This is a genomic window from Bradyrhizobium sp. USDA 4353, from assembly GCF_054063215.1.
Genome location: NZ_JBSSGB010000001.1, coordinates 727,501 through 783,637 on the forward strand (window position 1 = coordinate 727,501; position 56,137 = coordinate 783,637).

Sequence of the window (56,137 nt, forward strand, 5' to 3'; positions counted from 1 at the left end):
GTGGGTTTCCCCATTCGGAAATCCGCGGATCAAAGCTTCTTCGCAGCTCCCCACGGCTTATCGCAGCGTAGCACGTCCTTCATCGCCTCTCAGCGCCAAGGCATCCACCGAACACCCTTAAGGCACTTGATTGCTCTCATTATCAATGTCCACACACTCGGCAGAATGTTCACTGCTCTCACCTGCCCCGAAGGACGAGGCGTAGGAGACAGCGAGGACACTGATTAGAAAGACCAGCTTGCTTCTTAAGATCGAACCGATGGCCATGCGGTCAAGCGCAGCCAACAGAGTCATTTACAACAAGCAGGATGCTTCACAGCACCAAGCTTGCGCCGAAATGACCCGGAGATAGTGAAGGCGTCGGTGCAAAGTCGAGGTGCGGACCGCTTGCGCGGTGGCCCTCATTGCACGACCCTACTCGGATCGATCTCCTCTTCACGATGTCAGATAACACGCAGTTGCCTGTAGTCCCGGTGAGGACCAGACAATGCGAAATGTTGTCTCGCGGACGAATTGAACACGGTGGCGAAAGCCCGTCTTCGCCAAGTGGCTACGCCGGGCACCACGCTCCGCCCTTCGGCTCCTGCGTGGATGATCCAGCTTGCTCTACCCTTTGGCCGCGCCACGCGTAGCCCGAAGGGCGAAGCGTGGTGGAGCCTGTCGGGATCGAACCGACGACCTCATGCTTGCAAAGCACGCGCTCTCCCAGCTGAGCTAAGGCCCCATAGCCAGAAGACGAATGCGCAAGCTGCACAGCGTCGATGATCTCGATCGGAGCCGCCCGTCTTCGCCAAGTGGCTTCGCCGGGCACCATGCTCCGCCCCTTAGGGCTCTTGCATGGCTGCGCCGTGCGTAGCCCGAAGGGCGAAGCATGGTGGGCCTGGGAAGACTTGAACTTCCGACCTCACGCTTATCAAGCGCGCGCTCTAACCAACTGAGCTACAAGCCCTAACGCTTGAGAGGCTCGGATCAAGTCAACCACCCGGCGCCTCACAGCGCCATGATGATGCACAGCGCCAAGCCCCAGGCAGCGTGTTCGTCCGCGAAGAAAGAGAAACGAAGACGGCGAAATCCCGCCAATGGAGCTCACACAAGACCTGGCGGTCTCGGTGGCTCCTGATGTTTCTAAAACAGCTCGATAGCTGATCAACCCGGAGATTGATCGATCCGAAGATCATGCTGAAGAGCCATCCTTAGAAAGGAGGTGATCCAGCCGCAGGTTCCCCTACGGCTACCTTGTTACGACTTCACCCCAGTCGCTGACCCTACCGTGGTCGGCTGCCTCCATTGCTGGTTAGCGCACCGCCTTCAGGTAAAGCCAACTCCCATGGTGTGACGGGCGGTGTGTACAAGGCCCGGGAACGTATTCACCGTGGCGTGCTGATCCACGATTACTAGCGATTCCAACTTCATGGGCTCGAGTTGCAGAGCCCAATCCGAACTGAGACGGCTTTTTGAGATTTGCGAAGGGTCACCCCTTAGCTTCCCACTGTCACCGCCATTGTAGCACGTGTGTAGCCCAGCCCGTAAGGGCCATGAGGACTTGACGTCATCCCCACCTTCCTCGCGGCTTATCACCGGCAGTCTCCTTAGAGTGCTCAACTAAATGGTAGCAACTAAGGACGGGGGTTGCGCTCGTTGCGGGACTTAACCCAACATCTCACGACACGAGCTGACGACAGCCATGCAGCACCTGTGTTTCGGGCTCCGAAGAGAAGGTCACGTCTCTGCGACCGGTCCCAAACATGTCAAGGGCTGGTAAGGTTCTGCGCGTTGCGTCGAATTAAACCACATGCTCCACCGCTTGTGCGGGCCCCCGTCAATTCCTTTGAGTTTTAATCTTGCGACCGTACTCCCCAGGCGGAATGCTTAAAGCGTTAGCTGCGCCACTAGTGAGTAAACCCACTAACGGCTGGCATTCATCGTTTACGGCGTGGACTACCAGGGTATCTAATCCTGTTTGCTCCCCACGCTTTCGTGCCTCAGCGTCAGTATCGGGCCAGTGAGCCGCCTTCGCCACTGGTGTTCTTGCGAATATCTACGAATTTCACCTCTACACTCGCAGTTCCACTCACCTCTCCCGAACTCAAGATCTTCAGTATCAAAGGCAGTTCTGGAGTTGAGCTCCAGGATTTCACCCCTGACTTAAAGACCCGCCTACGCACCCTTTACGCCCAGTGATTCCGAGCAACGCTAGCCCCCTTCGTATTACCGCGGCTGCTGGCACGAAGTTAGCCGGGGCTTATTCTTGCGGTACCGTCATTATCTTCCCGCACAAAAGAGCTTTACAACCCTAGGGCCTTCATCACTCACGCGGCATGGCTGGATCAGGCTTGCGCCCATTGTCCAATATTCCCCACTGCTGCCTCCCGTAGGAGTTTGGGCCGTGTCTCAGTCCCAATGTGGCTGATCATCCTCTCAGACCAGCTACTGATCGTCGCCTTGGTGGGCCATTACCCCACCAACTAGCTAATCAGACGCGGGCCGATCTTTCGGCGATAAATCTTTCCCCGTAAGGGCTTATCCGGTATTAGCACAAGTTTCCCTGTGTTGTTCCGAACCAAAAGGTACGTTCCCACGCGTTACTCACCCGTCTGCCGCTGACATATTGCTATGCCCGCTCGACTTGCATGTGTTAAGCCTGCCGCCAGCGTTCGCTCTGAGCCAGGATCAAACTCTCAAGTTGAACTTGAAGCTTTGAACCGGCTGATCACAACGTTTGACGAGGTCCCACCAATCGATCCCGCGCTTCACAGCGCAAAGACCATGGTGTTACCTTTGAAACATTGTCCGCCAAAGTCTTCTCGTCCGATCCCAGAACCAAAAGCCGAAGCTCTCAATCCCGAGACCCGCAAGGACTCCGCCGTCCACGTTTCTCTTTCTTCATCTTCACTTGTCAAACAGCCCGGGACCTCAGTCCCACCCTCTCTCGGAAGGGTTCCGCAACCTTATTCGACGGCGATGTGCAACCGGGTTCTACCGGCTGTGCACCACTCAACGAAGTGAGGAGCAGGATTGGCGCGAATGCTCGCCTCGGTAAGTCCCGAAGCGGCGCCGCGCTCAGTGATCGGGTGTATAGGGGGAGCCGATCGGGGTGTCAACGACGAATTTCATGAAATCGTCGCATCGGGTGATTTTTTTCCGTAGCCACCCGGAAGCCCGATTTCTTGCGGACATCGTGCCCCACTTGGGCCACAATCCTGCGACGATTTGTTAAGCATCGACCTGAGCTGATTTGCTCCAGCGGGGACTGCCATCGGCTCACGGTGATCCAGATCAAGGAATTGGCGAGCCCTTCGCCTGATTCAGACGACCGAGACGACATCGAGAGATCCTAAAGAACAACAGCGGTCCGGGGATTTGAGGGTTAGACGCCCGAGAGCCTCGAACCGTCAGAGACGCGCCATCATTCCGAGCCGTTTGTCTTAGACGGTCTGTCCTAGACGGTTTGTCTTGGATGCTTCTGTCCTGGACGGTAAGCCAACCGGCAGCTGAGTGATCTCGGTGCTGACTTTGAACTTGGGGGACGTAGGTTGAACCATCGGACGTCACGCGGCGGGATTGGGCGCGAGATCGGCATGATCGATCTCGGGCATGAGCCGCCGCTATCGGTCGATGGCTCCGAGGCCGCGGTGATCGATCGCCGCCGCGTCTCCGTCCAATGGTTTTCAGGCACGATTCTGACAGGTCTCTGCGGCGCGGCCCTGATCGGCGGCGCCGTTTTCGCGTCGCTCGACGGCGAGCTGACCTTCGCCCGCATGCCGGAGCGGGTGGAGAGCGCGCTGCGCGGCGCGTTCGGCGCCAATGACCGCGTCGCAACCTTGCGCAAAAGCGACCGCCTGCCGCCGCCGAGCGAAGCCGCCGCCGCCCGCAACGTCGTGCGCGTCTCGACCGTGACCCGCGCCGGTTCGCGCGAGGTGATCCGGGTTCGCCCCTATGTGCGGATCTCGGGCAACCTGTCGATGACGACGAGCGATCTGTCGGCGAAGATCCCGCCTTTCAATGCTCAGCGCCTGCTCACCGACGGCGAGAACGACAAGACCGGCCCCGGCGACGATCCCAACAATCCCGCGGCGATCGAGCCGGACGCCGAGGTCTCCTTCGTCACCAAGGACCTCGCGACGGTGCTGCCGAAGGCCAAGATCGCAGCCTCGGTGGCGCTCGACGAGATCGTCATGCGGGTGCGCGACGCTGCCAATTGGCGCGGCAACAATGGCGGCGTGCGCTACGCCTCGCTCGCCAATGCCGCGGCGGACGCAGCCGGCGCCCAGGGCGTTCAAGGTGTCCAGGGTGGCGACCTCAAGCTGTCCTATGCCAATGACGGCACCCTGCCCGACCCCTATGCGGGCTTCGAGACCCGGGTGGTGCCGGAGAACGTGACGCTGCTGCCCAAGACCAAGGAGCAGATCACCGGCGGCAACCCGCTCGGCGAGCGTGTCCATCTGGTCAAGAAGGGCGACACGGTCGCCACGATCCTGCGCGACCAGGGCGCCACGCCCGACGAGGCCAAGGCGATCGCCGGCCAGCTCGGCGCCCGCGGCCGCGACGGCGGCCTGAAGGAAGGCGAGAAGCTGCGCATCATGATGGCCCCGGTGAGCCCCGCTCCCGGCGCCCGGCTGCAGCCGGTCCGCGTCATCGTCGCCAACGAGACCATGATCGAAGCGGTCGCCGCCCTGTCGGACCTCGGCAGATATGTCGCCGTCGACGTGCAGAGCATGAACACGGTGACCGAGACCGCCGATAACACCAATGACGATGAAGAGGATGACGGCACCGGCGTCCGCCTCTACCAGAGCATCTACGAGACCGCGCTGCGCAACAAGGTGCCGGCTCCGGTCATCGAGGACATGATCCGGATCTACTCCTACGATGTCGACTTCCAGCGCAGGGTGCAGCCGGGCGACTCGTTCGATGTGTTCTATGCCGGAGACGACGACGACAAGCCCGGCACCACCGACAAGAGCGAGGTGCTGTTCGCCTCGCTGACGGTCGGTGGCGAGACCAAGAAATACTACCGGTTCCAGACTCCCGACGACAGCGTCGTCGATTATTACGACGAGACCGGCAAGAGCGCGAAGAAGTTCCTGGTCCGCAAGCCCGTCAACAACGCGATCATGCGCTCCGGCTTCGGCGGCCGCCGCCACCCGATCCTCGGCTATGTGAAGATGCACACCGGCGTCGACTGGGCCACCGCCTATGGCACGCCGATTTTCGCCGCCGGCAACGGCGTGCTGGAGAAGGTCGGCACCGAAGGCGGCTACGGCAAGTACATCCGGATCAAGCACAACAACGGCTATGAGACCGCCTACGGCCACATGTCGGCGTTCGTGAAGGGCATGGAGCCGGGCAAGCGCGTGCGCCAGGGCCAGGTCATCGGCTTCGTCGGCTCGACCGGCCAGTCGACCGGCCCGCACGTCCACTACGAGATCCTGGTCAACGGCCGCTTCGTCGATCCGCTGCGCGTGAAGCTGCCGCGCGGCCGCTCGCTCGAGGGTCAGATCATGGCGAGCTTCGAGAAGGAGCGCGACCGCGTCGACCAGATGATGACCGGCCGCAACGGCACCTCGCGCATGTCGGACGCCGGCCCGATCCAGGTGAACCGGTAGCTATTCAGGTCTTGCAAGACGCAAACGGCCCGCGCTGATCGCTCAGCGCGGGCCGTTTCGCTTTTGAGCCCGGCGAAGGCCGGAGATCAGTTCAGCTTGCGCTTCGGGATCGGCGCCTCGAACGTCGCGATCTCGGCCGTGCGATGCGCCTTGCCGTTGAAGGTCAGCACATTGCCTTCCGAGGAGATGGCGACCTTGTCGCCATCCTTGATGTCGCCGGCGAGGATCATCTCGGCGAGCGGATCCTGCACGCTGCGCTGGATCACGCGCTTCAGCGGGCGTGCGCCATAGGCCGGGTCCCAGCCCTTGGCGGCGAGCCAGTCGCGCGCATCGCCATCCAGCGACAGCGCGATCTTGCGCTCCTCCAGGAGCTTCTGGAGCCGCGAGAACTGGATCTCGACGATCCGGCCCATCTCGCTCTTCTGCAGGCGGTGGAACAGGATGATCTCGTCGACGCGGTTGAGGAACTCAGGCCGGAAATGCCCGCGCACCGTGCCCATCACCAGCTCGCGCACCTCTGACGTATCCTCGCCCTCCGGCTGATTGACCAGGAACTCGGAGCCGAGATTCGAGGTCATGATGATCAGCGTGTTGCGGAAGTCGACGGTGCGACCCTGGCCATCGGTCAGGCGGCCGTCGTCGAGCACCTGCAGCAGCACGTTGAAGACATCCGGATGCGCCTTCTCGATCTCGTCGAACAGCACGACCTGATACGGCCGGCGCCGCACGGCCTCGGTCAGCGCCCCGCCCTCGTCATAGCCGACATAGCCGGGAGGCGCGCCGATCAGCCGCGACACCGAATGCTTCTCCATGTACTCGGACATGTCGAGGCGGACCATCGCGGTCTCGTCGTTGAACAGATATTCGGCGAGCGCCTTGGTCAGCTCGGTCTTGCCGACGCCGGTGGGGCCTAAGAACATGAACGAGCCCATCGGCCGGTTCGGATCCTGCAAGCCCGCGCGCGAGCGCCGCACGGCGGTGGCGACCGCATGCACGGCCTCGAACTGGCCGACGACGCGCTTGCCGAGCGAATCCTCCATCCGCAGCAGCTTGTCCTTCTCGCCCTCGAGCATCTTGTCGACCGGCACGCCGGTCCAGCGCGAGACCACCTGCGCGATATGGTTGGCGGTGACCGCCTCCTCCATCATCTCGCCGGCGTTCTCCTTGGCCTCGATGTCGGCCAGCCGCTTCTCCAGCTCGGGGATGCGGCCATAGGCCAGCTCGCCCGCCTTCTGGTACTCGCCGCGGCGCTGCGCATTGGCCAGCTCGATGCGCAAAGCATCCAGCTCGCTCTTGAGCTTCTGCGCGTTCGACAGCTTGTCCTTCTCGGCGCTCCACTTCGCGGTCAGCGAGGCCGACTTCTCCTCGAGATCCGCAAGCTCCTTCTCCAGCGCCTGCAGCCTTGTCTTGGAGCCGAGATCGCTCTCCTTCTTCAAGGCCTCCTGCTCGATCTTGAGCCGAATGATCTCGCGGTCGAGTGAATCCAGCTCCTCGGGCTTCGAGTCGACCTGCATCTTCAGCCGCGCCGCCGCCTCGTCCATCAGGTCGATGGCCTTGTCGGGCAGGAAGCGGTCGGTGATGTAGCGGTTCGACAGGGTGGCCGAGGCCACCAGCGCGGAATCGGTGATGCGCACGCCGTGATGCTGCTCGTATTTGTCCTTCAGGCCGCGCAGGATCGAGATGGTGTCCTCGACCGTGGGCTCAGTGACGTAGACCGGCTGGAAGCGGCGCGCGAGGGCGGCGTCCTTCTCGACATGCTTCTGGTACTCGTCGAGCGTGGTCGCGCCGATGCAGTGCAGCTCGCCACGGGCGAGCGCAGGCTTCAGCAGGTTCGATGCATCCATCGCGCCGTCGGCCTTGCCGGCGCCGATCAGGGTGTGCATCTCGTCGATGAACAGCACGAAGGTGCCTTCGGCGGCCGTCACCTCCTGCAGCACGGCCTTCAGCCGCTCCTCGAACTCACCGCGATATTTCGCACCCGCGATCAGCGCGCCCAGATCGAGCGACAGCAGCCGCTTGTCCTTCAGGCTCTCCGGCACGTCGCCATTGACGATGCGCAGCGCGAGGCCCTCGACGATCGCGGTCTTGCCGACGCCGGGCTCGCCGATCAGCACGGGATTGTTCTTGGTGCGCCGGGACAGCACTTGGATCGTGCGGCGGATCTCCTCGTCCCGGCCGATCACCGGGTCGAGCTTGCCGTCGCGCGCCGCCTGGGTCAGGTCGCGGGCATATTTTTTCAGCGCATCATAGGCGTTCTCGGCGGTCGCCGAGTCGGCCGTGCGCCCCTTGCGCAAGGATTCGATCGCTGCGTTGAGATTCTGCGCGGTGACGCCGCCCTTGGCGAGAATGCTCCCGGTCTCGCTCTTGGCATCGAGCGTGAGCCCGAGCAGCAGCCGCTCAACGGTGACGAAGCTGTCGCCGGCCTTCTCGGCGGCCTTCTCCGCCGCATCGAAGGCGCGCGCCAGCTCGGGCGACAGATAGATCTGCCCGGCGCCGCTGCCCGACACTTTCGGCATCTTGTTCAGCGCGTCCTCGGTCGCTTTCAGGATCGCGCGCGAATTGCCGCCGGCGCGATCGATCAGGCCGCCCGCGAGTCCCTCGCTGTCGTCGAGCAGAACTTTTAGAAGATGCAGCGGCGAGAACTGCTGATGGCCGTCGCGCACCGCGAGAGACTGCGCCGATTGAATGAAGCCCCGCGCGCGCTCGGTATATTTGTCGATATTCATGATGTTTCCCTCAGCCTGCTGTGACGCCCCGAAGGCACGGTTCCAGCATCTTCATTGGGTTTGTGACCGCGCACGTTGACGTCCATCAACGCCGCAACTCTTGACGTCGCCGGGGTGCACCCGACTTGAGAGGAAATGTGGGAAGGCGGCCGAAAAACGGAAGGGGCGGCTTCACAAAATCGTGTGCCCTGGCCGGTCGGGCAGGAATCTCCTATGACGCGCCATGAGCCAGATCAGCCCCGCCCGCATCACCGGCCTGTACCGCTATCCCGTCAAGGGCCTTACCCCGGAACCATTGCAGACCGCCCCGTTGCGGGTCGGAGAAACGCTGCCGGCCGACCGCCGCTACGCGCTCGAAAACGGCCCCACCGGCTTCGATCCGGCGGCTCCGGTCTGGAAGCCCAAGACGGCCTATCTGATGCTGATGCGCAATGAGCGCCTCGCCGGCTTCAAGACCGTCTTCGACGACGCAACCAACGTCCTCACCATCCGCAAGGACGGCGCCATTGTCGCGCAGGGCGATCTCGAGAGCACTGACGGACGCGCCGCCATCGAGGCGTTCTTCGCGCGCGAGTTCGCCGAGGAGCTGCGCGGCCCAACCAAGTTGCTGTCGGGCGGCGGCTACGCCTTCACGGACCTGGCGCGCAAGGTGATCTCGATCATCAACCTCGCCTCGGTGTCTGATATCGAGAAACTAGTCGGCGCTGCCGTGCACCCGCTGCGCTTCCGCGCCAACGTCTATGTCAGCGGCTGGCCGGCCTGGCACGAGGCGACACTACTGGGCGAGACCCTGCGGATCGGCACGGCGCGGCTGAAGGTCGTCAAGACCACCACCCGCTGCGCCGCCGTCAACGTCGACCCCGACACCGCGGCGCGCGACCTCGACATCCCACCGGCCTTGATGAAGGCCCGCGGCAACAACGAATGCGGCATCTACGCCGAAATCATCGCAGCCGGCGACATCGCCATCGGCGATGAGCTCGCCGTGGAGCAGCCGCGGCTGGTGTAGTTCGCTCTCGCCGCATCGGCGGTCTGCTCCCTCTCCCCGTTCTTCACGGGGAGAGGGCTGGGGTGAGGGGCAGCCGCACGGGAAGTGCAATTTATCTGCCGCGAACCTGTGCTTGTCCTGTTAGTACGTCTCAACCAGACTTCGGCGCCAGCCGCCATGCCCGTCCGATGGACCTGCTTTCACGGCCGCGGATGTGCCATGCCCCTCACCCGGATTGCTTCGCAATCCGACCTCTCCCCGCAAAGAGCGGGGAGAGGTTGCACCGGCCGCGCCGAGATGTGGTGCGTCAAAACTGCGAAAGGTAAACCACCGTCGCCGCACGAAGCCGCACGGGCGGTACCGCTTTCCGCAAAGGCCGAACTGATCAGTTCGGCATCACATAGGCGTACACGCGGCCGCGCGACACGGCGCTCTCGCGCACGCGGTGGCCATAGTTGCCGGAGATGACGATCGGGTTGCCCTGGGCATCGACGCCAGAGACCACGCCGACATGGCCGCCGCCGCGGCGGCTCATCACGGCGATGGCGCCGACCTGCGGGCCGGAGACGCGCTGGCCGTAGCTCGCGAACGAGCGCGCCATGTCGGAGCCTGTGCCGCGATGGCCGGTGCGCTCCAGCACCATGTTCATGAAGCGCGCGCACCACAGGCTGCGACGCCCGGTCGGATTGCCGCCGCCGACATAGCTGCGCGCGGCAGCCACGACGCTGCTGCCACCGCCGAAGCCGCCCGACGATGCCATGCCGTCAGACGCCGTCCCCGGCATCATGAGGCTGGCCTGCGCGTCGGCGACGCCCTCGACCTGCATCCGCGCCACGCCGCGCTCCCAGCGCGACTGCCGGGCGAACGAGCGACGGTGATGATGAGTCCTTGCGTAGTGATGGCCGCCGTGGCTGCGGTGGGCATGATGCCCGGAGCCGTGATGCGGACGGGCCGATGCCGGTGTTGCGGAGGCGGCAATCACGGCCGCTCCCATGGTCAGCGCAACGACGTGCAGCGACCGGCGAAGGGTAGACACAACCATACTCAATCCTTCTGTTACTTCCCCCAGTACCCTGACTGGTACTCAGACTTGGCACCCCCCGGTCCTCAGCGCGGCCCCTCTGCAAGCCGCCAGCGGGGGTCCGTAAAAAGTCGCGGTGTGACGAAACCATGACCATCGACGGCAAAAGGCCGGCGACGAGAGGGTGATTCCGAGTCTATCCTGGGGCGAAAACAAGGCTGTCGGCCGGGCCATTGTCGCGCATCACGCGACACGTCATCATCAGGCACGCGACACGGGAGGAGCTGACGATGCCCCATACGACGGCGAAAGACGGGGTTCGCCTGTATTTTGAAGAGGCAGGCCAGGGCACGCCGCTCATCTTCCTGCACGAGTTCGCCGCCGACCACACTAATTGGGAGCCGCAGCTGCGCTATTTCTCGCGCCGCCACCGCTGCATCGCCTACTCAGCCCGCGGCTACACGCCGTCAGACGTGCCGGCTTCGCCGGACGTCTACAGCTACGTGCATTTCTACACGGATGCGCTGGCCGTGCTCGATCACCTCGGCATCGCAGCCGCGCACTTCGTCGGCCTGTCGATGGGCGCCTACTCCTCGCTGCAGGTGGCGCTGAATGCGCCCACGCGCATCCGCTCGATGGTGCTGGCCGGGGTCGGCTCCGGCTCGGACCTCGCGCAGCTCGAGGCCTTCCGCGCCCAGTGCCGCGCCACCGCCGAACAGTTCGAGACGCTCGGCTCAGTCGAGACTGCCAAGGTGACCCGCGAAGCCCCCGGCCGCATCCCCTTCCTGGTCAAGGACCCGCGCGGCCACGCCGACTTCTACGCCGCGCTCGCCCGCCACGATGCCAAGGGCTCGGCCAACACCATGCGCGGCTTCCAGAGCGGACGGCCCTCGATCTACACGATGACCGACGCCATCCGCCGCGTGACTACGCCCGCTTTGATCATCTGCGGGGACGAAGACGACGCCTGCATTGAACCCAGCCTGTTCCTCAAGAATCATTTGCCGGCGTCGGGGCTGGCGGTCTTTCCGAAGTCAGGGCATGTGTTGAACCTGGAGGAGCCGGCGCTGTTCAACGAAGCGGTGGAGCGGTTCATCGCGCTGGTGGAGGCCGGGCGATGGGAGCCGCGCGATCCGCGGTCATCGGGAGCATGAATGCCGAAAATCAATTTAGCGCTCGCAGCGGCCGCTCTCATCGTAACATCGACGGTGCCGGCCAAGACAGCCGAGCCGTCCACGATCATCGGCGCTTGTTGGGAATACAACCTCTACAAGACAGACACGAAGAACGGAGTGGAGCGCACCAGATTGGAGGCGTCCCACAAGATCTGCTTCCGGCCTGACGGTGTGGCCGACGGCGTCACCTATCACGCACACGACGCATGGGATTGGAGCGAAGAATACACGCTGAGCGGCAATGAGCTCCGCTTAGGCGGCGAGAGATTCGGCGACATCACCGTCATCGATGGACAGAGTTTCACGATTGAGGCCGGAAGCGACCGCCGAGTCTACAAGTATCTATGCCGGAATAAGGCTGAAAATGCCGCCTGCGAGCAGTTTTAGTCTCGCCGACACGCCTGCCGTGGATTCCCGAGAGGCCGCGGCGTATGGGATGCCTGCCTGGGAGGGCATGAGAGCAGAGGCCGTGGCCGCCCTCCTTCGTCATCGCGAGCGCAGCGAAGCGATCCAGGGGCCACACGGAAGGACCTCACGCGTAGCCGCTGGATTGCTCGTCGCTTGCGCTCCTCGCAATGACGAGCGGGGCTGATGACATCGCCCTACTCCCCGATGATCTTAATCAGCGCCCGCTTGCGCCGGCCGCCATCGAACTCGCCGTAGAAGATCTGCTCCCACGGCCCGAAATCGAGCTTGCCTTGCGTGATCGCCACCACGACCTCGCGACCCATGACCTGCCGCTTCATGTGGGCGTCGGCATTGTCCTCGCCGGTGCGGTTGTGGCGATAGCCTGACACCGGCTCGTGTGGCGCCAGCTTCTCCAGCCATTGCTCGTAGTCGTGATGCAGCCCGCTCTCGTCGTCATTGATGAAGACAGAGGCGGTGATGTGCATGGCATTGACCAGAACCAGCCCCTCACGCACCCCGCTCTCCCGCAGCGCCGCTTCGACCTCAGGCGTGATGTTGATGAAGGCGCGCCGGCTCGGGATATCGAACCACAGCTCCTTGCGGAAGGATTTCATGGGAGAGGCACCTCATCAGCGTTGGCGTGTTTGTCTGCATTCTACCAAGCAAGCGGCGCCAGCGTCGAGCGCTCGACCGCATCGATCCTCCTGCCGGTGCACGACGGGCAATTGCCGCATGCATACCATGCATCCACTGCCCGTCGTGTTAGTTTGCCGCACGCTGCACACTTGCACCGTCGGGCAAATCAAGCGCAGATTTCCGCGCGTCCCGCCTCGCAGCAAGAGGGGCGTATCGCGGTCGTCACGAACGCTGAGGTGGGATGCGGTGGGCGTGTCGGGTTGCGCGTGAGTTCGCTTGCGCGGACGAACAATTCCGATGCGCACGGTCAAGTCGCGCGGTCCTGACATCCCGACGCTGATGTCAACTCACGGCGAAGCTTTCGCTTCTCGTGGGGATGGTGGTCAGAAAGCCCGGCGCACCAGGGAGAACGCGAAGCAGCCGTAAAGCCATCGCGCAGGGAAGGCCGGGTGTTCCGGCTCGTACCTGTGGTACCTGCCGCCTGCATTTTTTCTCGCAGGCGGGCCATGGGTGCGGCCAGCATCCGGCCTTCCCTGCGCCTCTGCGTTGTTCGGGGGCGGTGATCGATGCAGAGCCCGGGCGCGGATGCGCGGCGGGATCGGAGCGTCATGCCTTCGGCTGTTTGAGATGCCAAACGCGACAAGCCCAAAGGCTCGCCTGTTATGAGTTGCGTCGCACGGTGGTCAGGGGCGGGCGATCGATCGCCCAGCACTCAGCTGTCGTCCCGGCGAACGCCGGGACCCATACCGCGTGATCTATCGGTGAGACGAAACTGCGAGTCATCGTCCCATGACCGCCGGTGGTTATGGGTCCCGGCGTTCGCCGGGACGACAACTGAGGATGACGATACGTTGGCGGCATACGAGCCTCCGGCAACAGGACGTGCCCCTACCGCCGCTCCCCGCGGCTCAGCAGGAAAACCCCCTGCTCGCCGAACATGTTCCAGAACCACCAGGGCATCGCCACGCGCAAGGGACGGCCGTAACTATCAAGCGCCACCGCACGCTCCATCTTCACGCCGATCTCGTCACACAGCTGGACGAAGTCCTTGATGGTGCAGAAATGAATATTTGGCGTGTCGTACCAGGTGAAGGGCAGATTGTCGGTGCGCGGCATGTGGCCGCCGACGAGCAATTGCAGGCGCAGCCGCCAGAAGCCGAAATTCGGGAAGGTGACGATGGCGCGGCGGCCGATGCGCAGGAGATTTTCCAGCACGGCCTTGGGCCGTCGCGTCGCCTGCAGGGTCTGCGACAGGATCACGTAGTCGAAGGCGTCGTCGGGATAGTCGACGAGATCGGTATCGGCATCGCCCTGCACCACCGCGAGCCCCTTGGCGACGCAATGATTGACGCCCTCGCGCGACAGCTCGATGCCGCGGCAGTCGATGCCGCGGCTCTCCAGCAGTTGCAGCAGGTCGCCGTCGCCGCAGCCGATGTCGAGCACCTTGGAGCCGCGCTCGACCATGCCGGCGATCAGGAGATGATCCGGACGATAGGCCAGCACCTCGCCGCCCGTGAAGCCGTTCAGCGGCAGCACACCTTGCAGGCTCATGCCTCAGCCTCCCGTCACGGTCTTGAGGCCGCGCGCCTTGCCCGCGGAGTCGAGAAACGCGCTCGCGATCTCGAAGAACTCGGGCACATCCAGCAGGAACGCATCATGCCCCTTGTCGGTCTCGATCTCGGCGAACGACACCCGCGCGCTGGAGGCATTGAGCGCATGCACCAGCGCCCGCGACTCCGAGGTTGGGAACAGCCAGTCGCTGGTGAAGGACACCACGCAGAAGCGAGTCTGGATGCCGCGGAAGGCGGCGGCCAGCACGCCGTCATGGTCGGCGGCGATGTCGAAATAGTCCATCGCGCGCGTCAGATAGAGATAGGAGTTGGCGTCGAAGCGCTCGACGAAGGACGAGCCCTGGTAGCGCAGATAGCTCTCGACTTGGAAATCGGCGTCGAACGAGAACGTCGGCAGCTCGCGGTCCTGCATGCGGCGGCCGAACTTGCGATGCAGCGCGGCGTCCGACAGATAGGTGATGTGCGCGGCCATCCGCGCCACCGCGAGACCGCGATGCGGATGCGTCGCCTTGTCGGCGTAGCGGCCGTGATCCCATTCGGGATCGGCCATGACAGCCTGGCGGCCGAGCTCGTGGAAAGCGATGTTCTGCGCCGAATGCCGCGTCGCGCAGGCGATCGCGAGGTTGGCGAACACGCGCTGCGGATAGGCCACCGTCCATTGCAGCGCCTGCATGCCGCCCATCGAGCCGCCGACCACGGCGAACAAGGTGTCGATGCCGAGATGATCGATCAGCATCGCCTGCGCCCGCACCATGTCGGGAATGGTGATGATCGGGAAGTCGAGACCCCAGACCTTGCCGGTCGCAGGATTCAGCGACGCCGGACCGGTCGAGCCCATGCAGCCGCCGATCACATTGGAGCAGATGATGAAGTAGCGCGCCGGATCGAGCGGGCGCCCGGGGCCGACCAGCGTCTCCCACCAGCCGGGCTTGCCGGTGACGGGATGACGGTTGGCGACATGCTGGTCGCCGGTCAGCGCGTGGCAGATCAGCACCGCGTTCGACTTGTCGGCATTGAGCTCGCCATAGGTCTGGTAGGCGATCTGGAACGGCGAAAGGTCGACGCCGCAATCGAGCTTCAGCGGCTTGGTCGCATCGAAATGCGCTACCAGCGAGCTCGGATGGTCGACCTCGTGCGAACGCTCTTCCGGCGTAACGCTGCGCAGCGCGGAGGTGGATTTCGGCGTCAGGCCTGTCATGTCTTTCACCCCGGCCTTCCGGCAAGGGCTCCCGAACCACGTGACGTATCAGGCCATAAAAAACCCGGCCTGAACTGGGGTTCGGCCGGGATCGCTAACGTCCCCGGCCTGTTTAGCGAGTTTTTTAACGTGGCTGCAAGCCGGCCGGCTCAAATGACCACGGAACAGGCAGAAGCTAGTCCCGCGGGCGCTCCGCGTCAAGGCAAGCTCGGGTTGACCGCCGATCGGGCTCCCCAACGCCACAGTCCCGGCTGCAGACCAGCCAAGCCTAGGCAGCACAAGGTAAACTTGCTGTTGCGCAGGCCCGGCGCATCGGAGAGAACGGCATCCGTTCCCGTCGGCCACGCGTTTCGCCGTGGCCCGTCAAGAGTGACCCGGACCATGTCGTCGACCCCGCCCCCTGCCCCGCCCTCGCTCGCCGATCTGCGCAAGGAGATCGACGCGATCGACGAGCAGGTGCACCAATTGTTGATGCAGCGGGCCGATATCATCGACCGGCTGATCAAGGTCAAGAAGACCCAGGAGGTCGGCTCGGCATTCCGCCCGGCGCGCGAGGCCGACATGATGCGCCGCCTGGTGCAGCGTCATCGCGGCATCCTGCCGCTCGACACCGTCGAGGGCATCTGGCGCGTGATCGTCTCCACCTTCACCTATGTGCAGGCGCCGTTCTCGGTGCATGCCGACGTGTCGGTCGGCGAGTCCGCGATGCGCGATTCCGCCCGGTTCCATTTCGGATTCGTGGTGCCCTACGTCGCCCATTTCAGCGCCCAGGCCGCGGTGGAAGCAGTGGCGCGCTCAAAGGGCGATCTGGCGCTGGTGTCGACGACCTCGGGCCATACGCCGTGGTGGATCACGCTCGAGCCCGCCGGCGCGCCGAAGATCATCGCGCGCATGCCTTTCATCGAGCGCGCCGATCATCCGGCCGCGCTGCCGGTGTTCGCCGTGTCGCGCGTCGCCGACGACGCGCTGGTGCTGGAGGTCGAGACCTGGAGCATCCGCGTGTCCGGCTGGAATGCGCAGGTGTCGCGCGCGCTGTCACCGCTCGCCGACGTCGTCGCGGTGCCCGATACTGCCTTCGACAGCGCTGCGCTTTTGGTGTCGATCGAGGCGCCCTCGGACCTCGACAAGATCAAGGCTGCTCTGATCGCGGCCGGCGCCTCGGTGCGCTCGGCGGCCCTCGTCGGCGGCCATGCGAAACGCTATACGGTTCCCAACTGAGACGCCGCGCGCCAGTGACTATCCCTTGGAGTTGATGATGAACCGCCCCGTGCCGAACCCCGGCATTCTCGACATCGCGCCCTACACGCCCGGCAAGAGCCCGAAGCCCGAGCCCGGCCGCAAGGTGTTCAAGCTCTCCGCCAACGAGACCCCGTTCGGTCCCTCACCCAAGGCGATCGAAGCGTTCAAGAGCGCGGCTGATCATCTCGAGGATTATCCGGAAGGGACTTCGCGGGTGCTGCGCGAGGCCATCGGCCGCACCTACGGTCTCGATCCCGACCGCATCGTCTGCGGCGCCGGCTCCGACGAGATTCTCAATCTGCTGGCGCACACCTTCCTCCGCGAGGGCGACGAGGCGATCTCCAGCGCGCACGGCTTTCTGGTCTATCCGATCGCGACCATGGCCTGCGGCGCCAAGAGCGTGATCGCCGCCGAGGACGAGTACCGCACCGACGTCGACGCGATCCTCGCCGCGGTGACGCCGCGCACCAAGCTGGTGTGGCTCGCCAACCCCAACAATCCGACCGGCACCTACATCCCGTTCGACGAGGTCAAGCGGCTGCGCGCCGGCCTGCCCTCGCATGTCGTGCTGGTGCTCGACGCCGCCTATGCCGACTACGTCTCGCGCAACGACTATGAGTTCGGCATCGAGCTGGTCGCGACCACCGAGAACACCGTCGTCACGCACACCTTCTCCAAGATCCACGGCCTTGCCGCGCTGCGCGTCGGCTGGATGTTCGGCCCGGCGCACATCGTCGATGCCATCAACCGGATCCGCGGACCGTTCAACGTCTCGTCGCCGGCGATGCTGGCGGCAGTGGCCGCGATCGAGGACACCGCGCATCAGCAGATGTCGAAGACGCACACCGAGACCTGGCGCAACCGGCTGACCGAGGAGATCGGCAAGCTCGGGCTGAAGGTCACGCCGAGCGTCACCAATTTCCTGCTGATCCACTTCCCCGTGGAGAAGGGCAAGACTGCCGTCGAGGCCGACGAATTCCTGACCCGCCGCGGCCTCGTGCTGCGCGCGCTCGCCAACTACAAGCTGCCGAACGCGCTGCGGATGACGATCGGCACCGACGAAGCCAATGGTCTCGTGCTCGAGGCGCTGCGTGATTTCATGGGGGCGAAGTGAGCGTCCCGGGGCATTTCGAACGCGTCGCGCTGATCGGCTTCGGCCTGATCGGCGGCTCGATCGCACGCGCGGCCAAGCTGCAGGGCGTGGCCGGCGAGATCGTCACCACGGCGCGCTCGGAGAAGACGCGCGCCCGCGTCGCCGAGCTCGGCATCGTCGACCAGGTCGTCGCGAGCAATGCGGAAGCGGTCAAGGATGCCGATCTCGTCATCCTCTGCATTCCCGTCGGCGCTTGCGGTCCGGTCGCGGCGGAGATCGCTCCGCATCTGAAGCCCGGCGCTGTCGTCTCCGATGTCGGCTCGGTGAAGGGCGCGATCGTCCGCGACATGGCTCCGCATCTGCCGGCGAACGTCCATTTCGTCCCGGCGCATCCGGTGGCCGGCACCGAGAATTCCGGTCCGGATTCCGGTTTTGCCGAGCTGTTCATCAACCGTTGGTGCATCCTGACGCCGCCCGACGGCGTCGATGCCGGCGCGATCGATCGTCTGCGCGCGTTCTGGGCGGCGCTCGGCGCCAAGGTCGAGATCATGACGCCGGATCATCATGACCGCGTGCTCGCGATCACCAGCCATTTGCCGCATCTGATCGCCTACACGATCGTCGGCACCGCCGACGAGCTGGCCCAGGTGACGGAGTCCGAGGTCATCAAGTTCTCCGCCGGCGGCTTCCGCGACTTCACCCGCATTGCCGCGTCCGATCCCACGATGTGGCGCGACATCTTCCTGAGCAACAAGGATGCCGTGCTCGACATGCTCGGCACCTTCACCGAAGACCTGTCGAAGCTGACGCGGGCGATCCGGCGCGGCGATGGCGAGGCGCTGTTCGATCACTTCACCCGCACCCGGGCGATCCGCCGCGGCATCGTCGACATCGGCCAGGATTCGGCAGCGCCAGATTTCGGCCGGCCGCTGCCGCAGTTGAAGAAGAGCTAGAACAGCGGAGGCACGCGCGCGACCTTGAACGGACCGAGCACCACGGCACCATCGGAGAAGCGCAGCGGGAAGGTCCGCGCCTTGCGTCCTTCCAACGTGGTCTCCTTGCCGAGCGCATTGATGCCGAGCGCGACGCCTACATTGGCGTTCTGCTTGACCACCTTGCCGAGGCCGGGAATAGCGCGGTCGAGCGCCCCGAGCAGATTGCTGACGTCCTGCGACTTCACGCCCGGCGCGACGCGATCCAGCGTTCCCTGCGGCACGCCGTTCTCGAGCATCTTGTCGAGGCCGAGCGCCGGAATCACCTTTTCGATCCCGGCCACCGTCATTTGCACCTCGCCATCGATGTTGCCATTGGCAGTGAGGGTGAGTGTGCCAGCAGCGATGGCGAGCAGCTCGCCTTGCTGGATGCGCGCCTGGACGATCTCGACATGACCGCCCGCCGCCTGGATCTCGCGAAACCGCTCAGGCCAGGGCTTGGGACGGAAATCCTTCAGCCCGGTGACGCGGCCCTGGATGTCCGTGTTGAACGGCTCCGCCAACAGCGGATGAGCGCCCTGGATGCTGCCGTTGGCGATCTGCAGCGCCGTCTCCAGCACCGGCTGATCCGACGGCGTCCCCTCGGCAAGACGGCCGTGCAACTCCGCGTGATCGGCGCGCGCGGCCGGCACCGCGGTGTTGCCCTCGACGCGCTCGATGGTCGGTTGCTCGAACACGAGGTCGGCGCGCTGCGGCGGCCCCGGCAGACCGCGCACGCTGGCCTGCCCGACGCTCCAGTTCGCATTGAACGAGGCTGGGCCGCGGCCGTCGGCGATCGTCGCAGGTCCCTTGAACTCCGCGATGATCCGCTTCGGATCCCAGACCTGCGCGACAACCAGGATTTCGTCGAGCTTGGCGTTCATCAGCGGCGTGCCCGCGGCCTGCGAGAACAGCGCCACGGTCGGATCAGAACAGCGCACCTCGAGACGGAACGGGAAGCCGGCGACCGAGCGCTTGGCGCAATCATAGACGCGGCCTGCCTTCGCCTCGCGGGCGCGCCAGGCGTCGGCCTGGACATCGACCTGCGAAGCAGCGAAGAACCAGAACGCGCTCCATGCGACGGCGGCGATCAGGAGCAGGATGGGGGCGATGAAAAGCCCCCAGAGCGGGCGCCTGCGGCGCGCTTGCGGCAAACGAGACATGCAGGACACCCTTTGGGCAGCAATTTTGGCGATTCCACGATCACGGATTGTGTACATAAATTAACAATTCGCGAGCACCACACTTAGGCGTCCGCTGTCATGTCCGCAATGACTCTCTCCCCACGCGATCTTCCCGGCGGCGATCTTTGGGTGTTCGGCTATGGCTCGCTGATGTGGCGGCCCGGCTTCGACTTCGTCGAGCAGGTGCCGGCACGGCTGATCGGCGAGCATCGCGCGCTGTGCGTGTATTCCTTCGTCCATCGCGGCACGCCGGAGAAACCAGGCCTCGTGCTCGGTCTCGATCGCGGCGGCGCGTGCCGAGGCATTGCATTTCGCGTCACAGCCGACAAGCGCGACGACACCATCGCGTATCTGCGCGCGCGTGAGCAGGTGACGTCGGTCTATCGCGAGGTGACGCGCTCGGTGTGGCTGGAGAACGACGCGCGCGAGCGGGTGAGTGCGCTGGTCTACGTCGTCGATCGTGGCCATGTGCAATATGCCGGCCGGCTGTCGCTGCAGGAGCAGCTGCGCCATGTGCGCCAGGGTCACGGCCAATCCGGCGCCAATCGCGACTACGTGATCTCGACGGTGAAGGCGATCGAGGCGCAGGGTTTTCGCGATACGCAACTGCATCGACTGGCAACGATGCTGCACGACGACGGCCACTCGCTGCATCCGGCACCGGACGGTGCGGCATGAGGCGGATCAGGCCTGCACTTCGGCCGGCACGCGCCCGAACAGTTGCGCCTGCTCGGCCTGTCCCGCGGCCACGAGACGTCCGGTCGCCTCCTCGATCATGTTCTGGAGGCGCGTCATGAACTCGTCGCGCGGCAAGCCCGGCGGCAGCGGATCGAGAAACTCAACCACCAGCGTGCCCGGATAGCGGAGGAACGTGCGGCGTGGCCAGAACAGACCCGAGTTCAGCGCTACCGGCAGGCAAGGCACGCCGCAATCCGTGTAGATCAGACCAACGCCGCCCTTGTAGTCCGGCGGCGCGCCCGCCGGGCGGCGCGTGCCTTCCGGAAAGATCACGAACTGGCGGCCGTGCTTCACCTCCTCCGCGGCGCGCCGCATCACCTGCTTCAGGGCGCGGGCGCCGGAGCTGCGGTCGATCGCAACCATGTTCGCCTTGAGCAGGTACTGCCCGAACAGGGGAATGCGCAGCAGCTCGCGCTTCAACACGAAGAACGGCGCGTCGAAGAAATGCAGCAGCGAGATCGTCTCCCACATCGACTGATGCTTGGCGGCGACGATCAACGGCCCGGTCGGGATCTTCTCGACGCCGCGATATTCGACCCGGATGTTGCAGACGACGCGCATCAAAAAGATGTTGCTCTGCGCCCACCAGTTCGCGACGCGCAGCAGCGCCTTGCGCGGCATGGCCAGCGTCGGCAGCGCGACCAGCGCCCAGAACACGAAGTTCGGATAGAACAGGATGTTGAACAGCAGCGAGCGCAGGAAGATCAGAACCATCAGGATTCCAGTTTAATTGGCCAGCACCGTCGCCGGACGGCGCGAGATCGCGCCGGTCGGCGGCTCGCTCTCGGGCACGAGATCGATGCCGAGATCGGCAAGCCGAAGCCGCGCTTCCGCGGCGACATATTTGGCATATTCGGACAGCAGCAGCCGCAAGGTGGGCCCGCTGGTCCACCACGGCTCGTCGCGCCACTTCTCGCCGACGACGGCATAGGGAATGAGATCCATGCTCGGCATTGCGTGGGACAGCTCCACGATGGCGCGCGGCATGTGATAGTTCGAGGTCACCACGATCAGCGACTTGAAGCCGCGCTCAGCCGCCCAGCGCCGCGCCTGTGCTGCGTTGCTGCGGGTGTTGATCGCGGAGTAATCGAGATCGACGCAGCAATTGATGAAGGAGCGCGCCTCCGGCAATGACCGGGTGATGTCGTTGGCGTCGTTGGTCGGGTGCACGCCGGAGATCAACAGCCGCCGGCCATAGCCGCCGGCCAGCAGCTCAACCGCATCGGACACCCGCGACGAGCCGCCGGTCAGGACCACGATGCCATCGGCCTTGCGCTCGGGCTTGATCTCGGCGCCGCGCAGTTGCGACAGAAAGCCGACGAAGCCGACCGCGGCGACGAAGAAGCCGAGGCCGAGCGTGGCCACGAGGCCCGCGAGCGTCCGGCCCACCACCACATAGAGCGGCAGCCTGCGCCTGCTATCGTCGGTCTTCGCCCCCATGCAATGCCTGGGCGTATCCCTGCCTGCCTGCGCACGGCGCCATGCCGTCGCGCGTTTCCATCGTTCAAGTCCGGGCAAGCAGGCAGGTTTCGCCGGCTTCCCGATCACGTTCGCTCGCCACCCAATCTGGCACGCGACCATCCTCGTGTTCGTGACCCGGCTCACCCCGTGCTGCCTCACCCCGGCGCAGACGATTTTAGGCGGTTTTCGGGCCAAGTGAAATGCGCATCACGGCGGCTGGGGACAGACGCCGCCATCAGTCGATGCTCGCCAGTGTCGTGAACAGGGTCCGGCGGGCCGCCCAGCCGGTCACCGCCGCGATCACGATGGCCTGCAGCGCGATCGCCACATAGCCGAGGGGGCGCAGCGAGAACGTGCCGAGCAGCGCCGCGAACTGGTCGCCGACCGGCGTGCCGGAGAACCAGTTGGCGATCGACTCCGAGAAGCCGAAGCCGAGCATCGCAAGCCCGCCGCCGATCACGCCGCCCTCCAGACCGAGTTGCAGGAAGTGGCGCAGGAAATGATTGGCAATGTAGCGGTCGCCGGCGCCGACGAAATGCAGCACCTCGACGATCGGCCGGTTCGCAGCCATCGCGCCGCGGGTCGCGAACGACACCGAGATGATGGTGGCCGCGATCACCAGCACGAGAATGCCGAAACCGGCGAACAGGGTCGCGCCGGTCATCGAGCGCATGCGCTCGATCCAGGCACGGTGATCGTCGACGCTGGCGGTCGGCGCGACCTGGGTCACGCGGTTGCGCAGCGCGTTGAGATCGAAGCTGGTGCCGGGCTGCACGCGGGCGATGATGACGCGCGGCACCGGCAGCTCATCGAATGATAGCCCGCTGCCGAGCCATGGCTCCAGCAGCTTGCTGGATTCGTCCTTGGTGAAGGGCCGAACCTCGACGATGCCGGACTGCGCCCGCATCGCCTCCGTCACCAGTGCAATGTCACGATCGAGATCGCGGCCGGTCTTGGGCCGCACCTGGACGGTGATCTCGCTGGCGACTTCGGATTGCCACTCCGCCGCGGACTCGCTGATCAGCAGCACGCCACCGGTCGTGATCGAGGCGAGGAAGGTCATGATGGCCACCACGGCGACCAGCGCGCGGCCGGCGATCGAAGCCCGTGGCACGATCGGCGACACGATGCGCGCCTGCGCCGGCAGTTGCGGGCGGTCCTCGCCGAGATCGACCAGGAGGCCGCGATCGTCCACGCTACTCATAGATGTGCAATCGTCCCTGGTGCAGCACCAGCCGCCGGGCCTCGTATTGGTCCATCAGCGTGATGTCGTGGGTTGCGATGATCACCGCCGTCCCCGAGCGGTTCAGTTCGATGAACAGCCGCAACAGGCGGCGCCCCAAGGTCGGATCGACGTTGCCGGTCGGCTCGTCCGCGAGCAGCAGCTGCGGCCGCGAGATCACGGCGCGCGCAATCGCCGCACGCTGCTTCTCACCGCCCGAGAGAATCGGCGGCAGCGCATCCATCCGCTCGCCGAGACCGACCCATTTCAGGAGATCGATCACCTCTTTGCGGTAGCTCGACTCGTCACGCCCCATGACCCGAAACGGCAGCGCGACGTTCTCATAGGTTGTCATGTGGTCGAGCAGTCGGAAGTCCTGCAGCACGATGCCGATGCGCTTGCGCAGATCGGCGATCTCCTCCTTGCTCAGCAGCGAGATGTCGTAACCGAACAGATTGACCAGCCCGCGCGTCGGCCGCAGCGACAGGAACAGCAGCTTGAGCAGCGAGGTCTTGCCGGCGCCCGACGGGCCGGTGAGAAACTGGAAGGAATGGGCCGGAATCGCGAAAGTGAGGTCGCGGAGGATCTCCGGCCCCAGTCCATAGCGCAGCCCAACATTTTCGAACCGAACCAAAGCCTCAGCTCCGTTCGACGGCGTGCAGGGTCGATCCGCACGCGGCAAGCCCGGGATGACGATCGCCCGATTGAGCGCCCGTTATGGTTTCCGGTTCGTTAATGGTTGCCATGTACCAATGGCGCGATTGCGTTCCGACGTTCGTCAACATGGTGGTCCTTGTAGCACGAACTGCCGGAAACAAAGCGGCAATGCCCGTTGGAGACCTGGCGCGATGTTCATCGTTTGCCCCCATTGTGCGACATCTTACGCCATCGACCTGGCAACCCTGGGTATGGCCGGTCGCAGCGTACGCTGTTCCCGTTGCAAGGAGGTCTGGCTGGCGCGACCGGAGGACGCGGTCGAGGCGCCGGCCCCGATCCCGGAAATGGCCGAAGCCGGCGCGGCCTCCGCGCCGCGTGACGCCGCCGACGAATGGGAGGCGCTGGCCCGCGAGGAGCCCGACGAGCAGGCCCCCGAGGTGGACAGCCCGCCGATCGCCGCCGGCTGGCCGGAGGATGCGGTGGCCGAGGAGACCGAAGATGCCGAGGCGGAGGCTCCCGCGCAGGGCCGGCTCGCACGCCTGGCCGGCCTTTCCAAATTCATCAAGCGGCCGGCGTTGCCGGACTTCCCGGGCAAGAAGGTGTTCAACCTGCCGGCGCTGACTGCCGCCATGGCGGCGCTGACGGTCGCGCTTGTGGTGTGGCGCGCCGACGTGGTCAGGGTGTTGCCGCAGACCGCCTCGCTCTACAAGCTGGTCGGGCTGGAGGTGAACCTGCGCGGTGCGGCCTTCAAGGATGTGAAGCTGGCGACCGAGACCGTCGACGGCAAGCCGGTGCTGGTGATCGAGGGCACGATCGTCAGCACCACCAAGAAGGCAGTCGACCTGCCGCGGCTGCGCTTCAGCGTCCGCGACGCGCAGGGCACCGAGATCTACGCCTGGAACACCCTGCTCGAGCAGCCCGTGCTCAAGCCCGGCGAGCGCATCGCATTCAAGTCGCGCCTGGCCTCGCCCCCTCCCGAAGGCCGCAATATCGATATACGGTTCTTCAACCGGCGCGATCTCGCCGCCGGCAGTGCATGATGGTTCCGGTCTCGTGGATTGCCCGCGGGGCCCACGAGACGGAGACGAAACGACATGTCGCGCGTGCTGATCGCCGACGACGAAGATTCGATGCGGACGCTGGTCGCTCGCGCGATCGCGATGGACGGGCACGAGACGGTCACGGCGCAGGACGGCGCCGAGGCGCTCGACATCCTCACCCGCGAGAACGGCGCCTTCGACCTGCTGCTGACCGACATCCAGATGCCGATCATGGACGGCATCGCCCTGGCGCTCTCGGCCGCGCGCGACTTTCCCGATCTGACGATCCTGCTGATGACCGGCTTCGCCCACCAGCGCGAGCGCGCCTCCAATCTCAGCGCCATCGCGCATGACGTGATCACCAAGCCGTTCTCGGTCGCCGATATCCGGACCGCGGTAGCCGACGCGCTGGCGTCGAAGGCGGCGCGGACGTGAGGGACTGCGGCGCCGGAGAAGGCCGGGCGGAACCCACTTGAAATCCGCCTCTCCGGCATGATCTCTCCCCGACGCCTCGCGCATGCCGGGGCGCGTTGCAGGAGACCGGCTTGAGCGTCGCATTCACCAAGGAAGAGAGCGCCGAGACCGCGGCGGAGACGATGCTGCCGGACCGACCGGTCTCGCCGCATCCGAACCTCGTCACTGAGGCCGGGCTGAAGGCGCTCGAGGCTCAGTTGCGCGAGGCGCAGGCCGCCTATGACGCCGCGCAGGGGATCGAGGACGTCAACGAGCGGCGGCGTGAATCCGCGCTGCCGCTGCGCGACGCCCGCTATTTTTCGACGCGGCTGCGGACGGCGCAGGTGATGCCACCGCCCGCCTCCACCGACACGATCGCCTTCGGCAGCACGGTGACGTTCGAACGCGGGGACGGCCGCGTGCAGACCTACCGCATCGTCGGCGAGGACGAGGCCGATCCGAAGCTCGGCATGATCTCCTACGTCTCGCCAGTGGCGCAGCGGCTGATGGGCAAGGCGGTCGGCGACGTCGTCAACGTCCAGGGCCAGGAGATCGAGATCGTCAAGATTGCCTGAGGCAAAATGAGGATCGGGATCATCTCCGACACCCACGGGCTGCTGCGGCCGGAGGCCGAGCGGTGCCTGGCCGGGGTCGATCACATCCTCCACGCCGGCGATATCGGCCGGCCCGATATCGTCGTACGCCTCGCGCTCATCGCGCCGGTCACGGCGATCCGCGGCAACATCGACACCGCGGACTGGGCCAAGGCCTATCCCGAGACCACCACCGTGCAACTCGGCGGGCGGATTTTTCACCTCGTCCACGACATCAGTGACCTCGGCCTCGATCCCGCAGCCGATGGGATCGACGCCGTGATCTCCGGGCATTCGCATCGCGCGCGAACGGAGATGCGCGACGGCGTGCTGTACCTCAATCCCGGCAGCGCCGGGCCGCGGCGCTTCAAGCTGCCGATCACCCTGGCGACGCTCGATGTCGCCGCGGGCCCGCTCGCGCCTGTGATTCACGATCTCAGCGCGGGCTGACACGCCTCGTTCCTCAATAATCCTTCAGCAGCCGCTCGATGTAGTCGAGCTCGACCTGCGGCCGCGAGGAATCGCCGAGGCGGCGGCGCAGTTCTTCGAGGATGCGGCGGACGCGCTGGACGTCGATCTCGCCCGGGATCTTCTGGGAGAAATCGTCGATGTCGCGTCCCGGATGCATCGGGCGGCCCAACGGATCGGTCTGCTGCGCACCCTGCTGGCGGCCGGCGCGCTGACCGGGGCCATCGCCCGGCTGGTCGCCGTCCCCCTGCTGCATCGCCTCGGCGAGGCTCTGCGCGCCCTTCTTCAGCGCATCGAGCGCCTTGCCCTGCGATTCCACCGCGCCATCGGCGTTGCTGTCGCCGAGCTGGCTGCCGGCATCGCCCATCGCGCCATCGGCCTCGTCGAGACCGTCGCCGGAGTCGCCCTGCTCGCCTTGGTCACCCGGCTCGCCGCCTTGTTGTCCTTGCTGGCCCTGCTGCCCCTTCTGGCCTTTCTGACCCTTCTGTCCCTTTTCGCCCTTCTGGCCCATGCCGCGCTTGGCGAGCTGCTCCTGCAACTGCTTGAGCCGGTCGCGCAGCGCCTGCTGGTCCTGCTGCAGGTCGCCCATGCTCTGGTCCTGGTCGCCCTGCTGGCCCTGCTGATTCTTGCCGCGGTTGCGCCGGGAGTCCTGGCCCTGCTTGAAGGTCTTGTCGCGAAGCTGCTGCTGCTTGCGGATCATGTCGCCGAGCTCGTTGAGCGCCTGCTCCATGTCCTGGTCGCCGCCCTGGTTGGGCTGCGCCATCTGCAGGTTTTCCAGCATCTGCTGCAACTGCTCGAGCAGCTCGCGCGCGCCCTCCTTGTCGCCCTGGCGCGACAGCCGCTCCATGCGGTCGATCATGTTCTGCAGGTCCTGCTGGCGCAGCACCTTGGTGTTCTGGTCGAGCGGCCGCTGCGCAGCTTGCGGATTGTTGCGCAGCTGCTCGGCGAGCTGGCGCATGTAGTTGTCCATCGCCTTGCGCAGGTCCTCGGCGAGCTTCTTGATCTCCTCGTCGCTGGCGCCGCGCTCCAGCGCCTGCTTCAGCGCGTCCTGCGCCGCGCGCAGCGCCTTGTCGACGTCCGAGATGTTGCCGTCCTCGATCGTGACCGCGAGCGCCCACAGGCTGGCGACGACCTCGCGCAGCGCATCGTCGGTGCGCGCGGCCTCGAGCTGGCGCGTCACGGAATGCAGGCCGAGATACTGGCCGGGCTCCGGCGTGAACAGCTCCGGGGCGATCGCCAGCGCATCGAGCGCGGTGAACACGTCGGCATTGCGGTTGGCGTCGAGGGCCAGAATCCGGCGCTGCTCGATCAGCGCCCGCGCCAACGGCTTTGTGAACAGCCGCTCCGGCAGCTTGGTCTCGAACGGCTCGCTGGTGCCCTCATTGCCGGCCTCGTCCTTGGCCGTCAGCGTGAGCGTGACGTCGGCGCCGGCATAGGGGTCCTCGCTCAGATCCTTGACGGTCTGGCCGACGCCGTTGCGTGTGCGCGCGTTCGGCAGCACCAGCGGAAACTCCGGCGGCTGGAACAGCGGCCGCGCCGCTTGCGCGTCCGCCGTCTTGGAGTCAGCCTTGGTTTCAGCCGCGCGCGCGGCGACCTTGGCGCGGGCTTCGGTGACGCCGTAATCATCCTCGATCTTGTAGGACAGTTTCAGCGAGCCGCGCGCCTGGCGCTCCGGGTCCTTGGCCATGCTGATGACCGGCGGCTTGTCCGGAGTCGCCGCGAACACCCATTGCGGCTGGCCGGCCGGCGCGCGCACATGCACGGTGCCGTCGGACTTGATGACATAGTGCTTCTCGGTGGTGCCCTTCGGCGCGGCTTCGCCGGCGGCGACCTCGTTCGCCGCGGCCTCCGTGACGCCGCCGCCGGTGATGACGTCGAGATTGCCGCCGCTGGAGCGGATGATCAGGGTCGAGCCCGCCGGCACCACGATCGGGCCGTTCGCCGGCACCGCGCCTTCCTTGTTGGCGGCGGACAGGATGATCGGCGGCTTCGCGGTGTAGAGCGGCGGCTTGATCCAGGCATCGACGCGGATCGTGACCGGCGTCAGCACGCCGTTCCAGTCGAATGCGGAGGCTATGCGCATCGGCCGCTCGTCGCCGGCCGCGACATAGGTCGCGACCAAGAGCACGACGACCAGCGCGCGCACGGCCCAGGGATCATGCAGGGACAGCCGCGGCCGCGGCGTGCCGGCGCGGATGCGCTTGATCGAGGCGAGCGTGCGCTCGCGCTGCGCCTGCCACAGCGCCTGCGCGATCGGATCCTTGGTGGTGAGCGTATCGGTCAGCGCGGTCGCGGGGCGATGCGCGATGCCGGAGCCGCGGTCGAGCCGCGCCAGGCCCTCGTCGCGGCTTGGCCAGCGATACCTGAGCATCGGCACGGCGGCGCCGAGCAGCAGCAGGAGAAACAGCGCGACGCCGATCATGCGCGCCGCGAACGGCAGGCCGAGCCACAGCCCGGCCCAGGACACGATCAGGAACAGGCCAAGCACCATCAGCAGCCGCGCGAGATGCGGCCAGCCGCGCTCCCAGGCGATGGCGTACTGCGCCCGCTTGAGCGCCTGCGCCAGCTTCAGCCGCGCGAGGCCGTCGCTGGAAGGCCCGCCGCTGAAAGGTCGATCGGGAGTGCTGCTTGCCGGCGAGGCCGGCTCGTTCGTGAGGCCGCTCAACAGTCTCTCCAGGTTGCCCGGATGTTCACCCTAGCACAAAGGCAGCCGTGAGGCACCCGTTCCTGTTGGGCATTCCCTACGGCGGAGGCGGTTCACACGGGAGTGTGACCGGGCAGGTTCCCGAAAATTCACGGGAGCCGGCTGTCCGGCCGCTCGTCGCGGCCAGGGATCGCGGATACGCTGGCCGCTCCGCGAGCTTCTCCCCGAGCGCAAACGGATCAGGCCTCATGAACCTCCTCCTCGTGGCAGTCGCGCCGATCTGCTTGTTGGGAGGACTCGTCGCCGTGGTGGTCGCGATCTACTCGTTCTTCGTCATGTTGCAAAACGAACGACCTGACAACCGCACATGGCTCACGTCGTTGCTGGGCCCGCTCATTCTCTTCATTCCCGGCCTCTGGACGGCGGATGGCAACGCCGCCCGCCTGCGGCTGATCTATAGCTTGCTCGTGTTCGGCGCGTGCTTTTTGATCCTGAGCCTGCTCGGAGTCGGACAAAAGTAACGTCCTGCACAACTCCCGTGCCCCCTGTGCCGTGCCCCCTGCCCCGACGAGGATGTCGCCGAAGCCTTGCATCGCGTGACGCGCGCCGTCATCGCTCCCGCATGCAGCCGTGATGATCCGTTCTCGCGGCCTGTTTCGCCCGAGCTTTGCAAACAGAGATGACCCTCCTCCAACAGAGGGCGCAGGGAAGGCCAGGTGCCGACTGGCACCTGCGGTCCGCGTGCAACACATAAGCACGCGGCAGAACCACAGGCTCAGCCGAGATCACCCGGCCTTCCCTGCGCGATGGTGTTACGAATTATACGCGCTCTTCCCGGGGACCGGCTTGTTGGCCCCGTCGCGGACGACACGTCCTCGCCCACTTGGCATCAGCACCGGGATGCCAGAACCACGCGACTTCCTCGTCGCACCGGGATCGTTCGTCCGCGCGAGCAAGCCCACGCTGCGTCCCGATGCGCCCACCGCATCCCGCACCCGACGTCCGTGACGATCGCGAAGCGCCCCCTCAGCGGGACGGGATGCGGAGAGTAGAGCATGATTTCGGATAATGCGCAATAGGGATATTGAAGTAGAGCGCCAAATTATTTTCGTTTGCCGAGAGCCGCTCGCGTGCCCGCGCCGAAGGCGGTATAGTCCAGCAGTGTGACGAGACCGGAGGCTCTGCACCCATGACGCCCCAAGACATTGCCGCCCTCACCCCTCAGGAGCGGTTCGACCTCCTGACCGACCTCTGGGACAGTCTGTCTGCCGAAGGCGTGATACTGACTCCGGTGCAGGAAGCCGAACTTGCGCAGCGGGCCGCCGCGCTCGGTTACGCGCATGACGAATTGGAATGGACCAAGCCGCTGCTGGCCGAGGCCATCGCCGAGATCGAACACGGCGAGGGCGTGCCGCTCAGCGAACTCGAGGCGCGTCTCGACGCCCTGTTTAGTGCACCGTAATCAGTGACGTGTTATTGAGGTGCCAGACCATGAAGCTGATTGATGTCGAGGTAGACAAGCCACAAAGCAACCTTGTCAAGGTGGGTGGCTATTTTGGCAAGCGCCGGGTCATCTACGAGATCCCGCGCGAACCGCTTGATGATTATTTTCGGCACCGCCCCCATCTGACCGATCTGGAGCGTCACACGCTAGTAACTAGCAACCTTGAAGCGATCACTGTTGTAATGCAGCAAAAGTGCGAACAACAGGAGTGGGTCGAGACCGATCGAGGCACGGGACCGTTTTGGCTTCTAAATTTCGATGCACGAGATCTGAAGCTAAGCGATCACCAGCTTGTCGCTGATGAATTGGCGAAGGCGAAGCACGACCCCCATTAGGCACGACGCCCGCTTGCTCGCAAACCGATAAGATGTGCCCTAAGTTATATGACCTGACGCATGACGACGCCATTCAAACAAAACGACGTTTTTAAGCACGTGGACGCAGACCCGCTCAACGCGTGCGTTGGCAACAACGGCGGTCCATACGATCTCTACGACTACGCGAAGGGCTACTTCGAGGCGACTAAAACCCTTATCGACAACCTCCAAGACGAAGGCAACCATATAGACCTCATTGTCTATCCAATATGCTTCAATTTCCGTCACGCCATCGAACTTTACCTCAAATACGTCATCACCGATCTGGCGAAAGTCAAAGGCACCACTCACAAATTTAAGACCAAGCATGCCCTTAGCAAGAATTGGCGTGCAGCTAAAAGTCTGTTGGGGCTTATCGAAACAACCAGTGAAGATTTGGATTATTTCGAGAAGGTCGTAAGGTGCATCGACGAAGTGGACACGACCGATGGCCAGACTTTCCGTTTCCCTGGGAGCATTAAGGGAGACAAGCACCTTCAGGAGTGGTCGACCATTAACCTGCCGACTCTTGGAGCCCATAGTGATAAAATAGCGACTATTGCCCATACTTGGCACGGACGCATCGAGAGCGCCGTAGAGTCCGCCAACACTTCGGCGGAAGACAAAGCCGAGCCGACTGATTTTTCTGAGCTGATTTCTCCTAAGGAGCTTCGACTAGTCTAAGCTCTCCTTATCCGGCGATCACTCAACCTTGCCAAAGAAGTCATCTTGAAGGTACTTCGTTGGCAGCAGGGCTGAAGAGGATGGCGAGATGACCCGGCATCCTCGGACTTCAGATTTGCCGAGACGCTTAGCAAGCCGTCCATCGACACTAAAGAACTCGACGGCTTGAACCGTCAAAGCGGTAGCGATGTGTATGCGGTCTGCAACTTTCTCCCACAGGCCATCAACGACAGCCAAGTCGCGTGCCAGCAGAACAATCAACGGAGATGTTGCAGTAGTGATGATGCCGTCTCGTCCAGACAAGAGCAGCCTCTCAACTTGGGGCTTTAGGTCCGCTGGCGGCGGCTTGTCACCCAAGTGAATAACCTCTCCGATCGTAATCATGGACGTGTGAAGCTCGACCTCCCCCTCTCTAGCCGCACGCATGGTTCGTTCAATCATGTCCACTTCGGAAAGCGGATGCGTCAGAGGCAGCCCTCGCTGCTTCTTTAGCGCCTCGATCAGGCAGCAAGCATCAATGTAGATCTTCGGCTTCGCCATCGCGCATCTTGTCAATAAATTCGGAGGTTGTCAGGTCGCCAGTAAGATCGGGCGCCAGACCAAAAAACTTATCGAACTCGGCATCGGATAACGGCGCGTAAGACTTCGCCCAACTCACACGCACCTCCTTAATTCGGCCAGTAGCGCGCTCAGCGACGACGGAGCCAGAGAGGTTTACGACCGCATCCTTATCCTCATATAGTCGATAGATTTGATCATACATCTCGGTCTTGTAGAAGCACTTAACTAGCTCATTCGACACCAACTCACGCAAATTGAAATAGCTAGAATCTTTGTACCAAGTACCTAGCCTTCCCTGCAGAGTTCCTTCGTACCTGTAATCTACATTGTAGGCAGCATCTACATTGAGCGTGGTCTTCTTCGAAATACTCTTCCATTCAACACTTTCAAGCGGAGCATCGGCATCTACAATGCCTAACTTTACTATTTCGTCGCTATCTATAACCGTCCCAAGTTCGACAAATTGACGGACCGTACTGGGACTGAACTCTCCGTTGATGTACCCGTGCGGATCTGCGAAATCAGAGAAGAACCGGAGCCCGTTGTTGAATTTCGCTACCGCAGCGGGATCGACATTGTTGGCGTACTCGACGACAGAGCCAAAAGACCCCTCATAGAAATTCTTGGCAACAAAATCGCCCAATTGCGGAGAAGCTCCAACGTCTGTAGCCAGCAGACGAATGAACTTCTCTAGTTCACCAGAAATCTTGGCGAGCTTGTCCAGACGGACTCCTTCGCCGCCGGGATTGAGCTCGATTTTGAGCCGAATGCGGGTCACAAAACGACCTCTTTTGCAGCCTGGAGGAAGTCCCTGTACATAGATCGCAATTCAATCATACCACGGGATAGCGTTCATTATAGGTTCAACTCCAGAAAGGTTTCATAATACCATAATTGCGGAGAAGCTCATATGCCTCTCATGACTATCCAAGGCACACCGTATCGATCACAATAGGCTGCTCAGCAGCGATCCGAGACAGACCCATCGCAGTCTCGTCGCAGTCACCCTCACGGCCAAACCGGCGCCCCCTCCAGCCCCGCCGTCTCCGGCAGCCCGCACATCAGATTCGCATTCTGCACCGCCTGCCCGGCGGCGCCCTTGCCGAGATTGTCGACGACGCCGAGCGCGATCACCAGATTGCGCTCGGGGTCGGCGGCGTAGCTGACGAAGGCGAGGTTGGAGCCGGTGGCCCATTTGGTCTGCGGCGGCTTGTCGGTGACGCGGACGAAGGTGCGGCCGGCGTAGAAGCTTCGGGCGGCGTCCAGGCACTGTTCTGACGTGGCGCGGCCGCGGGCGTAGATGGTGGCGAGGATGCCGCGGGTCATCGGCACCAGATGCGGCGTGAACACGAGGCCGGCGGCGCTGCCGCCGCTGATCCGCGCGATCGTGCTTTCGATCTCGGGCATGTGGACGTGTTTGAGCAGGCCGTAGGGGATCAGGTTCTCGTTGCTCTCGGCATAGCCGAAGCCCGCGCCGCCGCCGCGGCCGGCGCCGGAGATGCCGGTCTTGGCATCGATGACGATGTTCTCGGACGCGATCAGCCTGTTGGCCAGGAGCGGCGCCAGCGCGGTCAGCGCCGCCGCCGGGAAGCAGCCGGGATTGGCGATGCGGGTCTTGCCCGCGATCGCCTCGGGCCAGACGTCGGCGAGGCCGTAGGTCCAGCCGTCGGCGTAGCGGTGGTCGCCACCGATGTCGACGATCCTCACCTCGCGCGGGATGCGCGCCAGCGCGTCGCGCGAGGCGCCGGTGGGGAGCGAGGCGAAGAGAACGTCGAGCTGCGGCAGGCGCGCAAGGTCCCACTTCTCGATCTAAATCAATCACGAGATCGGCGAGCTTGGCCGGCACGCCGGGGAAGCGCTCCGCCAGAAGCTGGCCGGCGCTGCCCTCGCCCGCGGCGTAGACCAGCTCGAACGAAGGGTGTCCCGCGACCAGGCGCATCGCCTCGCCGCCGCCAAAACCGGAGATCCCGACGATGCCGACGCGAATGCTCATGGGTGGGGTCCTCGTGGTGGGGGGACTGAATTTGCGCGTCTTACCATTGGATCGTGATGCGGTTCTACGGGATCGCATCACGATCCAATCCGCCTGTTTGCGCATTGTCTTTTCGGTAGCGGGGTTTCCGTTCGTTCCAGACCATGCGTTGGTATCTCCGCGTGATACGAAAACCTTACGGCAGAGAGCGCGAAGTGGTAGGAAATCGCGGTGATCCGGAGCTTCAAGGGGAAGTTGGCTGAGCCGATCCTTCAGGGCCGCGTTGTGCCGAAGGGTTTCCCGACCAATCTCGCCCGGATCGCTCGCCGCAAACTGATCATGGTGGACTCGGCCGAGGTACTCCAAGCCCTGAGCTCGCCTCCCGGCAATCGCCTCGAGGCTCTCAAGGGCGACCTTGCGGGCAAGCATTCGATCCGCATCATTGATCAGTGGCGGATCGTGTTCCGATGGACCGACGCCGGTCCTGAGGATGTGGAGATCATCGACTATCACTAGATCTGGACAGGCCCGACGTGGCCATGGACAAGCGAGAACTCAGATGGCGAAGAAACTTCCGCCGGTTCATCCCGGTGAAATCCTGCGGGAAGAATTCCTCGTCCCGCTCAAGCTCACGCCCTATGCGGTCGCCGCCGCGCTGAACGTGCCGCGCACCCGGATCGAACGCATCGCGCGTGAAGAGAAACCGGTGACGGCCGACACCGCGCTGCGGCTCGGCAAGTTCTTCAAGACCGGTGGCGCATTCTGGATGAACATGCAGGCCCGCTACGATCTCGAAACCGCGGAAGACATGCTCGCGCCTGATATCGAAAAGATCGCGGCTTACGAAGCGGTGTGAGCCCAACTGGGCCGAAGAGCGCACCTTCGAGATCAACGCGCAGTCACCCTCCCCTGGAGGGGGAGGGTGAGAACGCGATCGCAGTGCCGTCCGTCGACGTCATTGGCACGTTGGAGAGCGCAACCGCACGAGCGGCTTGCGCGTCAGCCTGCCCTCACAGCCACGGCGCCGGCGTGTCCATCGCGATCAATTGCTCGACCTCGATGCGCGGGCGGATCACGGCGGACTGGTTGCCCTTGACCAGCACCTCGGGGACCAGCGCGCGGGTGTTGTAGGTGGAGGCCTGCACGGCGCCGTAGGCGCCTGCGGTCATGATGGCGAGGAGGTCGCCGGGCGCGGGCTCGGGCAGCGCGCGGTCGAGCGCGAGGTAGTCGCCGCTTTCGCAGACCGGGCCGACGACGTCGGCGATGAACGACGGCGCGTTCGGCGCGGCCTGCTTCACGGGCAAGATGTCGTGATGCGCCTCGTAGAGCGTCGGGCGGATCAGGTCGTTCATCGCGGCGTCGATGATGACGAAGTTCTTGGCCTCGCCGTGCTTCACATAGATCACCTTGGCAATGAGGATGCCGGCATTGCCGACGATCATGCGGCCGGGCTCAAACATCAGGGTGCAGCCGAGATTGTGGCTGACGCGCTTGACCATCGCGGCATAGGCTGATGGCTCCGGCGGCACGGCGCGGTCCATGTGATAGGGGATGCCGAGGCCGCCGCCGAAATCGACATGGGAGATGTCGTGGCCGTCGGCGCGCAGCGTCTGCACGAATTCAGTCAATATGCGGAACGCGGTCTCCATGGGGCCGAGATCGGTGATCTGGCTGCCGATATGGACGTCGACGCCGGTGACCTTGATGCCCGGCATCTTGGCCGCGCGGGCGTAGACCCGGCGCGCGTGGTCCAGCGGAATGCCGAACTTGTTCTCCGACTTGCCGGTCGAGATTTTTGCGTGCGTGCCGGCATCGACGTCCGGATTGACGCGGATGGAGATGCGGGCGGTGTGGCCGGTCTCGACGGCGAGGCGCGCCAGCAGATCGAGCTCGGGCTCGGACTCGATGTTGAGGCAGTGGATGTCGGCCGCGAGCGCGGAGCGCAGCTCGGCCTCGGTCTTGCCGACGCCTGAAAATACGATCTTGCGCGAGGGGATGCCAGCGGCCAGCGCCCGCTTCAATTCGCCGCCGGAGACGACGTCGGCGCCGGCGCCGAGCTTTGCCAAAGTGCGCAGCACCGACTGGTTGGAATTGGCCTTCATCGCGTAGCAGATCAGCACGTCCTGCCCGGCGAAGGCGTCCGCGAACACGCGGTAGTGCCGCTCCAAAGTGGCGGTGGAGTAGCAGTAGAACGGGGTGCCGACGCGGCTCGCGAGCTCGGCGAGATTGACAGCCTCGGCGTGCAGCACGCCGTCGCGGTAGTCGAAATGGTTCATGGGTTCGTGTCCGCGCGCGGCTTGCGAGTGAGTGATTGTGGCGGCGAATTGCCGGGAAATGGCAGGGATTGTCAATTCGGGCGGCCACCCTCCCCTGGAGGGGGAGGGTCGACGCGCGGCGCGTCAGCGACGGGCGTCGGGGTGGGGTGAAGCCGCGACCGCGGTGCGCGTGGAGAGATCACCCCACCCCGCCTCGCATTTCGCTTCGCTCAACGCGAGCCGACCCTCCCCCTCCAGGGGAGGGTGAAGCATCGCCCGCGGAGCAGGCCCTATTTGCTGTCGAGCAGCGGATCCAGGATGAAGGGTTTCTTCTGGCCGCGCGAGGCGGCGGGGGCGCCGTCGGAGCCGTAGCCGGAGTTGAAGACGCCGGGCTTGGCGGCGTTTTCCATCGCGGTGTCGGTGGGCGCGGCGGAGAGCTGCGGGGCCGGCGGGGAATTGGCGGGCAGGTCCAACCCGGCCTTGCGGCCGCAGGCGGCGAGCAGGAGCGCGGAGGCGCCCAGGACGAGAACGATCCGGGCGGCGGAGGTTGGACGGCGAGCGCTAGTCACGTGTGAAATCCCCATGCGGGCGGCACCATACAGAGGTTGATCCGCCCTGACGAGTGCCGGAGAGCCACGCCAGGGGGATCAAATGTTGGAGGGAGGCCCTACTTTCGCTGCTTTTCCAGCCGCTTCAGCCAGGCCTTGGCCTGGGAGGCGACGTTCTTCGGCGCGGTGCCGCCGAAGCTGGTGCGGCTCTTCACGGAGGATTCGACGCTGAGCACGCCGAGCACGTCGGCGGTGATCTTGGGCTCGAACTCCTGCATGGCCTCGAGCGGCAGCTCGTGCAGCGCCACGCCCTGCTTCGAGGCGAGCGCGACGATGCGCCCGGTGACGTGATGGGCGTCGCGGAACGGCATCTTGAGGGTGCGGACCAGCCAATCGGCGAGATCGGTGGCAGTGGCGTAGCCCTCGCCGGCGGCGGCCTTCATGCGGGCTTCGTCCGGCACCAGGTCGAGCGCCATGCCGGTCATGGCGCGGATGGCGAGCGACAGCGCGGCGAAGGCCTCCATCGCGCCCTGCTTATCCTCCTGCATGTCCTTCTGATAGGCGAGCGGCAGGCCCTTCATGACGATCAGGAGCCCGTTGAGCGCACCGATGACGCGCCCCGTCTTGGCGCGGACCAGCTCGGCGGCGTCCGGATTGCGCTTCTGCGGCATGATCGAGGAGCCGGTGGTGAACTTGTCCGACAGCTTGATCAGGCCGACCAGCGGCGAGGTCCAGATCACGATCTCCTCGGCGAAGCGCGACAGATGCACCGCGCAGATCGATGCGGCCGAGAGCGTCTCCAGCACGAAGTCGCGGTCGGAGACGGCATCGAGCGAATTGGCCATCGGGCGGTCGAAGCCGAGCGCCTCGGCGGTCGCGTGGCGGTCGATCGGGAACGAGGTGCCGGCCAGCGCGGCGGCGCCCAGCGGGGACTCGTTGAGACGCTTGCGGGCGTCGAGGAAACGGCCGCGGTCGCGGCCGGCCATCTCGACATAGGCCAGCAGATGGTGGCCGAAGGTGACCGGCTGCGCCGTCTGCAGATGGGTGAAGCCGGGCATCACGGTGCCCGCGAATTCCAGCGCGCGGGTCGCGAGCGCCTGCTGGTATGCGGCGAGGGCGGCGTCGATGTCGTCGATGGTGTCGCGGACGAACAGGCGGAAATCGGTCGCGACCTGGTCGTTGCGGGAACGCGCGGTGTGCAGCCGGCCGGCGGCGGGGCCGATCAGCTCGGACAGCCGGCTCTCGACGTTCATATGGATGTCTTCGAGCGCCCGCTTGAACGCGAACGACCCCTTGGTGATCTCTGACAGGATCGTGTCTAGACCCTTGGCGATATTTTTCGCATCACCCGCGGTGATGATGCCCTGGGCGGCGAGCATGGCGGCGTGCGCCTTGGACGCAGCGATGTCCTGCGCGTAGAGGTGGCGATCGACGTCGATCGAGACGTTGATGTCCTCCATGATCTCGTCGGGACGTTCCGTGAACCGGCCGCCCCACATCTTGTTGCTCATGCCTGCCGCTCTTCAACCTTGATGACCGCGTCTGGATGGGACACACCATTTTGGTGGCCCCGAAATTCGCGCCTCTGATAGCCGCAACCGACCCGAGATGACAAACGATAAGCCAGAGACGTCCCCCGCCCGCCCCGCCTCGCGCGGCCGAACCGTGCTGATCGCCGTCGCCGTAGCGGCGGTTGCCGTGGCCGGCATCGCGGCGGCCTCGTTCGGGGGGCTCTTGAAGGGCAAGCCGGCCGGCGACCAGGCCTGCCAGGCGGCGGTCGACACCGCCGCACGGCTGGCGCCGCTGATCAAGGGCGAGGTGGCGGCGCTGACCCCCGCCAAGGCGCCGCTGCGGCTGCCGGACCTCGCGTTCGAGGACGCCGCGGGCAAGCCGGCAAAACTGTCGGATTTCCGCGGCAAGACGGTGCTCTTGAACCTCTGGGCGACCTGGTGCGTGCCCTGCCGCAAGGAGATGCCGGCGCTGGACGGCCTGCAGGCCAAGCTCGGCAGCGACGCCTTCCAGGTGGTCGCGGTCAACATCGATACCCGCGACCCGGAGAAGCCGAAGGCGTTCCTGAGCGATGCCAAGCTGACGCAGCTCGCCTATTTCAGCGACGCGAAGGCAAAAGTGTTCCAGGATCTGAAGGCGGTCGGCCGCGCGCTGGGCATGCCGACCTCGGTGCTGGTCGACGGCAATGGCTGCGAGATCGCCACCATCGCCGGCCCCGCCGAATGGGACAGCGCCGACGCGCTCAAGCTGATCCAGGCAGCGTCGTCGAAGGCCGCCGCAGGGTTCTGACACTCGGCAACGCCACCCCGGCCAGACGCTCCGTCCACTCTCCCCACCGGGGAGAGGTCGATCGCGCAGCGATCGGGTGAGGGGGTCTATCCTCGCGCACGCTCTGCACCGAAAGCCCTCACCCGGATTGCATCTGACGATGCAATCCGACCTCTCCCGTCGGGAGAGGTGGTGCCTTCGCCGATGCCACCGAGGTGAATAAAACGTCGAGCGCCCGTCGCGCTCAGGCGGCGATATTCAGGTTGCCGCCGACGCCGGGGCCGACATTGGCGAGCGACAGCGTCTGCTGGGCGCCGCCGAGCAGGGTCAGGACGGCGTCCTTCTGCGCGTTCAAATTCTGCTTCAACACCGACATCGCGACCTGCTGCTGGGTCGCACTCGCCTGCTGCGCCATGACCGCAGCCACCAAGCTCATATCCATACGCACATACCTCGTCTGAGCTGAACGGTAGCCGATCAGCCTTAACGAAGCGTATGGATCGTATCAGATTGTTTCAGCGGGTCGGCACCGGCTTGGGGCCGCGATAGTCGTAGAAGCCGCGCTGCGTCTTGCGGCCGAGCCAGCCGGCCTCGACATATTTCACCAGCAGCGGGCACGGCCGGTACTTGGAATCGGCCAAGCCCTCATGCAGCACCTGCATGATCGACAGACAGGTATCGAGGCCGATGAAATCGGCGAGCTCGAGCGGGCCCATGGGATGATGCGCGCCGAGCTTCATCGCCGCATCGATCGCCTCGACATTCCCCACGCCTTCATACAGCGTGTAGATCGCCTCGTTGATCATCGGCAGCAGGACGCGGTTGACGATGAAGGCCGGGAAATCCTCGGAGACGGCGACCTGCTTGCCGAGCCGCCCGACGAACTCCTTGGCCGCCTCGAAGGTGGCATCGTCGGTGGCGATGCCGCGGATCAGCTCCACCAGCTCCATCAGCGGAACCGGGTTCATGAAATGGATGCCGATGAAGCGCTCGGGGCGATCAGTGCAGGCGGCGAGCCGCGTGATCGAGATCGACGAGGTGTTGGAGGCGATGATCGCCTCCGGCTTCAGGACGGCGCAAAGGTCGTGGAAGATCTTGCGCTTGACGTCCTCCTTCTCGATCGCGGTCTCGATCACAAGATCGCAATCGGCGAGGCCGTCAAGGGTGTCCGTCAGCGAGATATGCTTGAGCGCCTCGCCGCGGGCGTCCTCGGTGATGACCTTCTTCGCCACTTGGCGGGTCAGGTTGCCATTGATGGTGGCCATGCCCGACTTCAAGCGATCGGACGTGACGTCGTTGAGCACCACGTCGAGACCGGCCAGCGCCGCGACATGCGCGATGCCGTTGCCCATCTGTCCTGCGCCGATCACACCGAGCTTGTTGATCTGAGCCATGTTGTCATCCACCGGGACGGCGCACTGCAGATGCCCGTCCAACCCCTTGAAGAAGGAACACCGGCCGCCAAGGTCCCATGCGGCCGGTGTTCACACCGTTACTTGCCGAGCGCGTCCGTCAGCTCGGGCACCGCTTGGTAAAGATCCGCTACCAGGCCGTAATCGGCGACCTGGAAGATCGGCGCGTCCTCGTCCTTGTTGATCGCGACGATCACCTTGGAGTCCTTCATGCCGGCCAGATGCTGAATGGCGCCTGAAATGCCGACGGCCACGTAAAGTTCCGGTGCGACGACCTTGCCGGTCTGGCCGACCTGCCAGTCGTTCGGCGCGTAGCCGGCATCGACCGCGGCGCGCGAGGCGCCGACGCCGGCGCCGAGCTTGTCCGCCAGCGGCTCGATGTACTTGGCGAAGTTCTCGCGGCTCTGCATCGCGCGGCCGCCGGAGACGATGATCTTGGCCGAGGTCAGCTCGGGACGATCGCTCTTGGCGACCTCCTCGCCGACGAAGCTCGACAGCGCGGGATCACCGGCCGCAGCAACGCTCTCCACCGACGCGCTGCCGCCCTCGCCCGCGGCTGCGAACGTAGAAGTGCGGACGGTGATGACCTTCTTGGCGTCCTTGGACTTCACGGTCTGGATCGCGTTGCCGGCGTAGATCGGCCGCTCGAACGTGTCGGGCGCGACGACCTTGATGATCTCCGACACCTGCATCACGTCGAGCAGGGCGGCGATGCGCGGCATCACGTTCTTGAATCGCGACGTCGCGGGCGCGACCACCGCGTCGTAGTTCGCGGCGAGCTTGACGACGAGATCGGCGAGCGGCTCAGCGAGATCATGCGCGTAGGCCGCATCATCGGCCAGCAGCACCTTCTTCACGCCGGCGAGCTTGGCGGCGGCTTCCGCCGCGCCCTTGGCACCCTGGCCAGCGACCAGCACGTCGACATCGGCGCCGAGCGCGGCAGCCGCCGTCAGCGCCTTGTTGGTCGCGTCCTTGATCCCGGCATTGTCGTGTTCAGCAATCAGCAGCGTGGCCATCAGAGCACCCCCGCCTCGGTTTTGAGTTTGGAAACGAGCTCGGCGACGTCCTTCACCTTGACGCCGGCCTTGCGGCCCGCCGGCTCGGCGGTCTTGATCACCTCGAGCCGCGGCGTGAGATCGACGCCGGTGTCGGCGGCGGTCTTCTCGGCGATCGGCTTCTTCTTCGCCTTCATGATGTTCGGCAGCGACGCGTAGCGCGGCTCGTTGAGGCGAAGATCGGTGGTGACGATCGCCGGTCCCTTCAGCTTCACGGTCTGCAGGCCGCCATCGACCTCGCGGGTGACCTTGAAGTCGGAGCCTTCGACCTCGAGCTTGGAGGCGAAGGTCGCCTGCGCCCAGCCGAGCAGCGCGGCCAGCATCTGGCCGGTCTGGTTGCTATCGTCGTCGATCGCCTGCTTGCCGAGGATGATGAGTCCGGGCTGCTCTTCCTGCGCCACGGTCTTGAGGATCTTGGCGACCGCGAGCGGTTCCACATTGCCTTCGGCCTTGACCAGGATGCCGCGATCCGCGCCCATCGCGAGCGCGGTGCGGATCGTCTCGGACGCCTGCGCGGGCCCGATCGACACCACGACAACCTCGGTCGCCTTGCCCGCTTCCTTCAGCCGCAGCGCTTCCTCGACGGCGATCTCGTCGAATGGATTCATCGACATCTTGACGTTGGCGAGCTCAACGCCCGATCCGTCGCTCTTGACGCGGACCTTGACGTTGTAGTCGACCACCCGCTTGACCGGCACCAGAACCTTCATCGATCCTCTTTCGCTCTATATCTTCCGGGGTTGATCTTTCGGGCGCGGAACCTAAAGCGCCCGTACCCCCCGGTCAACGCGCGAGGGGCGAAAAAACGCCACCCCGCACGCCCCCGGGTTAACGGTTTTGCCCCGGCACCCACAACACGTCGCCGGCACCGTTCCGGTTTGCAGCGCGGCTGGCCACGAACAGGAAATCCGACAGCCGGTTCATGTAACGAATGGCAGCCTCGCTGACCGGCTCGTCCGGACGGGAAGCGAGTTCCGCCATGATCCGTTCCGCCCTGCGGCAAATAGTACGGGCAACGTGGAGGTGCGCCGCCGCCGGGGTTCCCCCGGGGAGCACGAACGAAGTGAGCGGCGCGAGCTTCTCGTTCAACGTATCGATGTCGCGCTCCAGGCGATCGACCTGGCTCGCCACCACGCGCAGCCGCTCCGCCTTGCCCTCGCGCTGCGGCACGGCGAGATCGGCGCCGAGGTCGAACAGATCGTTCTGGATCAGCCCGAGCATCGCATCGATGTCGGGCGCGTCGGCCAGATGCAGCCGGACCACGCCGATCGCGGCGTTGGTCTCATCGACGGTTCCGTAGGCGGAGACGCGCAGATCGAATTTCGGCCGCCGCTCGCCATTGCCGAGCGCCGTCGTACCGTCGTCACCGGTCCGCGTGTAGATGCGATTCAGAACCACCATGGTGAAATCTCAATATCCTTGTCTCGACGTCAGGGCCCGATCTCAGCGCCCCGTCTTAGCGCCCCATGGCCCAGATCGTCGCCATGGCAATGACGATCGCCACGAACTGCAGGATCACCCGCCAGCGCATCAGCTTCTGCGACAGGTTCGGCGAGCCGCCGCGCGTCATGTTGACGAGGCCGAGAAACAGCACCAGGGCGACCGCGCCGACCGCGATCGGAAGGATGAATTTACCGAGAAGTGAAGCCATTGGTGTTAGATAACACCGCGAACGCAGGAGCGCCATGCCGGATCGGGGCATCCGCCCCTGCAACCGCTGGCTTTTGGCACCGTATTATTGGATTGTATCAGGCCAATTCCGTTGCGGAGTGCAGGGACAAGTGAAGGCGCTTCGCACCATCTTCCACGTCGTCATGGATGCGTTCTACACCTTCCTCGCCGACGACGGCTGGGCGATCGCTAGCCATATCGCGCTGTCGACCCTGATGGCGCTGTTTCCGTTCCTGATCGTGCTGACCTCGCTGGCCGGCTTCCTCGGCTCCAAGGACCTTGCCGACCAGGCCGCCGGCCTGATCCTCGAGACCTGGCCGGCCCAGGTCGCGGACGCGCTGACCGGCGAGATCCACGACGTGCTGACCACGACCCGGACCGACGCGCTGACGATCGGCGCCGTGCTCGCGGTCTACTTCGCCTCGAACGGCGTTGAGGCGCTGCGGGTCGCGCTCAACCGCGCCTATGGCGTCATCGAGCAGCGCCGCTGGTACTGGCTGCGGCTGGAATCGATCGGCTACACCCTGGTCGCCGCCGTCACGGCGCTCGCGATGTCGTTCCTGATCGTGCTCGGCCCGCTGATGCTGGCGACGGCCCGGCGCTATCTGCCGCTGGCGGTCGAGGCCAATGAGCGCTTCGTCAACCTGTCGCGCTACGGCATCACCATCAGCGCACTCATCGTCGCGCTGTTCATCCTGCATGCCTGGCTGCCGGCGGGGCGGCGCAGCTTCATGCAGATCATGCCCGGCATCGTCTTCACCTTCGTGGCCTCGCTGGTGTCGGGCATCGTGTTCGGCCAGTATCTGGCGCGCTTCGCCAACAACTACGTCACGATGTATGCAGGGCTCGCCTCGGTGATCATCGCGCTGGTGTTCCTGTATTTCATCGCCGCGATCTTCGTCTATGGCGGCGAACTCAACGCATCGATCATCAAGTCGCGGCTGCCGCGCGGTGTGTCGCTGCAAGAAGCGCAGTCGCTAGAGCCCGCGGCGAAACGGGCTTGAGCAGGAACGCATCGGCGCCTGCGGCGCGCGAGGCCGCCTCGTCCTCGCCACGCCCGGACACGCCGATGATCGGGATGTCGCCATGCGGGGCACCGAGGGCGCGGATCTGCGCGATCGCCTCGACGCCGGTGATGCCCGGCAGCACCATGTCCATCAGCACGGCGTCGTAATGGCCTGTGGCGACCCGCTCCGGCGCGGCCTCGCCGCGGCCGATGAACTCGGCCTGGTGGCCAAGCTCGTTGAGGATGGTGTTGAGCACCACGCGGCCGAACGGGTTGTCTTCCACGCCGAGGATGCGCAGCGGCCGCGTCGGTGCGAGCGTCACCCCGTCCTCACCACCGCCTACGGTCGCGAGCGGCGCGGCCGCGATCATCAAGGTGACGGTCAGCGTGAAGGTCGTCCCGCCGCCCTCATGCGGCGTGACCGCGACGTCGCCGCCCATCGCGCGCGCAAGCTGCCGGACCGAGGACAGGCCGAGGCCGGCGCCGCCGAACCGTGAGGCGATCGAGACATTGGCCTGGCTGAACGGGCGGAACAGCCGCTTGATCTCCTGAAGCGTCAGGCCGATGCCGGAATCCGAGACGCGGAAGGCCACCGCGACCCTGCCTTTGGCCGTCCCCTTCACCCCCTTGCCGCCGCGACCAGCCTTCCCGGCCAGGGCGATCTCCAGCCCGACGCCGCCCTGCTCGGTGAACTTCACCGCATTGTCGATCAGGTTTTCGAGCGCCGCGCGCAGCCGAACGGGGTCGCCGATCACGAGTCCCGGCAGCGCATCGGAGACCACGACCCGTGCCTCCAGCCCCTTCGCAGCGGCCCGGCCGGACAATGAGTCGCCCGCCGCGCGCGCCAGCACGCGCAGGTCGAACAGATCCTCGCGCAGGATCGCGCCGGTGGTCTCGTCCTTGGCGGCATCGACGAACAGCGTCGCCAGGCTCGACAGATGCTCTGCCCCGGCCTTGATCGTATCGACCCAGCGTCGCTCGCGCTCGCCGAGCTCGGAGGTGGCGAGCAGGTCGCTGATGGCCAGAATGCCGGTCAGGGGCGTGCGCACCTCATGCGCGAACACCGCCAGCGCCGCCTCGACCACGCCTGGCCCCGGCGCGGCTGCGCCACTCCTGGGCACGGGATTTGCCGCGACCGCCTTCGTCGCTGGCGGCTTGGCTGTCCGCCGTCGCGCCCCAGCCGGTGCCGTGACCTGAGGAACATGCTTCTGCAGCGGCCGCGCCTTCGCGCGCTCCTTCGTCCGCTGCCTCGTCTGCTCCTTGGCGGGCGCAGCCTGCGCCGCCGGCGTCTTCGGCTTTCCTGCTTTCGACGATGGCGTCCTGGCAGCGGCCGTCTTGCCTCCGCGCGCCTTGGCCGCGGTGGATGGCCGCGGCGCAGCCGGCTTGTCCGGGCGGGCCCGGCGCCCCGTACTCATCTTCCGAACGCGCTTCATCATGGCCCCTGTGACATGAACTCCGACAAACGAAGGGGCACTGCTACTGTCATGTCTCGTCGTGCCGCTTTCGATTGAAGCTCCCGATATCCCGCGCCATTGAGCAGCATGGCACGGTCGTTTCCGGGTGTCACGATGCCCCGGAGGTTGTCCCCGCCGGAAACATTCGCAGACGCCGGGACTTGCGACAGGAGGCGGCTAGACCAAGCCGATCCTGTGTCGGATTTCCGCCGGCGAGACGCCTTCCGCGCGCAATATGCGCAAACCCGTCGCCTGGGTGGACTTGGACAGCTTATGGCCCTGCGCGTCGCGAATCAGTTGGTGGTGCCGATAGGCCGGCGCCGGCAGGCCGAGCAGGACCTGCAACAGCCGGTGCACGCTGGTGGCATGAAACAGGTCCTGGCCGCGCACCACCTCGGTCACACCCTGGAGCGCGTCATCCACGACCACGGACACATGGTAGCTGGTGGGCGTTTCCTTGCGCGCCAGGATGACGTCGCCCCAGGCCTCCGGCCTCGCTTCCACCGTGCCCGTCTCGCCATCAGGTCCGCTGCCGGCCTCATCCCAGCTCAGCCGGCCGGCGCGCGCGACCGCCGCGGCCATGTCCAGCCGCAACGCATAGGGCGCCCCGCCCGCCATCAGCTCTGCACGCTGCGCTTCAGAGAGCATTCTGGCGTGTCCCGGATAGAGCGGCGCCCCATCGGGATCGCGCGGCCAGCCGCCGTCGCCGTCCCGTTGCGCCACCAGCCGCGCGATCTCGGCCCGGCTCTCGAAGCTCGGATAGACCAGTTCCATCGCCTGCAACCGCGCCAGCGCGGCGCCATACTCGGCAACATGCTGCGATTGCCGCCGCACCGGCTGCTCCCAGGCGATGCCGAGCCAGTCGAGATCCTCGCAGATCGCCTGCTCATAGTCAGGGCGGCAGCGCGTCGGGTCGATGTCCTCGATGCGCAGCAGGAGCCGGCCACCGGTCTCTTGCGCACGTCGGAAGTTCAGCAGCGCGGAATAGGCGTGGCCGAGATGGAGGTAGCCGTTGGGGCTCGGGGCAAATCGGAAAACGGGTGGCATGGCATATCGTCCTTGCAGGACTTGAGCTCGCGTGATCCGACACTCATGCTCCTTCGCGGGCACCTTCGATCCGAGATGGATGCGCGGGTCAAGCCCACGCATGACGATGCAGGAAGCCTTCGTACGATGACCCTCCATCTCGACAGCCAGGCCGTTCTCGAGGGTGCGATCCGCGACCTCGTCAAGCAGGATCCGCGGCTTGCGCCGATCCTGGAGGTCACCGGCATGCCGGCGCTGCGGCGGCGCGAGCCCGGCTTTGCGGGGATCGCCCACATCGTCTGCGGCCAGCAGCTCTCCACGGCCAGCGCTGCGGCGATCTGGGGCCGGCTGCAGGCGGCGTTCGATCCGTTCGAGGCCGAGGCGATCCGCCGCGCCCGCGCCGACCGGCTGGGGCGCCTCGGGCTCTCCGCGGCCAAGATCAAGACGCTGAAGCACATCGCGCGCGAGCTCGGTGCCGGGCGGCTGAGCCTCGACGTGCTCGCCAATGAGGACGCCGATGCAGCACACGCCACCTTGACCGCCCTGCCCGGCATCGGGCCGTGGACGGCCGACGTCTATCTGCTGTTTTGTCTCGGCCATGGCGACGCCTGGCCGGCGGGCGATCTCGCCGTGCAGGAGGCGGTGAAGGTCGGGCTCGGCCTCAGCGCGCGACCGACCGCCAAGCAGATGATGCCGCTGGCCGAAGCCTGGCGGCCGCTGCGCGGCGCCGCGGCGCATCTGTGGTGGAGCTATTATCGCGTGATCAAGAGCCGCGAGGGCGTCATCGCTTCGGCGAACTAACAACATCCGCGAACGCCGTTTGAAACAAAGTTGGGGTTGCAAAACGGTCATCGATGCCGGCCAGGATCGCATGTAAGACATCCACCAACACCCGAGGTCATCACCATGCCATCGACCGACTTCATCGTTGCACGCAACGACCTCAAGACGTGCCGGACGATCGTCACCGAGCTGCCCGAGGGCGATGCGCTTCCCGCAGATGCGCTGCTGGTCAAGGTCGACCGCTTCGCCTTCACCGCCAACAACATCACCTATGCGCTGCTCGGCGAGCCGCTGAAATATTGGCAGCTGTTTCCTGCCCCCGCCGGCTTCGGCATCATTCCGGTCTGGGGCTTCGGCGACGTGATCGCCTCGCGCAATCCAGCAATTGCAGAAGGCGAGCGCCTGTTCGGCTACTTTCCGATGGCGACGCATCTCCTCATCGAAGCGGCCGATGTCAGCAAGCGCAGCCTGCGCGATGCCGCCGCGCACCGCCAGGGCGTGGCCCCGGTCTACAACGCCTATGCGCGGATCGGGGACGATCCCGCCTTCAGCGGCCGACAAGGCGACTACCAGGCGCTGCTGCGTCCGCTGTTCATGCTGTCGTTCCTGGTCGACGACGCTCTCGCCGAGCAGGCGCATTTCGGCGCGTCGATGGTGATCCTGTCGTCGGCCTCGAGCAAGACCGCGTTCGGGCTTGCGCACCTGCTGCAGACGCAACGCCGGGGCATTCGCGTCGTCGGCCTGACCTCGCCGGCGAACACGGCGTTCGTCCGTTCGCTCGGCTGCTACGACGAGGTCGTGACCTATGATGCTGTGGACAGCCTCGATGCCGCCGCTCGCGTGGCGTTCGTCGACATGGCCGGCAACGCGCGCCTGCGCACCGCGCTGCATCGGCATTTCGGCGATCATCTGGTCTATTCCGGCCGCGTCGGCCTGACCCATCAGGACGGCAGCGACGATGCCGAACCCCTGCCCGGCGCGAGGCCCACCTGGTTCTTCGCGCCCGACCAGATCAGGAAGCGCGCCAAGGAGTGGGGACCGGGCGGCATCGAGACGCGGCTCGGCGCGGCGTGGCGCGACTTCGCCCCGCGCCTCGACGGCCGGCTGACCATAACGGAGGGACGCGGGCCGGAGGCCGTGCAGCGGGTCTATCTCGATACCTTGCAGGGGCGCATCCCGCCGCATGAGGCGCACATGCTGTCGATGGCGAGCTGAGCGGGTTTCCGCCGGCGGCCGAACCCGTGTAGCGTTGCGCACACGCAGCTTGCATGGGGAACAAAGGCGATGCCTCATCTCGGGACCGGCGACCACACCTATCGCGTCGTCAAGCACTGGGCGAAGCTGCCGGACGGCTGGGCTCTGACCGACGTCGCCGCGGTCGCCGTCGACAGCAAGGATCGCGTCTACGCGTTCAATCGCGGCGCCCATCCGATGATCGTGTTCGATCGCGACGGCAATTTTCTGCGCAGTTGGGGCGAAGGCCTGTTCAGCCGCGCGCATGGTCTGTCGATCGATGCGGACGATAATCTCTACTGCACCGATGACGGCGACCACACCGTGCGCAAGTGCACCGTCGACGGCAAGGTGCTGCTGACGATCGGCCTGCCGGAGCGGCCCACGCCGTTCATGAGCGGCGAGCCGTTCAACCGCTGCACCCATACCGCGCTGTCGCCGTCCGGCGAGATCTACGTCTCCGACGGCTATGGCAATGCGCGGGTTCACAAATACACGCCCGAGGGTAAGCTGATCAGGAGCTGGGGCGAGCCGGGATCCGATCCCGGGCAGTTCAACATCGTTCACAACATTGCGACCGATGCCGACGGCTTCGTCTACGTCGCCGATCGTGAGAACCACCGCATCCAGATCTTCGATTCCGACGGCCGCTACGAGACGCAGTGGAACAACCTGCACCGGCCCTGCGCGCTGTGCGCCTGCGGGGCCAAGCGCAAGACCTTCATCATCGGCGAGCTCGGCCCGGGCCTGCCGGTCAATCTTAACGTTCCCAATCTCGGGCCGCGGCTGACGATCACCGACTCCACCGGCAAGCGGCTGGCGCGGCTCGGCGGCGAGCACGGTCCGGGCCTGCAAACAGGGCGTTTTCTCGCGCCGCATGGGCTCGCGATCGACAGCCGCGGCGACATCTATGTCGGCGAGGTCGGCGTCACCAATTGGAGCACGAGCTTTCCCGGCCAGCCGATGCCGGCCGAGGTCAACATCCACCGCTGCTTGCAGAAGCTGGAACGGGTGCCGGCCTGAGGTCCCTTCTGCAACTGAGTTGCACTGCGGCGGAGCGCTGCAACGCCATGCTTTCGACGCGCTTTGGACCGACCTTCGAAAGGCGGGAGAAGTGATGTCAAGCCATTCTTGGGGCTTCACAATCCCGTCACGCTGCATGTAGTATGTGAGGGCATGCTGCTTCGCAGCCGTTATGGAGGCCAGGAGCGTTACTTGAACGCACATGTCTCGCAAGGCGGTTGGCCGGTGTTGGTGCTGAACGCGGACTTCCGGCCGCTGAGTTACTACCCGCTGTCTCTCTGGTCGTGGCAAGACGCGATCAAGGCGGTGTTCCTCGATCGCGTCAATATTGTCGAGTACTACGACAGGGCGATCCGAAGTCCATCGTTCGAGATCCAGCTCCCCAGCGTGGTGTCGCTGAAATCCTTCGTGAAGCCGTCGACGCATCCGGCCTTCACCCGCTTCAACGTCTTCCTCCGCGACCGCTTCGCCTGCCAGTACTGCCACTCCGGCGACGACCTGACCTTCGACCACGTCATCCCCCGCAGCAAGGGTGGCCAGACCACCTGGGAAAACGTCGTCGCCGCCTGCTCGCCCTGCAATCTGAAGAAGGGCAATCTGACGCCGCAGCAGGCCAAGATGTTCCCCAAGCAGGCGCCCTACGCGCCCACCGTCCACCAGCTCCATCGCAACGGTCGGCTGTTCCCGCCGAACTACCTGCACGACAGCTGGCTGGACTATCTCTATTGGGACACCGAGCTGGATCCGTAGCGGATTGCACGGTCCCGCTCGTTCGATGGCGTCTTGGCCACCATGCTGATCGTCTGTCGCCCGCCGACCGGCGGGATCCGGGCCGTCAACCATAAGCGGTATTATCCGGCGGATTAACCCGGTCTTAGGCCCCTGTTCAGCATGCTCACGCGGAAGGGCCGCCGACAAGGCTGGCCCGTTCCCACCATCGATCGACAGGGCCATCCGCTTCGCATGCAGACCGCTTCCACCGACACCAAGGCGGCGGCGCTCGCGAAGGCCCAGGCGGCGAGCTCGCTGCAGAACATCGCGCTCACGCTGTTCGCCAACGTCGCCATCGCAATCTCGCTCGCGCTGCTGATCTATCTGCGGGAGGGCAGCACGCCGATCCTGTGGTGGCTTGCCGCGGCGGTGGCCTTTGCCGTGCTGCGGGCCGGGTGGGTCTCGCACCTGAAATCCTCGGGAAAGATCGAGCGCCATCCGCACCGCGTGCTGCGCGGCCTGACAATCATGGCGTTCGCCAGCGGATTGCTGTGGTCGGTGGTCCCGCTCGGCCTGCCGGCCTTCACGCAGGCCCACAACGTCAACGACGTCGTCTTCATCATGGCCGGCACGACGACCGGCGCGATCATCCAGAGTCTCGCTTATTCGCCGATGGCGATCGCCTTCGGCGCGCCGCTGATGGGCGCGACGGTGCTGCGCATGCTGCTGTCCGGCGGCGACGTCGGCTACATCGTCGCCGCCGACATCGCGTTCCTGACCGTGATGCTGTTCCGCGCGGCCCGGCTCGGCGAGCGCAATTTCATCGCCAGCCACAGCACGACCATTGCGGCAACGGAGCTGGCGGAATCGCTGGCCTCGGTCAATCATACGCTCGAGCGCCTGGTGCGGATGGATTCGCTGACCGGCCTCGCCAACCGCAGCCACTTCCGCACCGCCGCGGGCGCGGCCTGCGCCGCCGGCCATGGCGTGGCGTTCGTGCTGTTCGACGTCGACAACTTCAAGACCATCAACGACACCCGCGGCCACGATGCCGGCGACCGCGTGCTGCAGACGGTCGCGGCGCTGCTGCGGTCGGCGTGCGGCGAGGACGATCTGCCGGTGCGGCTCGGCGGCGACGAGTTCATCGTCGTGCTGCAAGGCAAGGACGTCGCCGCCCGGGCCGTGGCGCTGGGCGAGCGGCTGATGGCGGCGCTGCTGCGGCCGGTGCTGATTGCGGGCCAGCCCTTGAGCGTCAGCTGCTCGATCGGCATTGCCGCGCAGGCGGACGGCGCCATCGACATCGAGGAGCTCTCCGCCCGCGCCGACGCCGCGCTGTACCGTGCCAAGGACGACGGCCGCGCCTGCATGCGGGTGTTCGACGACCGGATGCAATCGGCGCTGACGATGCAGCGCCGGCTCGATGTCGAGCTGGCGACCGCGCTGGCGCGGCGCGAGCTGCATGTCGAATTCCAGCCGCAGGTCGCGATGGCGACCTGCGAGGTGATCGGCTTCGAGGCGCTGCTGCGCTGGAAGCATCCTTGCGCCGGAATGATCCCGCCGCCGGACATCGTCTCCGCCGCGATCCGGCTGCGGCTGTCCGGCCAGCTCACCGAGTTCGTCGGCGAGCGGGTCTGCGCGTTCCTGCGGGCGCTCGACCGCAAGAAGGCGCACGGCATCCGCGTCTCGATCAACGTCTCGCCGCGCGAGTTTCCGATCCACTCGCCGGCGCAGACGCTCAAGCTGGTCACCGAGCGCTATGGCGTCGATCCCAAGCGGATCGAGATCGAGGTGACCGAGGAGGCGATGTTCGATCCCAAGCGCTGCGCCGACGAGCTCAAGCTGATCGACGAGCACGGCTTCGCGCTCGCGATCGACGATTTCGGCGTCGGCCATTCCTCGATCGCCAATCTGATGGCGGTCGAGATCGACACCATCAAGATCGACCGCTCCTTCATCGACGGGATCGCCGGCAATCGCCGGGACCAGCAGCTCGTCGCCGCCATCACCGCGGTGGCGCTGCCGCTCGGCCATCGCATCATCGCCGAGGGAGTCGAGCGCGAGGAGGACGCGCAGTGCCTGCGCATGCTCGGCTGCTCCTATGGCCAGGGCTGGCTGTACGGCAAGCCGATGAAGGAGGACGACGCGATCGCCTGGCTGGTCCAGCACCGCAACGCGACCGCCGCCGTCGAGCCGCTGCCGCGCAGCGCGTGACTGCACCCCGTCATGGCGGCAGCACATGCGTAAGCTCCCGGCGCGAAGGCACCGGCCCATGCGGCGGCAATGACGAGGATCAGGCCGGGGATCAGCCGCAGCGCAAAGGATGAGCCGCCGCTGGTCCAGGCCACCACGATCTTGCTGATCGTGTTCGCCGACAACGCCGCCAGGATCGGCACCACCGCGTCAGCCGCGCCGATCTTGCCGGACGCCACCAGCGTTGCTGCGGCGACCGCCGGCGCGTGCGTATCGACGAGACCGGCGACCGCCGCGCTCACCACCAAGCCGGCTTCGCCGAACGCCTCGCGCAAGCCGGCTGACAGCACCAGCACCGCCGAGATCGTCAGCGCCAACAGCAAAGCGCCCGGCAGGCTGAAGGCGTGTCCGGGCGGCAGGTCCGCCGCGCCGCTCTGCCGCAGTCCGATGATCGTGAAGATCACTCCATAGATCACGGCGGCGCCGCCGGCGCACAGCAGCGGAATTAGCAATGATTGCAGCGCCGGCAGGCTCGTCGCCGCCAGCACCGCCGCGAGTTGCACGATGGTCGCGACGGTGGACAGCGTCGCGCCGGCGGCTGCGGCACCGCCGAGCTCCGGCGCCTTGCGCGCCCGCGCGCCCATCGCACCGATCGTCGCGGTGCTGGAGACGAAGCCCGAGGCGAAGCCGGAGACGGCAAGGCCGCCGCGCGCGCCGAGCAGCCGCATCGCGACATGTCCCGCGGCACCGATCGCCATCATCAGCACGACCAGCATCCAGATGCTGCGCGGATTGAGCGCACCGAACGGACCGACCGGCTGATCGGGCAGCAGCGGCAGCACCACGAGCGTCGCCGCGGCGAAGATCAGCCCGTCTTTGAGCTCGCTCTCGCTGAGCACCGAGCGGACGAAGCCGTGCAGCACCGGCCGCGCCGCCAGCAATACGGCCAGCACGACAGCGACGCCTGCGGCCAAGGCAGGCCGCTCGGTGGCGAGGCCGCCGAGCAGCACGGTCAGGATCAGCGCCGTCTCCGACGTCAATCCGGGATCGTCGCTGCGCGAGCGCAGATAGGCGATCGCGATCAGACCCATGATGCCGGCCGCGACGACCGTAAGCAGCAGCTTGCCGCCGGCGAGCATGCTGATCGCGCCCGCCAGCGAGGCCGCAGCGAAGGTGCGCAGGCCGGCTGGCGAGCGCCCCGGCCCCTCGCCCTTGCGGCGCTCGCGCTCCAGCCCGATCAGCAGGCCGATGCCGAGTGCGACGGCGATCGCGACGATCTCGGGGCTGCGGCTCATGATCTCCGGCATCGATTCGATCCTGCATCACAACGTTTCGCCAGCGCGGGGAATAGCGGGGCTCCTGATACATCCGCATCACGCTTTCTGGCGGGTTAGCGTGAGGGCGCGACGACGCGCTGATCCATATCAGCATATCCATGACGAGATCCTGCGCAGATATCTGGACACGCCTTCGCGCTCTCGCGGCCCAAGCGGCCCGAGCTGCGCTGATCGATCCCCCTCTTGAGACGAGAGGGTGCAGGGAAGACCGAGCCTCGACTGAGGCCCGTGGCCCCCGTGCGGAGAAAAGTGCACGGGGCAGGAACCACAGGATCAGCCGGCACGACCCGGCCTTCCCTGCGCGATGGTTGGAACGGCTGCTCCGCGCTCTCCTCGGGGACCGGCTTGTTTGCCCCCGTCATCGGCGCGACGACGCACGATTGTCATCGCACGACCGTCACGAACTTGACGCCAGCTTCGGGGCGCCAGGACCACACGGCTTGACCGTCCGCGAGCTGCCAGTCGTCCTGCGCATCAGCGCACTGACAGGCCCGCGGCCACCACTCCCCGCCTCTACGTATCGTGACGACGCGTACGCCCCTCTGCATGGGACGGGATGGGGGGGAAGATAGGCATAGATTCCGAAAAAGCGAAACATGAATATTTTTCGCCGAGGCACTGGACAGCGACGGCTGATTGCGCGCGCAAACGCCGCATGATTTGGGCGACGGGCAGCGAGGGACAACCGGCAGACGCCGTCGTCCGCCAATGGCGAGTGCGCGCGATAGCTTCCCTGACGTGCCGCAGCGGCTTAGGATGCCCTCGTCCTCACGTTCCGGAATGCGCGCCGTGGCTGACTTCGAGCCGATCTACACGACGAACGATACTGAGAGCGTCGCCCGTTTCGTCGCAAAACACTATGCGCTGCCAGAGCCGCTCACCTGCCGCCTGATGAACCGCGGCTTCAACGACGTCTATCTGATCACTGCGGCCAGCGGCGACCGCTACGTCCTCCGCCTGTCGCAGCACCGCGCCCGCGGCCCTGCCGATGTCCGCACCGAGACCGACTTCCTTGCGCATCTCGCGCGCTGCGGCGTGCCGGTGGCCGCCGCGAGTCCGGCCCGCGACGGCGCGCTGTTCGTGCACGGCGAGGCGGCGGAAGGCTCGCGGGAAGGCGTGCTGTTTCACGCGATCGAGGGCCGGGCCCCGGACGTCGCCTCGCCAAGCGATGCGCGCGCCAACGGCGTGACGCTGGCCAGGATTCACGATGCGGCGTCGTGCTATCGCGCGGAAGCGCCGCTCTACCGGCTGGATCTCGATCATCTGCTGCATCGGCCGCTCGCGCGCGTTCAACAGCTCTGCCGCCTGATCGATGCCGAGGACGGCGGCTTTCTCGAGGGCGTCGCGGCCCGAACCGCCGCGCGGATCGAGGCGATGCAAGGTCTGACGTGGACGCATTGTCACGGCGACTGCCATGGCTTCAATGCGCGTATCAGCGCCGACGGCACGGCCGTGTTCTTCGACTTCGACGACGGCGGCCCCGGCTATCTGGCCTACGATCTCTCGGTCTTCCTGTGGGCGAAGCTGTCGTTCGGCCGGCGCTTCCATGCGGCGTGGCACGCCTTCGTGGACGGCTACCGCTCTGTCCGCCCGATCTCGGCCGCGGACCTCGAGGCCGCTCATGCCTTCGTGATCGTCAGGCACATCTGGCTGATGGGCGAGCAGGCCAGCCGCGCACCCGAATGGGGCAGCGAGAACATCCGCTGGGTGACGCAGCAGCGTGACTTTCTCGAAGGATGGGAGGCGGAGCAACTTGCTGATCGGCTGGTCTGAGCACATGAGAGCCATTGATCCGGCTTCCCAGCCCGGCCTATGCTGCCGCTATTGTCCGGGGCGACACGATGAGCACTGACCTTACCGACCTCAGCCAGCTTGATCCCACGATCATCGATCTGCTTGCAGAACTGCCGCGATCCGGCACGATCTGGCCGGTCGAGGCGCGAAGGATTTGGCTTGCGCGTCTGGAGGCGCAGCTCAGCCTCATCTA

The 56,137-nt window shown here is 65.4% G+C and carries 52 protein-coding genes, 2 tRNA genes, 2 rRNA genes, 1 pseudogene and 1 riboswitch (2 of these 58 running past the window's edge); of the genes and pseudogenes, 27 read left to right on the top strand and 30 right to left on the bottom strand.

All coding sequences use genetic code 11. The features are described 5' to 3' along the window. From ACVILH_RS03270 to ACVILH_RS03285, 4 genes are all read right to left on the bottom strand, one after another. Positions 1–132, bottom strand: a 23S ribosomal RNA gene (locus ACVILH_RS03270); it reaches 2,710 nt to the left of the window's first position. Between the two features lie 516 nt (positions 133–648). Continuing rightward, positions 649–724, bottom strand: a tRNA-Ala gene (locus tag ACVILH_RS03275). A gap of 148 nt (positions 725–872) precedes the next feature. Next, positions 873–949: transfer RNA gene (locus tag ACVILH_RS03280), tRNA-Ile, on the bottom strand. Between the two features lie 248 nt (positions 950–1,197). Continuing rightward, positions 1,198–2,686 (bottom strand): 16S ribosomal RNA (locus ACVILH_RS03285). The 16S and 23S rRNA genes sit together here with 2 tRNA genes alongside, the layout of an rRNA operon. An 847-nt stretch (positions 2,687–3,533) precedes the next feature. Here ACVILH_RS03285 and ACVILH_RS03290 point away from each other — a divergent pair. Continuing rightward, on the top strand, positions 3,534–5,606 hold the full coding sequence (locus ACVILH_RS03290) for a M23 family metallopeptidase (RefSeq protein WP_456711598.1): 2,073 nt from the start codon (positions 3,534–3,536) through the stop codon (positions 5,604–5,606). An 86-nt stretch (positions 5,607–5,692) separates the two neighbouring features. Here ACVILH_RS03290 and clpB read toward each other — a convergent pair whose 3' ends face one another. Next, complete coding sequence (gene clpB / locus ACVILH_RS03295; protein WP_456711599.1) at positions 5,693–8,332, bottom strand: ATP-dependent chaperone ClpB; 2,640 nt, start codon at positions 8,330–8,332, stop codon at positions 5,693–5,695. A 223-nt stretch (positions 8,333–8,555) separates the two neighbouring features. Between clpB and ACVILH_RS03300 the strand changes: the two genes are divergently transcribed. After that, a complete protein-coding gene (locus ACVILH_RS03300; protein WP_456711600.1) occupies positions 8,556–9,341 on the top strand; it encodes an MOSC domain-containing protein in 786 nt (261 codons plus the stop codon). A gap of 364 nt (positions 9,342–9,705) precedes the next feature. Here the strand turns inward: ACVILH_RS03300 and ACVILH_RS03305 are convergent, their stop codons facing one another. Further along, positions 9,706–10,362, bottom strand: a complete 657-nt coding sequence (locus tag ACVILH_RS03305; protein WP_456711601.1) for a TIGR02594 family protein — start codon at positions 10,360–10,362, stop codon at positions 9,706–9,708. 269 nt (positions 10,363–10,631) lie between these two features. On the opposite strand from ACVILH_RS03305, the gene ACVILH_RS03310 reads away from it, so the two are divergent. Then, positions 10,632–11,495, top strand: a complete 864-nt coding sequence (locus tag ACVILH_RS03310; protein WP_456711602.1) for an alpha/beta fold hydrolase — start codon at positions 10,632–10,634, stop codon at positions 11,493–11,495. After that, a complete protein-coding gene (locus tag ACVILH_RS03315) occupies positions 11,496–11,903 on the top strand; it encodes a hypothetical protein (RefSeq protein ID WP_456711603.1) in 408 nt (135 codons plus the stop codon). It abuts the gene before it with no gap. Positions 11,904–12,118: 215 nt separating this feature from the next. Here the strand turns inward: ACVILH_RS03315 and ACVILH_RS03320 are convergent, their stop codons facing one another. The 3 genes from ACVILH_RS03320 to metX all read right to left on the bottom strand — a co-directional run bounded on the left by ACVILH_RS03320 (position 12,119) and on the right by metX (position 15,329). After that, complete coding sequence (locus tag ACVILH_RS03320; protein WP_456711604.1) at positions 12,119–12,538, bottom strand: secondary thiamine-phosphate synthase enzyme YjbQ; 420 nt, start codon at positions 12,536–12,538, stop codon at positions 12,119–12,121. A gap of 910 nt (positions 12,539–13,448) precedes the next feature. Continuing rightward, on the bottom strand, positions 13,449–14,111 hold the full coding sequence (gene metW, locus ACVILH_RS03325) for a methionine biosynthesis protein MetW (protein ID WP_456711605.1): 663 nt from the start codon (positions 14,109–14,111) through the stop codon (positions 13,449–13,451). 3 nt (positions 14,112–14,114) lie between these two features. Next, positions 14,115–15,329, bottom strand: coding sequence for a homoserine O-acetyltransferase MetX (gene metX / locus ACVILH_RS03330; protein WP_456711606.1), 1,215 nt, complete (start codon positions 15,327–15,329; stop codon positions 14,115–14,117). Between the two features lie 91 nt (positions 15,330–15,420). Beyond that, positions 15,421–15,500, bottom strand: a riboswitch (SAM riboswitch). Positions 15,501–15,710: 210 nt separating this feature from the next. Between metX and ACVILH_RS03335 the strand changes: the two genes are divergently transcribed. The 3 genes from ACVILH_RS03335 to ACVILH_RS03345 are packed head-to-tail and all read left to right on the top strand — an operon-like array spanning position 15,711 to position 18,614. Further along, complete coding sequence (locus ACVILH_RS03335; RefSeq protein WP_456711607.1) at positions 15,711–16,547, top strand: chorismate mutase; 837 nt, start codon at positions 15,711–15,713, stop codon at positions 16,545–16,547. 37 nt (positions 16,548–16,584) lie between these two features. Further along, a complete protein-coding gene (gene hisC, locus ACVILH_RS03340; protein WP_456711608.1) occupies positions 16,585–17,682 on the top strand; it encodes a histidinol-phosphate transaminase in 1,098 nt (365 codons plus the stop codon). After that, complete coding sequence (locus ACVILH_RS03345) at positions 17,679–18,614, top strand: prephenate/arogenate dehydrogenase family protein (RefSeq protein WP_456711609.1); 936 nt, start codon at positions 17,679–17,681, stop codon at positions 18,612–18,614. The genes hisC and ACVILH_RS03345 overlap by 4 nt, the downstream gene beginning before the upstream one ends. Here the strand turns inward: ACVILH_RS03345 and ACVILH_RS03350 are convergent. Continuing rightward, positions 18,611–19,795 carry a DUF2125 domain-containing protein gene (locus ACVILH_RS03350; protein WP_456711610.1) on the bottom strand — a complete coding sequence of 395 codons (1,185 nt, stop codon included), beginning with the start codon at positions 19,793–19,795 and terminating at the stop codon, positions 18,611–18,613. The two genes, ACVILH_RS03345 and ACVILH_RS03350, sit on opposite strands and share 4 nt — an antisense overlap. Before the next feature lie 108 nt (positions 19,796–19,903). On the opposite strand from ACVILH_RS03350, the gene ACVILH_RS03355 reads away from it, so the two are divergent. Then, complete coding sequence (locus tag ACVILH_RS03355; protein WP_456716861.1) at positions 19,904–20,494, top strand: gamma-glutamylcyclotransferase; 591 nt, start codon at positions 19,904–19,906, stop codon at positions 20,492–20,494. 6 nt (positions 20,495–20,500) lie between these two features. Here ACVILH_RS03355 and ACVILH_RS03360 read toward each other — a convergent pair whose 3' ends face one another. From ACVILH_RS03360 to ftsE, 4 genes are all read right to left on the bottom strand, one after another. Then, entirely contained in the window at positions 20,501–21,268 is a 768-nt protein-coding gene (locus ACVILH_RS03360; RefSeq protein WP_456711611.1) for a lysophospholipid acyltransferase family protein, read from the bottom strand. 12 nt (positions 21,269–21,280) lie between these two features. Further along, positions 21,281–21,994, bottom strand: a complete 714-nt coding sequence (locus ACVILH_RS03365) for a YdcF family protein (protein WP_456711612.1) — start codon at positions 21,992–21,994, stop codon at positions 21,281–21,283. Positions 21,995–22,250: 256 nt separating this feature from the next. Next, complete coding sequence (locus tag ACVILH_RS03370; RefSeq protein ID WP_456711613.1) at positions 22,251–23,219, bottom strand: cell division protein FtsX; 969 nt, start codon at positions 23,217–23,219, stop codon at positions 22,251–22,253. Continuing rightward, the gene (gene ftsE / locus ACVILH_RS03375) at positions 23,212–23,871 is read right to left on the bottom strand and encodes a cell division ATP-binding protein FtsE (protein ID WP_009025800.1); all 660 of its coding nucleotides are present in this window, start codon (positions 23,869–23,871) and stop codon (positions 23,212–23,214) included. The genes ACVILH_RS03370 and ftsE overlap by 8 nt, the downstream gene beginning before the upstream one ends. 214 nt (positions 23,872–24,085) lie before the next feature. On the opposite strand from ftsE, the gene ACVILH_RS03380 reads away from it, so the two are divergent. The 4 genes from ACVILH_RS03380 (at position 24,086) to ACVILH_RS03395 (ending at position 26,430) form a co-directional block, all read left to right on the top strand. Further along, on the top strand, positions 24,086–24,934 hold the full coding sequence (locus ACVILH_RS03380; protein WP_456711614.1) for an MJ0042-type zinc finger domain-containing protein: 849 nt from the start codon (positions 24,086–24,088) through the stop codon (positions 24,932–24,934). 54 nt (positions 24,935–24,988) lie between these two features. Then, entirely contained in the window at positions 24,989–25,369 is a 381-nt protein-coding gene (locus ACVILH_RS03385) for a response regulator (protein ID WP_456711615.1), read from the top strand. 110 nt (positions 25,370–25,479) lie between these two features. Further along, positions 25,480–25,962: a transcription elongation factor GreA gene (gene greA / locus ACVILH_RS03390; protein WP_456711616.1), complete on the top strand. Its 483-nt coding sequence runs from the start codon at positions 25,480–25,482 to the stop codon at positions 25,960–25,962. A gap of 6 nt (positions 25,963–25,968) precedes the next feature. Then, positions 25,969–26,430, top strand: coding sequence for a metallophosphoesterase family protein (locus tag ACVILH_RS03395; RefSeq protein WP_456711617.1), 462 nt, complete (start codon positions 25,969–25,971; stop codon positions 26,428–26,430). 13 nt (positions 26,431–26,443) lie between these two features. Here the strand turns inward: ACVILH_RS03395 and ACVILH_RS03400 are convergent, their stop codons facing one another. Next, complete coding sequence (locus ACVILH_RS03400; protein WP_456711618.1) at positions 26,444–29,113, bottom strand: TIGR02302 family protein; 2,670 nt, start codon at positions 29,111–29,113, stop codon at positions 26,444–26,446. A 227-nt stretch (positions 29,114–29,340) separates the two neighbouring features. Between ACVILH_RS03400 and ACVILH_RS03405 the strand changes: the two genes are divergently transcribed. The 4 genes from ACVILH_RS03405 to ACVILH_RS03420 all read left to right on the top strand — a co-directional run bounded on the left by ACVILH_RS03405 (position 29,341) and on the right by ACVILH_RS03420 (position 31,636). Further along, the gene (locus tag ACVILH_RS03405) at positions 29,341–29,613 is read left to right on the top strand and encodes a hypothetical protein (RefSeq protein WP_456711619.1); all 273 of its coding nucleotides are present in this window, start codon (positions 29,341–29,343) and stop codon (positions 29,611–29,613) included. A 668-nt stretch (positions 29,614–30,281) separates the two neighbouring features. Then, a complete protein-coding gene (locus ACVILH_RS03410; RefSeq protein WP_456711620.1) occupies positions 30,282–30,554 on the top strand; it encodes an addiction module protein in 273 nt (90 codons plus the stop codon). A 29-nt stretch (positions 30,555–30,583) separates the two neighbouring features. After that, the gene (locus tag ACVILH_RS03415) at positions 30,584–30,931 is read left to right on the top strand and encodes a hypothetical protein (RefSeq protein WP_456711621.1); all 348 of its coding nucleotides are present in this window, start codon (positions 30,584–30,586) and stop codon (positions 30,929–30,931) included. A gap of 60 nt (positions 30,932–30,991) precedes the next feature. After that, positions 30,992–31,636, top strand: a complete 645-nt coding sequence (locus ACVILH_RS03420) for a hypothetical protein (RefSeq protein WP_456711622.1) — start codon at positions 30,992–30,994, stop codon at positions 31,634–31,636. Between the two features lie 18 nt (positions 31,637–31,654). Here the strand turns inward: ACVILH_RS03420 and ACVILH_RS03425 are convergent, their stop codons facing one another. The 3 genes and pseudogenes from ACVILH_RS03425 to argC form a co-directional block, all read right to left on the bottom strand. Next, positions 31,655–32,176, bottom strand: a complete 522-nt coding sequence (locus ACVILH_RS03425; RefSeq protein ID WP_456711623.1) for a type II toxin-antitoxin system VapC family toxin — start codon at positions 32,174–32,176, stop codon at positions 31,655–31,657. Continuing rightward, positions 32,151–32,975 (bottom strand): hypothetical protein, encoded by an 825-nt coding sequence (locus ACVILH_RS03430; RefSeq protein WP_456711624.1) that lies wholly within the window; start codon positions 32,973–32,975, stop codon positions 32,151–32,153. Before ACVILH_RS03430 ends, ACVILH_RS03425 begins: the two co-directional genes overlap by 26 nt. A 230-nt stretch (positions 32,976–33,205) precedes the next feature. After that, positions 33,206–34,190 (bottom strand): annotated as a pseudogene (argC, locus tag ACVILH_RS03435) (N-acetyl-gamma-glutamyl-phosphate reductase). A gap of 210 nt (positions 34,191–34,400) precedes the next feature. Between argC and ACVILH_RS03440 the strand changes: the two are divergent. Both ACVILH_RS03440 and ACVILH_RS03445 read left to right on the top strand, forming a co-directional pair. Further along, positions 34,401–34,685 (top strand): type II toxin-antitoxin system RelE/ParE family toxin, encoded by a 285-nt coding sequence (locus tag ACVILH_RS03440; protein ID WP_456711625.1) that lies wholly within the window; start codon positions 34,401–34,403, stop codon positions 34,683–34,685. 43 nt (positions 34,686–34,728) lie between these two features. Further along, positions 34,729–35,025, top strand: coding sequence for a HigA family addiction module antitoxin (locus ACVILH_RS03445; RefSeq protein ID WP_456711626.1), 297 nt, complete (start codon positions 34,729–34,731; stop codon positions 35,023–35,025). Between the two features lie 154 nt (positions 35,026–35,179). Here ACVILH_RS03445 and lysA read toward each other — a convergent pair whose 3' ends face one another. From lysA to argH, 3 genes are all read right to left on the bottom strand, one after another. Beyond that, on the bottom strand, positions 35,180–36,445 hold the full coding sequence (gene lysA, locus ACVILH_RS03450; RefSeq protein WP_456711627.1) for a diaminopimelate decarboxylase: 1,266 nt from the start codon (positions 36,443–36,445) through the stop codon (positions 35,180–35,182). Between the two features lie 269 nt (positions 36,446–36,714). Continuing rightward, positions 36,715–37,008, bottom strand: a complete 294-nt coding sequence (gene lptM, locus ACVILH_RS03455; RefSeq protein ID WP_456711628.1) for an LPS translocon maturation chaperone LptM — start codon at positions 37,006–37,008, stop codon at positions 36,715–36,717. 83 nt (positions 37,009–37,091) lie between these two features. After that, positions 37,092–38,483, bottom strand: a complete 1,392-nt coding sequence (gene argH / locus ACVILH_RS03460) for an argininosuccinate lyase (protein ID WP_456711629.1) — start codon at positions 38,481–38,483, stop codon at positions 37,092–37,094. A gap of 97 nt (positions 38,484–38,580) precedes the next feature. Between argH and tlpA the strand changes: the two genes are divergently transcribed. Further along, entirely contained in the window at positions 38,581–39,270 is a 690-nt protein-coding gene (gene tlpA, locus ACVILH_RS03465) for a thiol:disulfide interchange protein TlpA (protein ID WP_456711630.1), read from the top strand. A gap of 223 nt (positions 39,271–39,493) precedes the next feature. Here tlpA and ACVILH_RS03470 read toward each other — a convergent pair whose 3' ends face one another. From ACVILH_RS03470 to ACVILH_RS03495, 6 genes are all read right to left on the bottom strand, one after another. After that, entirely contained in the window at positions 39,494–39,691 is a 198-nt protein-coding gene (locus ACVILH_RS03470) for a putative motility protein (protein ID WP_456711631.1), read from the bottom strand. A gap of 73 nt (positions 39,692–39,764) precedes the next feature. Then, positions 39,765–40,643, bottom strand: coding sequence for a 3-hydroxybutyryl-CoA dehydrogenase (locus tag ACVILH_RS03475; RefSeq protein ID WP_456711632.1), 879 nt, complete (start codon positions 40,641–40,643; stop codon positions 39,765–39,767). A 98-nt stretch (positions 40,644–40,741) separates the two neighbouring features. Next, positions 40,742–41,677 (bottom strand): FAD-binding protein, encoded by a 936-nt coding sequence (locus ACVILH_RS03480; RefSeq protein WP_434917877.1) that lies wholly within the window; start codon positions 41,675–41,677, stop codon positions 40,742–40,744. Then, entirely contained in the window at positions 41,677–42,426 is a 750-nt protein-coding gene (locus ACVILH_RS03485; RefSeq protein ID WP_456711633.1) for an electron transfer flavoprotein subunit beta/FixA family protein, read from the bottom strand. Before ACVILH_RS03485 ends, ACVILH_RS03480 begins: the two co-directional genes overlap by 1 nt. Before the next feature lie 118 nt (positions 42,427–42,544). After that, the gene (locus tag ACVILH_RS03490; protein ID WP_456711634.1) at positions 42,545–43,117 is read right to left on the bottom strand and encodes a cob(I)yrinic acid a,c-diamide adenosyltransferase; all 573 of its coding nucleotides are present in this window, start codon (positions 43,115–43,117) and stop codon (positions 42,545–42,547) included. Positions 43,118–43,172: 55 nt separating this feature from the next. After that, the gene (locus ACVILH_RS03495; RefSeq protein WP_006610578.1) at positions 43,173–43,367 is read right to left on the bottom strand and encodes a twin transmembrane helix small protein; all 195 of its coding nucleotides are present in this window, start codon (positions 43,365–43,367) and stop codon (positions 43,173–43,175) included. 130 nt (positions 43,368–43,497) lie between these two features. Here ACVILH_RS03495 and ACVILH_RS03500 point away from each other — a divergent pair, with 130 nt between their 5' ends. Further along, entirely contained in the window at positions 43,498–44,391 is an 894-nt protein-coding gene (locus ACVILH_RS03500; protein WP_456711635.1) for a YihY/virulence factor BrkB family protein, read from the top strand. On the opposite strand, the gene ACVILH_RS03505 is transcribed toward ACVILH_RS03500, so the two are convergent. Then, a complete protein-coding gene (locus tag ACVILH_RS03505) occupies positions 44,318–45,463 on the bottom strand; it encodes an ATP-binding protein (protein ID WP_456716862.1) in 1,146 nt (381 codons plus the stop codon). The genes ACVILH_RS03500 and ACVILH_RS03505 overlap by 74 nt on opposite strands. A 561-nt stretch (positions 45,464–46,024) precedes the next feature. Then, positions 46,025–46,894: a tRNA glutamyl-Q(34) synthetase GluQRS gene (gluQRS, locus tag ACVILH_RS03510; protein ID WP_456711636.1), complete on the bottom strand. Its 870-nt coding sequence runs from the start codon at positions 46,892–46,894 to the stop codon at positions 46,025–46,027. 126 nt (positions 46,895–47,020) lie between these two features. Here gluQRS and ACVILH_RS03515 point away from each other — a divergent pair, with 126 nt between their 5' ends. The 5 genes from ACVILH_RS03515 to ACVILH_RS03535 all read left to right on the top strand — a co-directional run bounded on the left by ACVILH_RS03515 (position 47,021) and on the right by ACVILH_RS03535 (position 52,834). Then, positions 47,021–47,674, top strand: coding sequence for a DNA-3-methyladenine glycosylase family protein (locus ACVILH_RS03515; RefSeq protein ID WP_456711637.1), 654 nt, complete (start codon positions 47,021–47,023; stop codon positions 47,672–47,674). A gap of 105 nt (positions 47,675–47,779) precedes the next feature. After that, positions 47,780–48,871: a DUF2855 family protein gene (locus tag ACVILH_RS03520; RefSeq protein ID WP_456711638.1), complete on the top strand. Its 1,092-nt coding sequence runs from the start codon at positions 47,780–47,782 to the stop codon at positions 48,869–48,871. A 69-nt stretch (positions 48,872–48,940) separates the two neighbouring features. Further along, positions 48,941–49,912, top strand: coding sequence for a peptidyl-alpha-hydroxyglycine alpha-amidating lyase family protein (locus ACVILH_RS03525; protein ID WP_456711639.1), 972 nt, complete (start codon positions 48,941–48,943; stop codon positions 49,910–49,912). A 192-nt stretch (positions 49,913–50,104) separates the two neighbouring features. Then, positions 50,105–50,662, top strand: coding sequence for an HNH endonuclease (locus ACVILH_RS03530; RefSeq protein ID WP_006610584.1), 558 nt, complete (start codon positions 50,105–50,107; stop codon positions 50,660–50,662). A 213-nt stretch (positions 50,663–50,875) separates the two neighbouring features. Then, positions 50,876–52,834 (top strand): putative bifunctional diguanylate cyclase/phosphodiesterase, encoded by a 1,959-nt coding sequence (locus ACVILH_RS03535; protein ID WP_456711640.1) that lies wholly within the window; start codon positions 50,876–50,878, stop codon positions 52,832–52,834. On the opposite strand, the gene ACVILH_RS03540 is transcribed toward ACVILH_RS03535, so the two are convergent. Next, positions 52,720–54,120 carry an MgtC/SapB family protein gene (locus ACVILH_RS03540; protein WP_456711641.1) on the bottom strand — a complete coding sequence of 467 codons (1,401 nt, stop codon included), beginning with the start codon at positions 54,118–54,120 and terminating at the stop codon, positions 52,720–52,722. The genes ACVILH_RS03535 and ACVILH_RS03540 overlap by 115 nt on opposite strands. An 819-nt stretch (positions 54,121–54,939) precedes the next feature. On the opposite strand from ACVILH_RS03540, the gene ACVILH_RS03545 reads away from it, so the two are divergent. Both ACVILH_RS03545 and ACVILH_RS03550 read left to right on the top strand, forming a co-directional pair. Further along, positions 54,940–55,923: a phosphotransferase enzyme family protein gene (locus tag ACVILH_RS03545; protein WP_456711642.1), complete on the top strand. Its 984-nt coding sequence runs from the start codon at positions 54,940–54,942 to the stop codon at positions 55,921–55,923. Positions 55,924–55,937: 14 nt separating this feature from the next. Continuing rightward, positions 55,938–56,137 carry the 5' portion of a hypothetical protein gene (locus tag ACVILH_RS03550; RefSeq protein WP_456711643.1) on the top strand. 100 nt of this gene lie beyond the right edge of the window, so 200 of the gene's 300 nt are visible here — the first part of the coding sequence; its start codon is at positions 55,938–55,940; the stop codon falls past the right edge of the window.

Excerpts from the sequence above, each read along its gene's own strand:
- clpB (WP_456711599.1), bottom strand. The coding sequence starts at position 8,332 with ATGAATATCGACAAATATACCGAGCGCGCGCGGGGCTTCATTCAATCG.
- ACVILH_RS03300 (WP_456711600.1), top strand. The coding sequence starts at position 8,556 with ATGAGCCAGATCAGCCCCGCCCGCATCACCGGCCTGTACCGCTATCCC.
- ACVILH_RS03305 (WP_456711601.1), bottom strand. The coding sequence starts at position 10,362 with ATGGTTGTGTCTACCCTTCGCCGGTCGCTGCACGTCGTTGCGCTGACC.
- ACVILH_RS03310 (WP_456711602.1), top strand. The coding sequence starts at position 10,632 with ATGCCCCATACGACGGCGAAAGACGGGGTTCGCCTGTATTTTGAAGAG.
- ACVILH_RS03315 (WP_456711603.1), top strand. The coding sequence starts at position 11,496 with ATGCCGAAAATCAATTTAGCGCTCGCAGCGGCCGCTCTCATCGTAACA.
- ACVILH_RS03320 (WP_456711604.1), bottom strand. The coding sequence starts at position 12,538 with ATGAAATCCTTCCGCAAGGAGCTGTGGTTCGATATCCCGAGCCGGCGC.
- metW (WP_456711605.1), bottom strand. The coding sequence starts at position 14,111 with ATGAGCCTGCAAGGTGTGCTGCCGCTGAACGGCTTCACGGGCGGCGAG.
- metX (WP_456711606.1), bottom strand. The coding sequence starts at position 15,329 with ATGACAGGCCTGACGCCGAAATCCACCTCCGCGCTGCGCAGCGTTACG.
- ACVILH_RS03335 (WP_456711607.1), top strand. The coding sequence starts at position 15,711 with ATGTCGTCGACCCCGCCCCCTGCCCCGCCCTCGCTCGCCGATCTGCGC.
- hisC (WP_456711608.1), top strand. The coding sequence starts at position 16,585 with ATGAACCGCCCCGTGCCGAACCCCGGCATTCTCGACATCGCGCCCTAC.
- ACVILH_RS03350 (WP_456711610.1), bottom strand. The coding sequence starts at position 19,795 with ATGTCTCGTTTGCCGCAAGCGCGCCGCAGGCGCCCGCTCTGGGGGCTT.
- ACVILH_RS03355 (WP_456716861.1), top strand. The coding sequence starts at position 19,904 with ATGACTCTCTCCCCACGCGATCTTCCCGGCGGCGATCTTTGGGTGTTC.
- ACVILH_RS03360 (WP_456711611.1), bottom strand. The coding sequence starts at position 21,268 with ATGGTTCTGATCTTCCTGCGCTCGCTGCTGTTCAACATCCTGTTCTAT.
- ACVILH_RS03365 (WP_456711612.1), bottom strand. The coding sequence starts at position 21,994 with ATGGGGGCGAAGACCGACGATAGCAGGCGCAGGCTGCCGCTCTATGTG.
- ACVILH_RS03370 (WP_456711613.1), bottom strand. The coding sequence starts at position 23,219 with ATGAGTAGCGTGGACGATCGCGGCCTCCTGGTCGATCTCGGCGAGGAC.
- ACVILH_RS03380 (WP_456711614.1), top strand. The coding sequence starts at position 24,086 with ATGTTCATCGTTTGCCCCCATTGTGCGACATCTTACGCCATCGACCTG.
- ACVILH_RS03385 (WP_456711615.1), top strand. The coding sequence starts at position 24,989 with ATGTCGCGCGTGCTGATCGCCGACGACGAAGATTCGATGCGGACGCTG.
- ACVILH_RS03395 (WP_456711617.1), top strand. The coding sequence starts at position 25,969 with ATGAGGATCGGGATCATCTCCGACACCCACGGGCTGCTGCGGCCGGAG.
- ACVILH_RS03405 (WP_456711619.1), top strand. The coding sequence starts at position 29,341 with ATGAACCTCCTCCTCGTGGCAGTCGCGCCGATCTGCTTGTTGGGAGGA.
- ACVILH_RS03410 (WP_456711620.1), top strand. The coding sequence starts at position 30,282 with ATGACGCCCCAAGACATTGCCGCCCTCACCCCTCAGGAGCGGTTCGAC.
- ACVILH_RS03415 (WP_456711621.1), top strand. The coding sequence starts at position 30,584 with ATGAAGCTGATTGATGTCGAGGTAGACAAGCCACAAAGCAACCTTGTC.
- ACVILH_RS03420 (WP_456711622.1), top strand. The coding sequence starts at position 30,992 with ATGACGACGCCATTCAAACAAAACGACGTTTTTAAGCACGTGGACGCA.
- ACVILH_RS03425 (WP_456711623.1), bottom strand. The coding sequence starts at position 32,176 with ATGGCGAAGCCGAAGATCTACATTGATGCTTGCTGCCTGATCGAGGCG.
- ACVILH_RS03445 (WP_456711626.1), top strand. The coding sequence starts at position 34,729 with ATGGCGAAGAAACTTCCGCCGGTTCATCCCGGTGAAATCCTGCGGGAA.
- lysA (WP_456711627.1), bottom strand. The coding sequence starts at position 36,445 with ATGAACCATTTCGACTACCGCGACGGCGTGCTGCACGCCGAGGCTGTC.
- lptM (WP_456711628.1), bottom strand. The coding sequence starts at position 37,008 with ATGGGGATTTCACACGTGACTAGCGCTCGCCGTCCAACCTCCGCCGCC.
- argH (WP_456711629.1), bottom strand. The coding sequence starts at position 38,483 with ATGAGCAACAAGATGTGGGGCGGCCGGTTCACGGAACGTCCCGACGAG.
- tlpA (WP_456711630.1), top strand. The coding sequence starts at position 38,581 with ATGACAAACGATAAGCCAGAGACGTCCCCCGCCCGCCCCGCCTCGCGC.
- ACVILH_RS03470 (WP_456711631.1), bottom strand. The coding sequence starts at position 39,691 with ATGGATATGAGCTTGGTGGCTGCGGTCATGGCGCAGCAGGCGAGTGCG.
- ACVILH_RS03475 (WP_456711632.1), bottom strand. The coding sequence starts at position 40,643 with ATGGCTCAGATCAACAAGCTCGGTGTGATCGGCGCAGGACAGATGGGC.
- ACVILH_RS03480 (WP_434917877.1), bottom strand. The coding sequence starts at position 41,677 with ATGGCCACGCTGCTGATTGCTGAACACGACAATGCCGGGATCAAGGAC.
- ACVILH_RS03485 (WP_456711633.1), bottom strand. The coding sequence starts at position 42,426 with ATGAAGGTTCTGGTGCCGGTCAAGCGGGTGGTCGACTACAACGTCAAG.
- ACVILH_RS03490 (WP_456711634.1), bottom strand. The coding sequence starts at position 43,117 with ATGGTGGTTCTGAATCGCATCTACACGCGGACCGGTGACGACGGTACG.
- ACVILH_RS03495 (WP_006610578.1), bottom strand. The coding sequence starts at position 43,367 with ATGGCTTCACTTCTCGGTAAATTCATCCTTCCGATCGCGGTCGGCGCG.
- gluQRS (WP_456711636.1), bottom strand. The coding sequence starts at position 46,894 with ATGCCACCCGTTTTCCGATTTGCCCCGAGCCCCAACGGCTACCTCCAT.
- ACVILH_RS03515 (WP_456711637.1), top strand. The coding sequence starts at position 47,021 with ATGACCCTCCATCTCGACAGCCAGGCCGTTCTCGAGGGTGCGATCCGC.
- ACVILH_RS03520 (WP_456711638.1), top strand. The coding sequence starts at position 47,780 with ATGCCATCGACCGACTTCATCGTTGCACGCAACGACCTCAAGACGTGC.
- ACVILH_RS03525 (WP_456711639.1), top strand. The coding sequence starts at position 48,941 with ATGCCTCATCTCGGGACCGGCGACCACACCTATCGCGTCGTCAAGCAC.
- ACVILH_RS03535 (WP_456711640.1), top strand. The coding sequence starts at position 50,876 with ATGCAGACCGCTTCCACCGACACCAAGGCGGCGGCGCTCGCGAAGGCC.
- ACVILH_RS03540 (WP_456711641.1), bottom strand. The coding sequence starts at position 54,120 with ATGCCGGAGATCATGAGCCGCAGCCCCGAGATCGTCGCGATCGCCGTC.